The organism is Epilithonimonas sp. JDS (assembly GCF_021261315.1).
Lineage (GTDB): Bacteria > Bacteroidota > Bacteroidia > Flavobacteriales > Weeksellaceae > Epilithonimonas.
This window is the reverse complement of record NZ_JAJSAX010000002.1, coordinates 288,357-346,027: the sequence shown is the minus strand read 5'-3', so window position 1 is coordinate 346,027 and position 57,671 is coordinate 288,357. Positions and strand designations below refer to the sequence as shown.

The following is a 57,671-nucleotide window of genomic DNA, read 5'->3' as shown; positions in this document are numbered from 1 at the left end:
CTCTTGCTGAAGAATTTTTACTTAATTCAGAAGGCTTGTTAGAAATTAAAAAGATTTATCCATTAACTGCGACGGGAGCAATTTCAGAAGAATCTTTTATTATCTGTCAATATCCAGATAATGAAAATCTTTCAGATTTATTGTCAAAGAAGAGAACAACTTTAAAATTGCAATTTGAAGAATTGGTCATAGATCCTGAAGGAGTAAATAGAAATCAGAGTAAGGATTTACGTAAAGCTATAAGAAGACATTTCCAACCTCAAAATGGTTTTGAGCTAATTACTAAATCACTAAAGATTGACGGTAAACTAGATAATGAAGATAATAGAAAGAAGATATGGACGAGTATTAAAAAATTCCTTCCGTTGTACTCTTTATTCTTTGTTGATAAACCTTTAAATGATCAAGATACTGATATACAAGATCCAATGAAAGAAATAATTAAGGAGGTATTAAACAGAGAAAATATTCTACCATTATTGGAAGAATTAAAAAATGCTGTGCAAGAAGCTTCAACAAATCTTGCTGATAGAACTATTGTAAAATTAAATGAATTAGATTCAGATTTAGCGGAAACATTAAAATCGAGTTTTCCTAAGGAGCCATCTTGGAATAGTATTTTTAAGTTAACTTTAGAAGATGAAAGGGGCATACCACTAAATAAAAGAGGTAGTGGTATGAGAAGACTAGTACTCTTAAGTTTTTTCAGAGCTCAAATTGAAAATAGAAGAACAGCGGAATCTCCAAACATAATTTATGCGTTAGAAGAGCCAGAAACATCACAACATCCTAATTTTCAATTGATGATTGTAAATGCTTTAAAAGAACTGTCTGAAACTGATAATGCACAAGTCTTTTTTACGACTCATAATTCAAATCTGGCTAAAGAAATTCCAAATAAATCACTGCGATATATTTTTAGAGATAATGCAGGTATTTGTAGAATTGAAAATGGAAGTCATATTGATGGTTCGGATAATGAATTAATTATTGATAAAATTATTGAAACTTTAGGCGCTTTACCTGACCCTAAAAACAAAGTTAAAGTTTTAATTTTTGTTGAAGGAGAAAATGATATTAATGGACTAATTAACTTTAGTAAATTATTACATAATGAAGATCAAACAATTATCAATTTAGAAAATAATGAAAAAGTCGCTTTTATACCAACAGGAGGATCTCAGTTAAAATTTTATATTGAAAAGAAATATTTAGATGGACTTTTGCAAAAGCAAATTCATATTTATGATTCAGATATACCAGATTATATTCAAAGTGTTGCAAACTTAAACGCTGAAGCTAATCCACATAAAATTGGATTTAACACAGTAAAATTAGAATTAGAAAATTATTTACATCACGAAGCTATTATTGATTGTTACGCTGAAGAAAGAATTCCAATTAATCTTTCAGAGATTTTAGATACTGATGATGTACCTAAAAAAGTTGCTATGGCTGTGCATATGTCACAGGGAACCACGACTTGGGATCTAATGCATAGTGATCCGATAAGAAATGAAGAGAAACAAAAGAAAAAAGTATCTCAAGCGAAAAAAAATCTTAATAAACGAGCGATTGAAAAAATGACAATAGATAGACTTAGAGAAAGAAATGGTTATGATGAAATAAAAAATTGGTTAACAAAAATAAAGGAATATACCCAGTAGATAATATTTATAAAAACCTGCTAAACGCAGGTTTTCTCATTTAAAATCAATCCGTAAATCTACTTCTTCTTTTTCCCTTTTAAAGTAATAATAACCGCCCCATTTTTCCCCTTCGCTCCATATTTTGAAATGGCTTCTTTGCCTTTTAAAACTTTGATATCCTCAATACTATTGGTGTCAATCTGCTGAAATTGTTTATTTGTAATAATCTTTCCCTCTACAACGTATAATGGTTGATTATTTTCGTTAATGGATAAAGGCTTGCCAAGTCTGAGTGGTTGCGTTTTTGGATTCTGTCTGTCAGCATCTGATACAGCAATCTTCCCAAGCCTTATAGGTCTATTTTGATCTGTTTGAACAGGTTGTTTTTTAGGCGGTTTAACCTGTGCTACTTCGCCTCTGACTTGTATCGGGACGTCTGTTTTTACGGGATGATTCACTTTCGGTTGCGTCTGTGCCGAGACGATACCTCCCGATGTGAGGACAAAACCAACGGCAAACTTTGCAAATAAAGAATTGAGGAAAGAATGGCTTAGGTTCCTGTCCAGCTGATCCACACGAAAATTGGCGCAGATGTTTGAGTTCTGGGAAAGGTCATCGATAATATCCTGGTCAGATGCGTTGGTAAAATCTCGTACGCTCTTGGAACAAACCTGGCAGAATCTGCCTTTTTCTTCGGGCGTCATAGAGGCCCAGTTTTCGTGACACGGTTTTGGGATGGTAACTTTCATAATGTCTTTTTTTACTAAGATGCATTATTCTGAAAAAGGTTGGAAATGACCTGAAATTTTACAAATGAAAATACAGCGGATCCTGATATTTGAATTCGAAGTTCAATTCTGAGATTAATTTTTGTGGAGAAATGGTTCTGCCGACAGTGGTTCGTTCGCCGGAGTAGGGCAGATCTTTCTGCGCGTTGATGACTTCCTCTTTGTTCGGGTGGATGGGTGCGACGATGTTGTAAACTTTGGACTGAGATTGTTGCTCCAGCATCTTCTCAACGACGGAACAAATATCAGCGTAATGGATGTGATTAACCAACAGATGCAGGTCGGAAATATTGTAATTCTTCAAAAGCCTTTCGCCACCCATTAATCCTGCTAATCTCAGAATGTTGGTCTGAGGAAATTGTTCCAAAATAAAACTTTCACTTTCCACATTTTCAGCAGGTGTGTCATCTTCTGTAAATTCTTTTTCTGTTTGAGGATAAACGCCCGTGGAGCTCATTAAAAACAATTGACCTTTGTAATCACCAAGAAAGTTCAGAAGGTTTTGACGTTTGTCATTCATCGGAATCTGCGCCCCTCGAAGTCCCGAAAACGGCACGCTGATGATGATGGCATCCAAATCTTTTGCGACTTCCCAAGCTTTCATATTGGCATCCAGTTCGTCGGGAAAACTGACTAGAGTAGTGTGGTAGCCTTTGGCACTGAGGTCTTGTGCTTTGGAAAGTGTGGTAGTGGTTGCAAAGATGTTGTAGCGGTCTGATAATCTTTCTGCGATGTGATTTCCGAGCCAGCCGTAGCCGATGATTCCTAGGTTTTGCATTTCTTAATGTTAACTTTTCAGTGATTTCTGATTGTCGTCTGGGTCTTGGAAGTTTTGAAGGATTCTTTGGATGTATAGAACATCATCTCCATAATAATAAATAATAGAATTGTGCTTTGTGAGAAGAAATTTATGAAAATGTGTGTCTTCGTATTTTTGAAAAATAGTTTTCTTTTCTAATAACAGAGTAATTGCTTTTTGAAACTTTTCAAAGAAATCTTCCAAAATGTCTATATTCCATTCTTCCAAAAGATAAGTTTCTATATTAATGAGGTCTTGTTCAGCTTGTTTAGATATTTCGTAACGCATTTTCTTTGTATTTTTCTATACGTTTTTTCATATTTTCCATCACGACTTCTCCCGGAATTCCTTTTCCATTCTTAAAATCTTCTTCAGCTTTTTTCAATGATTCCAAGATTTCTTCTTTGGTTTCGTTACGCCATTGTTTAGGTTCGATGGTTTTTGAAATAACTAAAAGTTCTTCTGGTGTGAATCTTTTTTCTTTAAGTTTTTTGAAAAAGGTTGGTTTCTTGATACCCGATTTTTCAATGATATAAGACATTTTGAAAGGAGAATTTTTAAGAATCTCATCAATGTTATTTTGAATTTCAATGTATTTTTGGATTTCTGCTATCATTATTTTATGTTTTTAAATATCATTTTGTGATACAAATATAATCAAATTCTGATAAAATTATTTTATTTTAATTTTAATAATTATATGGATGTTGAACTATTATAATTTCGTTTAAATTATTCATTATTGAAATCTTCGCGACTTCTAAAGTCAAGTGGAATTGGTGAATAGGTTGGATAAATATTAAGTATAATATTAAAATCTAGGTTTTGTACTTTATCAAAATACTTAAAGTCTGTAATTTCAGACACTTCTAAGATTTGATTTTCATTCTCAATATTTAAGACAAATCCAAATGGTGGAAAAGTAAATTCACAAACACCTCCGTTTACATTATCAAATGTCCAATTTCCATTTTTTATTTGTCCCTCATTATTTAAGTACATATAGAATCTGTATTTATCTGGAAGTTCTACATAATTTTCATTTACTACAAACTCTAACAATTCTGGGTATGTCTCGGTGAACCAAGAGCCGTTGTTACAAATAAAAATCGAAGTGATCTGCTTTAAGAAATTCTTCAAATTTACTTCTTCTCTCTTTATATTAAATTCAATTGCTTTAAAATTTTCTGATTCATTAATTATTGTATAACCTATTTTCGCAAAATTTACATAATCATTAACGTATTTCAATCCTAAAAAATTATTACAATTCTCACACAAACAGTAATCTCCCAGACCACCTTGTTTTAATTTAGCCTTTGGTTTTTTTCCGTCTATATATTCAAGAAAGTTATCAAAATAATCATTTTGAGGTATCGAAAAAAACCTTGTCTCTTTATTAAAAGCTGAACGTGGTGGAAAATGTTCATAATTTAACATTTTCTCCTGTTTGCAAATTTTACATATTCCTTTTACTTTCATAGTCAATTAAAAAAGGTTTTCATCCACAAAATTCGGCAACGTCACCTTCAAATTCGGTTCAGCTTCCATTGCTCTTTTAATGGCGAAAACAGCACCCTCATTTCTTGCCCAGCTTCGTCTTGAAATTCCGTTGTTCACGTCCCAGAAAAGCATTGATTTTAATCTTCTGTCGGCATCATCGCTTCCATCGAGCAACATCCCGAAACCACCGTTGATCACTTCGCCCCAGCCAACGCCACCACCGTTGTGAATACTCACCCAGGTTGCGCCACGGAAACTGTCGCCAATCACATTGTGAATCGCCATATCTGCCGTAAATCTCGAGCCGTCATAAATATTGGAAGTCTCTCTGTACGGCGAATCCGTCCCCGAAACATCGTGATGGTCTCTTCCCAAAACCACCGCTCCGATTTCTCCGTTGGCAATGGCTTTGTTGAAGGCTTCAGCGATTTTCATTCTTCCTTCTGCATCTGCGTACAGAATTCTCGCCTGCGAACCAACGACCAGATTGTTTTCCTGAGCGCCTTTAATCCACGTGATATTGTCTTTCATCTGCTGTTGGATTTCTTCTGGCGATGTTTTAATCATTTCCTCTAAAACATTACACGCAATATCATCCGTTTTCTGCAGATCTTCCGGTTTTCCGCTGGTACAAACCCAACGGAACGGCCCGAAACCATAATCAAAACACATCGGTCCCATAATATCCTGAACGTAACTCGGGTATTTGAACTCCCTTCCAATCGTAGGATTTTCTGCCATTACATCGGCTCCGGCTCTGGAAGCTTCGAGTAAAAAGGCATTTCCATAATCGAAGAAATAGGTTCCTTTTGCTGTATGTCTGTTGATGGCGGAAGCGTGTCTTCTCAAGGTTTCCTGAACTTTTTCTTTGAATAATTCAGGGTTTTCTGCCATCATCGTATTGGATTCCTCAAAGGTTTGCCCGACCGGATAATAACCGCCCGCCCACGGATTGTGAAGCGAAGTCTGGTCTGAACCGATATCGATTCTTAAATTTTCTTCATCAAATTTCTCCCAGATATCGACGATATTTCCAAGGTAAGCCAGAGAAACCGTTTCCTGATTTTCCTGCGCTTTTCTTACTCTAGTCACCAGTTCGTCCAGATTTTCGTGGATTTCATTCACCCATTTCTGTTCGTGACGGATTTTGGTAATCTTTGGATTGACTTCTGCAATGACCGTAATGCAACCTGCGATATTTCCGGCTTTTGGCTGAGCTCCAGACATTCCGCCCAAACCTGAGGTGACGAATAATCCGCCTTTCGGTTCTTTATTGATTTTTCTGAAAGCATTTAAAACGGTAATCGTAGTTCCGTGCACAATTCCCTGCGGACCGATGTACATATAAGATCCGGCCGTCATTTGTCCATACTGGGAAACACCCAGCGCATTGAATTTTTCCCAATCATCCGGCTTGGAATAGTTTGGAATCATCATCCCGTTGGTCACCACCACTCTCGGAGCATCTCTGTGCGAAGGAAACAATCCCATCGGATGACCGGAATACATCGTCAACGTCTGTTCGTCTGTCATTTCCGACAGATATTTCATCGTCAAAAGATACTGCGCCCAGTTGCTGAACACTGCACCATTTCCACCATAAGTAATCAATTCGTGCGGATGTTGCGCCACTGCATAATCCAGATTATTCTGAATCATTAGCATAATGGCTTTTGCCTGCTCAGATTTCCCGGGATATTCGGCAATGTCTCTTGCTTTCATCTCGTAATCGGGACGGAAGCGGTACATATAAATTCTGCCATATTTTTCCAGTTCTTCCCTGAATTCCGGTAACAATTCTGCGTGGAATTTGGGTTCGAAATAGCGTAAAGCGTTTTTCAGAGCTAGTTTCTTTTCTTCGTCTGAAAGGATTTCTTTACGTTTCGGTGCGTGGTTGATGTGGGTTTCGTATGGTTTTGGCTGAGGTAATTCGGTGGGAATGCCTTGTTGGATTTGTTGCTGGAAAGTCATTATATCGTTGATGGTTGTTTGTTGATAGTTGATGGATTTTTTGTGGTTTTAAAGATATTCAATTTGAAAAATATATTGTAATGAAATAAGAAAAAATTCCCCTCCTCTGGAGGGGAGAAATCTGAAATTGTAAATTTCAGATTTCGGGGGTGGTCACTTATGCTGAACCACCCCGTCTTCTCCCTTTGGTCGAATCCACCCCTCCGGAGGAGGGGAATTTTAGAATCGGTAATTTTCTATGATGTAATTTTCTAATTCCTTCATAACTAAACCTAAATTATTCTTTACATCAAAATCTGTAACTCTGAATATTTTCAAATTCAAAGTTTCCAAATAAGTTTGTCTGATGCCATCATAAACTTCTTTCTCATCATGACTTGAGCCATCAATTTCGATAATTAATCCAAGAGTTTTCACATAAAAATCGACGATGTAGTTTCCAATAATTCTTTGTCTGTCAAAATCTATGTTATGAAATGTTCTTGCTCGAACTTGTTTCCAGAAAAGAACTTCACTTAGAATTCCAGCTTTTCTTTTTCCGCTTAATAATTTTTTCAGATGGGAATTATAAGGTAAGTGTTCAACAAAGTTCCTGCGGATGGGTATTCCGTGGATTTGAGTTAGGATTTCATTCATTGTTTGTGTTTTGAGTGACCACCCCGTCAAAAATTCTTCGAATTTTAGTCGCCCCTCCAGAGGAGGGGAATTTTCAATTCATTAAATTCAATTTTGGAAGAGCGGTTTATTAGAACTAATTTATGAAATTTCTTAGAACAGTTTCTATCACTTATATTTGCAGCTTCAAAAAACGATTCCAGTACACAATTATAAATCTATCAAGAAATGAATTACGAAGATAAAATCCAGCAATCGGAAACGCGTGTTTTCAAAGTGGTTTTCCCGAATACAACCAATCATCATAACACGATGTTTGGTGGGAAAGTAATGGAAATGATGGATGAAGTAGCGTTTATGACGGCAACTAGATTTGCAAGAAAGTCTTTCGTGACCGTAAGTTGTGACAGAATTGATTTCAAAAAACCAATTCCGGCTGATACGATTGTAGAGCTTGTTGGTCGAATTAAATATGTCGGGAACACGAGCGTGAAAGTGAATGTGGAGATTTTCGTGGAAGAAATGTATAATGATACGCGCGAAAAGGCTGTTTCAGGGGATTTCACTCTGGTAGCGATTGACGAAAATAAAAAGCCTTCCAGAATATTTAGAGATTTGAACTAAAAAATAAAAGCTTACCGATTTGGTAAGCTTTGTTGTTTATTCTACGATGTCTTCGTTTTCTTCTTCGTGGTCATCTTCATTGTCGCTCGTGCTGTAATAATTGTTTTCTTCGTCCGGAAGTTGATTGGTTACCTGGTCGAAGTTGTCATCATCTTCAGCGCCTGGAACGTCTAGTCCGAATGGCATTTCGTCGTTCACCTGACTTGGATTTCTGATTGGATTTCCGTCGCCGTCAATCGGAATATGTTCTTCTCTGTTGAAAATGTCCTCACCTGGATTGTAATCCAAATCTTCCAAATTTTTTTCGATGTTATCTTCTGGTGTCATAATATTTATTTTTTGGTTGATTGAAGATAGACAAATATGATTCCAAGCTTTGTTTTTGAGAGATTTATTTTGATGAAATTTAATCTTCGTAAACTTCAGGATTCACGCTAGTCGGCATTTTTTCGCCTTTGGAAAATGCAACTACGTTCTCAGCTGCCAATCTTGCCATTCCGCTTCTGGCTTCCAAAGTTGCAGAACCAATATGAGGCAGAACACAAACGTTTGGAAGTCCTAATAATGGGCTGTCTTTCTGCATCGGTTCCGGATTGGTAACATCTAAACCTGCACCCCAGATTTTGCCGGAAATCAAAGCCTCGAACAAATCTTTTTCATTGTGAAAACCACCTCTTGCGGTGTTGATGAAAATCAGATTTTCTTTCATCTTTTCAAATACCGATGTGTTAAAAAGGTCAGCTTGTTCTGGTGTGAAATTGGCGTGAATGCTGATGATGTCCGAGTTTTCAACCAATTCGTCAAAAGAAACATATTTTGCGTCGAGTTTTTTTTCAGCTTCTTCGTTGTGGCTTCTGTTGTGGTAGATGATGTTCATTCCGAAAGCGGCTTTACATTTTTCAGCCATTTCAAAACCGATTCTTCCAAGTCCTAAAACGCCTAAGGTTTTTCCGTAAAGTTCCTGTCCGAGTTCTTCCAAAGGGTCGAAGTCTTTCCAGTTGCCTGATTTTACTTTTGCCGTGTTGTAGTTTACTTTTCTGGAAACCATTTGCATCAGTAGAAATGCGACGTCGGAAGTGGCGCGGCTCAAAACGTCTGGCGTGTTTCCAACTGCAACTTTTCGTTTAGTCGCTTCTTCGATATCTACTTGGTCGAAACCTACGGAGAATAGGGCGATTGCTTTTACATTGGGGCAAGCGTCGAAGAATTCTTTGTCATATTTGTTCTTTCCGCCGACACTTAGGATGATGTCTGCTTGTTGGCAGCTTTCCAGCCATTCTTCGTGGGTTGGATTTTCTGTTTCCGGGAAAATGATATCTAAATTTCCGTCTTTCAAAATCTGAATCCCATTGTCCGGAATTCTTTTGTTTACAAATACTTTCATTTTATTTAGATTTTTAAATTTTAATAAATACTCTTTTAATCACCCCGTCAATTTGCCTTTGGCAATTTGTCGCCCCTCCAGAGGAGGGGAATTTTTTAACAGCGAATCTGCAGCCCGACTTGAACGGAAATCCTTTTTTGCGTGTACTCTTGTTCTATTTAATGTCAAATCGTCGAGCAAAAAAGATTGGGAGTGGAAGGCGGATAAAGCTGCCCAAAAATAATACAATGGTTCGACGAAGTCAAAATATCAAATGCAAAAAACCGGAAGTTGACTCCGGTTTTATATGTTTTGCTGATATTTCAATGTTGATTAATCAATTTTCGTTGGTCTTTCTTTATCCTTGGTGAAAAAGAACTTGATAATGATAGGCAAAGTTGTGACCAAAACGATGACCAAAACGATGATTTCTAATTTTTTCTTCAAATCGATGCCGAACTGGTCCATAAATAATTTGTCCAGATAATGTCCTGCAAAAATCATCGTGAATGACCACGCAAACGCTCCGATGATATTATAATAGAAGAATTTCTTCTTGTCCATTTTAACAATTCCGGCAACGATTGGCGCAAATGTTCTTACGATTGGTAAGAATCTCGCCAGGATAACAGCAACAGTTCCGTGGTCTTCGAAGAAGTCGTGTGCCTTGAAAAGGTATTTTTTCTTGAATAGGAAAGTGTCCTTTCGCTCGTACAACAATGGTCCGCTTTTGTAACCAAACCAATAGCCAATCTCGTTTCCGATGATGGCTGCAACGGCCACGGCGGTCGCCAAAATTGTCGTATCCAGAAAATCCGAACCTGTAGTTCCGAAAGTGGTGTCGATGATTTTAACAGCGTAAATCCCTGAAATAAAGAGTAAACTGTCGCCTGGCAAAAAGAAACCTACAAAAAGTCCTGTCTCTGCGAAAATGATAAATAAAATAAGCCAAAAACCACCCATTTTGATGTAAAATTCGGGGTTGAGTAGGTCTTTCCAGCTTTCGAAATGTTCCATAGTTTTCTTTCTTGCGCAAAGATATTAAAAGGAATTTGAATTAATCAGCTTAATGTAAAAATTAGGAATATTTAACTCAAAGGTCATATTTGTCTTTCCATTTATCCTTCAGCTGTTCGCGGATTTTTTTCTCCGTTGAATTGTTGGCAGGATTGTAGAAAGTTGTTCCTGTGATTTCGTCGGGAAGAAATTCCAAATCCACAAAATTGCCTTCGTAAGAATGTGCGTATTGATAATCTTTTCCGTAGTCCAGATTTTTCATCAGTTTGGTCGGCGCATTTCTGAGGTGGAGTGGAACTGGGAGATTTCCGGTTTTCTTTACGAAAGCAATCGCTTCATTAATGGCGTTGTAAGTGGAATTACTTTTCGGGGAAACGGCGAGGTAAACGGCGGTTTCGCTCAAAATAATTCTTGCTTCTGGGTTTCCGATGACGTTGATGGCCTGAAAACAATTGTTTGCCATCACCAAAGCGTTTGGATTCGCTAAGCCAATATCTTCTGCCGCGAGAATCATCATTCTGCGGGCAATGAATTTGATATCTTCGCCGCCCACCAACATTCTGGCGAGCCAATAAACAGCGCCATTTGGGTCGGAGCCACGCATCGATTTGATGAATGCTGAGATGATGTCGTAATGTTGCTCTCCATTTTTGTCGTACAAAGCCATATTTTCCTGCAAAACAGAAAGGACATCTTTGTTGGAGATTTTATTTTTCTTCGCAGATTTGAATTGATTCAGAACCAATTCTATTGAGTTAATCAACTTTCTGGCGTCGCCCCCGGAATACTGGATGAAGGCTTCTTTTTCCTCGAGAAAGAATTTGGTTTGATTCAGTTCGTTATATTTTGAAACAGCAATGTCAGCAAGTTCTTCCAGTTTTTCAAACGTCAAAGCTTTGAGAATATAAACCTGAGTTCTGGAAAGCAATGCTGAAACCACTTCGAAACTTGGATTTTCCGTGGTTGCGCCAATCAAAGTTATCCAACCTTTTTCGACCGCGTGAAGCAATGAATCCTGTTGAGATTTGTTGAACCTGTGAATCTCATCAATGAAAAGAATTGGGCTCCTTCCGGAAAAAAGATTCTGCTTTTTGGCTTCGTCAATGATATCCCGAACGTCCTTCACGCCTGCAGAAACTGCGGATAATTTGTAGAATTTTCGTCCTGAACTTTCGGAAATGATTTCAGCTAAGGTTGTTTTCCCCGTTCCCGGCGGTCCCCAAAAAATGAGAGAATTAAGCGTGTCGTTGTCCATCATTCTTTTGATGGTTCCGGATTTTCCAGTGAGATGTTCTTGTCCCAAAACATCATCCAAAGTTTTTGGACGCAAGATTTCGGCAAGTGGAGAATTGTTCATCTACCAAAATTAAGGTATTTGAATTTAAAAATAAAATGAATTTTCGGCGTAAAAATAAAAGGTTAAAGTTTTCTGTTGATCACGTAATCCAGCATCAATTTCAAAGATTCTTTCGCCTCATTATCAGGGAACTCAGCTAAAATTGCCAGCGCTTTTTGCTGATAATCCTTCATCGTTTGAATGGCGTAATCCATTCCGCCGGAAGATTTTACGAATTCCACAAGCTCGCGCACTTTTTTGGAATCGTTGTTATAACGCTTTATGGTTGCGAAATATTTTTTGTAATTCTCAGGACTTGCATTCCTCAAAGTGTAGATCAGCGGCAAAGTCATCTTCTGTTCCTTGATATCAATTCCGACAGGTTTTCCGATAATATTGCTAGTCTGATAATCAAAAAGGTCATCCTTAATCTGAAAAGCCATTCCAGTATAAGTCCCGAATTCCTGCATCTTTTTCGCAGTTACTTCGTCCACATTGTTAGATAATACACCAACTTCACAACACGCTGCAATCAAAGTTGCCGTTTTCTGACGGATGATTTCGTAGTACACATCCTCCGTAATATCAAGTTTTCTAGCCTTCTCCAATTGAAGTAATTCGCCTTCCGACATTTCGCGAATCGTCCTTGCAATTACGGAAAGCAGATCGTAATCCTTGTTGTCCGTAGAAAGCAAAACCGATTTCGAAAGCAGATAATCACCCACCAAAACCGCAATTTTATTCTTCCAAAGCGCATTGATAGAAAAGAAATTCCGACGCTTAAAGCTCTCATCCACAACATCATCGTGCACCAAAGTCGCCGTGTGGATCAGCTCGATCATACTTGCGCCACGGAACGTTTTTTCGTTCACATCACCGACCAATTTTGCGCAGAGAAACACAAACATTGGGCGCATCTGTTTCCCCTTTGTCGTGACGATGAAACGCGTGACTTTGTCCAATAGAGCAACATTACTTTTCATAGATTCGTAAAACTTCTGCTCGAAAAGTTTCATTTCATCAGAGATCGGAGCCTTGATTAATTCTACAGTATTTGCCACTTTTTGCCTTTAGAGATTATGTTTTTTTGGAGCAAGACGTTTTGTGATTCTATTCACAATTCCAACCCGCTGTCCGCTATATCTTTTTTTGTTGCCATCGCTCAGGCTCAGCCAACAAAAAAAGGATGCCGCTACCATCGGGGCTATGTTGAGGATTTGTCTGTCAATTGACCAAAAAAACTATTCTACAAATATAATCCATTTCTTTTTGATTGTAAATATACTTCACGCTTAAACTAATATTTATCAGATTTTTTTTATTTTAGCACATAATAAAAAAACATAATCATGAAAAAAAATTACTTACTGTTTTCAGTATTTGGAATGTTATTTTTAAATGCACAAAATGGACAGGGCTTTTATCAGCCTTCTAATTCAGATTGTCTGTCACCTCAGCAGCGAGAACTTATACAGGAACAAATCAACCTCAATCGAGAGTCACTGAGGGCGCAAAACAAATTGCAAGAAGATAAAACTCTTGCGCATCCACTGTTTATTTGGCCTGTTAAAAAGAATCCAAATACCAAGTACAACAACGTTTGGAGTATTTCCAATCACGTAGATCATAACTCAGCATATCCCAACAAAGTGCAGGATTGGAATTGCGGCGCGAGAACTTATGATACCGCAGATGGTTATAATCATATGGGAATCGATATTTTTACCTGGCCGTTTGGCTGGTACATGATGGACAACGATCAGGCGCACGCTATTGCCGCAGCAGATGGCATCATTATCGGAAAAGACAATGGTAATTATGACAGAAACTGCAGTTTCGGAAACGGTGATTGGAATGCTGTTTACATTCAGCACGGAGATGGAAGCGTGTCATGGTATGGACATCTCAAGAATAATTCACTGACTTCAAAAGGTGTTGGCTCATTCGTTTCTGCAGGAGAATATTTAGGTGTTGTGGGAAGTTCTGGGAATTCTACAGGTCCGCATCTGCATTTTGAAGTCTATAACAATAATAATCAGTTGGTTGATACTTATTCTGGTAGTTGTAACACTTGGAGTTCATCCACAGATTCTTGGTGGGCAAGCCAGAAACCTTATGTTGACCCAAAGATAAATGGAATTTTTACCCATTCTGATACAGCAGTTTTTGATAATGGATGTGGCACTCAGGAAACTACCAACTTCAAAGACAGCTTCAATACTGGCGAAAAAGTGATGGTCTATATGTATTTTGCCGATTTGCCAGTTGGGAAAAGCATTAATCTTAAATTGATAAGACCAGACAATACGATCGCTTATAATAATACCTTCAATAATTCTAATTTTTATTATGCTTCCTATTGGTACTTTACATTCCAAAGCTCCCAATTCAACCAATACGGAAACTGGAAAGCTTCAGTAACAGTTGATTCCGAAACTGTAACACATGATTTTGTTTATGGTGCAAATATGAATGTTGCCGACTCCAAAGTATCAAAAAAGTTTTCTGTAATCAATCCAATCATGAATAATCAATTGCAAATCATAAGCAAAGCTAATTTTGCATTGGATAAAACAAAAATGGAGATATTCAGCCAGGATGGAAAATTAATTGAATCTAAAAAAATTGAGTTAAAACAGGGACAAAATCTGATCGATGTGAAATTACAAAAATCTCAAAATTATATTTTGAAAATATCGGACGGAACAGAGAATGAAATTTTTAAAGTAACCAACTAGAATATGTTATCCCGAATTTTTTAATTCGGGATAATTTTTTCGTAAGGAATAAAGTACAGACTTTGAGGTATTTTTTTGATTTTTATATTGAACCGTTCTCCGGAAATGTAGATTCCTTTTTCAGTCGCGGTGATTCCTTCGATTTGTCCGATGCTGAAAGCTCTTCCCAAAGAAAACTTTTTCAAGGGTTTATTAAAGAAAAGATTTCCATTTTCATCCTTCTCGAAGATCATTAGAAAAACACTTGCTTTTTTGGTGTAACCGACCACATACAATCTGTTATCATAAAAAGAAGTATCCGTCACCACAAATCCGGTATCAAAACTTTCCAGTTTTTGAGCCGGCTGATTTTCAGTCATATTTTTATCAATCAAATAGTGAGAAACAGTATTTGAAACCCATTCTTTCGTGAACAGATGAATGTTTCCATTCAGAAAAATCATCCCTTCCGCATCAAAATTATTGTTGATATTCTTTGGTGTAAAGTCCTTTTGTTCAGGGTAATAAAAGGGAATTGTTTTTATAGAATCAATAATCAGAGAATCATTCTTGAAAGGAACTTGATAAACTTTTAAATCTTTCCTTGTTCCCAAATTATTCCCGAATTCTCCAATATAAAAATTTTCCCCATCATTTGTAATCGCTTCCCAATCAATGTTTTTCAGTCCGGTTTGAAACGTCTTTTCTATGAATGGACTTCCTGGTTTAATTTCAAAAATTTCACTCGTATTTCCGCTATCGTTGAAGGAGAAAATTCGACCGTCGATGCTGGTTAAACCAGAACTTTCTCTCAGAGAATCGCTTAAAACGGCAATTTTGTACTTTCGGAGATTTAAGGACTGCGTCTTCTGAGCAGAAATCTGAAAACTAAAAAGAAAAAGTAATAAGTAGAAAATCTGTTTTTTCATAACACGAACTTACAGAATATTGATAATATCTTCCCAACCGGAAACTCTAACAGAATTTTCGACTGTTGCATTTGCATTATGCGGCTGCGAAAAAAGGATTCTTTGACCATTAAAAAGATTGAGGTTTTTCGGATGGTCGTCAATCATAATATCACCAATGATAAAATCTTTTCGTCCGCAGAAAATCATTTGTTTCCAGCTGATAAAAGGGAAGTGTTCGCGCAGCCATTCCGCTTTTTCGGTAAGACTGTTTGGGAACTCTGTTGCAGACGAAACGATGAAAACATTGTATTTTTCATTTAAATATTTCAAAACTTCAGCTGCATTTTCTGTAACCGGAACAGTTCTGAAAAAGTCTTTGGAATTCACATCTTCTAAGAAATTTGGAAATGCGACTTCTTCCAATAATCCGGAAATATTTTCCCAGCGAATTTGGTTTCCACTTCGGTTATATTCGTAATCGATGAAATGTTGGTTTGTGTTGGCAAGAACGCCGTCCATATCTACTAAAATCGTCTTCATAATGTAAAATTATGAATTGATCTTTGGAAGGAAAAAATTAATGGATTAAAAGATTGTTAAAGAAAATAAGTGAATACTTGTCATTGTAGTGACCAAACACGGAAATAACTTCAACTAAAACTTGATTTTCAAAAACTTCGTAAATTATTCTGTGTTTCTGGTCTATTCTGCGAGACCATTGTCCAATTCTTCCGTATTTTAAAGGTTCTGGATGACCAATTCCTTCGAAGGGTGTTTCACGTAATTCATTTAAAATTCTGTCGATTTTTTTCAAAATAATTATTGATCCGGCTTTTCTGTGCTTTTTCAAATGCTCTTTGGCTTCATCAGAGATAATTAAAGAAAAACTCATAATCCTAAAAGTTCCTTTTGAAGTGCTTTCGTTAGAACTGTCTTTCTGCCAGATTTTAGATCCGAAATTCCCCGATCAATCATTTCCAGATTTTTAGGATTTTCAAACCATTTGTCGCCACTTGGACTTGGGTTTTTATATTCTTCTTCAGAGAATTCAAAATCCCATGCAGCAAGCACTTTCTTTAATGTTGAAAGTTGTTTTTTGTTGGCGTATTTTACTTTGATCGTTCCCATTTTGAATTGAATTTACATTCAAAAATACAAAATTTTTAGAAAGGTTTTTAGAAACTTACTCCGCAGATTTATTCGCCAATTGTCCGCAAGCAGCATCAATATCACCGCCACGACTTTTTCTGACCATAATGGTGATTCCTGCTTTTTCAAGTTCTCGGACATATTTTTCTTCCGCCGCAACACTTCTATGGTCGAATTTTCCTTCACCAATCGGATTGTATTGGATCAAATTGACTTTACTAGGAACCTGTCGGCAATATCGGATCAGAGCTTTGATGTCTTCATCGCCGTCGTTGATGCCTTTCCAAACGCAATATTCGAAGGTAATTGGAGAACCTGTTTTCTGATACCAATATTGTAGCGAATCCATAATATCGGTCAAAGGAAATTTCTCAGAAAATGGCATAATGTCATTTCTCTTATGCTCAATTGCAGAATGTAAAGACAATGCTAATTTCACTTTGATCTCTTCGTCAGCCAGCATTTTTATCATCTTCGGAATTCCGGATGTGGAAACGGTAATTCTTCGTGGTGACATTCCCAGACCTTCCGGTTTTGTAATCTTGTGAATGGCTTCGACAACGTTTTTGTAATTCATCATCGGTTCGCCCATTCCCATAAACACAATGTTGGTCAATGGCCTGTCGAAATATTCTTTACTTTGACGGTCGATCAACGCTACTTGATCTACGATTTCTGCAACTTCCAGATTTCGCATTCTCTTGAGTTTTGCTGTTGCGCAGAATTCACAATTCAAAGAACAGCCAACTTGTGAAGAAACGCAGGCAGTACTTCTGGATTCTGTTGGAATTAATACAGATTCTACCATCAAACCATCGTGAAGCTTTACGCCATTTTTGATGGTTCCGTCGGTAGATTTCTGCAATAGATCAACAGAAATTGGATTGATGAAAAAATCACGGGTCAGATTTTCCCGCAGATCTTTGGAAAGATTCGTCATCTCATCGAAGGAATGCATATTCTTGCTCCAAAGCCAGTCGTAAACCTGTTTCGCACGGAAAGGTTTTTCGCCAATCGTTCCGAAATAGTCTTTGATCTGATCCAGGTTAAGTGTTCTGATGTCCTTCAATGTTCTGAAATTTTTTGCAAAGATACGGCATAATATAGCAATTTAAAAATATCACAATGTAGCAATAGATAAATGTGATAATTCAGAATGATGCAACTATTTCAATCTTTTAGTGTACGTTATTTAATTCATTACTAAATTGTTACACCGCTACATTGATTGATTGTTAAATTGAAATAGAGTATTTTTAATTTTGAATCGACTTTATTAATATATTCATAATTCTTACATTTGCATTGATTTTTACCTCATGGAATTCCAAACCCTTTACGAAAGCCCTTTCAAACTAAATTTTTCTTTTGAAAAACTGATCCAGAAAATGGAATCGGAGGCTTTTCAAAATGCTGATTACGCACTTTCTCATAAAAATATTTTAGAACAAATAAAGCAATTCCCTGAGCTGAAAAACGGCATCAGCAATCTCGATTTTTTTGAGAAAAATGAAGTGCTGATGAAGGAGCTTCTTAAAGATCTGTTTCCTCAGATGCTCACGAAAAATGAAATCAAGGCGATAGGTTTTCCTTTCTACAATTTCTTTTTCAATCCGACAGAACGTTTACAAAACATTATTGATAAAGCGGGTGAGAACTTTGATATGATCATCAAGGATATGGATCCGCACCGTTTTTATGTGATCAGTTGCTGCATCATTTTGCGTAATTATTACAATGTAGAACTTAATTTTGTGCAGCCTTTTATCTTCGATATTCCAAATGAGGAAGGCATTGTGAATCATTATCGCTTCCTGAATAATGTGGATTTTATCGAAATTAATCCAAAAGAAAATTTCACACGATTAACAGAAGATGAAATTGCCGAATTACTGGACAATTTTGAAGATCACGAACTTTGGAAAGAAAAATTTCCGCCAGAAAGCTGGGAACTGAAAGGTTTTGCAGTTATCAGTTTCTTTGATGCAACTACCGAAAGTGCAATTTCGAACCTGAAAAGCAAGCTGATCAACATTGAAGATGATAAAAATCTGAAAGGCGAATTGAATACTATTTTCCGCTCAATTTTTCAGGTTTCGGATTTGGAAGTCGGTTACACTGCCATCAATCACGAGGACAATAAATTCGTGAGAAGTCCTATTAATGGGATTATGGACAGTTTTATCCTGATATCAGGGGCAAGAGATTGTAAGAATGAAATGCTTTGCGAGAAGAACTTCAACGCACTTGTAGATTCCAAAAAATACTTCAGTGTTTCCGATGTCGACAGAAGTTTTCAGGAATATCCCGACAGCCAGATGGCAAAACAATTGTATGAAGCGGGAATTAAAAGCGCGATTTTTGCACCAATTATCAAAGACAAAAGAATCCTCGGGATTGTAGAATTGGTTTCCAAAAAGAAACTTCTGAACAGCATCAATGCCAACAAGATGGAAATCGTGATGCCATATCTGGTAGATACGATGGACAGGCTTTATACGGGAATTGAAACCCGAATTCAAGCGATTATTCAACGGGAATATACATCAATTCATCCAAGTGTTTATTGGAAATTCCGACAGGAAGCGGAACGTCATATTGGTTTCTTCAATGCAGAATTTGATTTGCCTTACAGGAATATCAGTTTTCAGGAATTGACGCCGCTCTTCGGGCAGACTGATGTTCGCAATTCCTCTATTTCCAGAAATTTGGTCATCAAGCAGGATTTGGAAATTCAGTTGGGTTTGATTTCGGATTTATTTTTAAAATTAAGTTCAGAAAATAATTTTGATATTGTAAAAAATAAACTGAATTATTATCAGGAATTACTCAAAACCGATATCAAAGCTGATACAGAAAATATTGTTCAAACCTTTATTTTATCAGAAATTCATCCGTTATTTGAATCGATAAAACTTCAAAATATCGATTATAATCAGTTAATTACAGACTACTTCAAAAAACTGGATCCGAGAACCAATATGGTTTATGATTTCCGTAAAAAGTTTGATGATAGTTTGTCTTTAATTAATAGAAATCTGGCTGATATTCTCGACAAAAGACAAGAGGAACAGCAAGTTCGTTTTCCTTTCTATTATGAGCGTTTCAAAACAGATGGCGTAGAGCATAATATGTACATCGGTTCGTCGATTGCGCCAGATCTGACCTATGATCCGGTATTTTTGAAAAATCTGAGATTATGGCAATTGCGTGTCCTTTGCGAAAGTGAGTTGCAGTACAACCAGTTCCGCAATAATCTTGAATTTTCTCTTGATGTTTCTTCTTTAATTTTGGTTTACAGCACGCCCATCAGCATCAGATTCAGAATGGATGAAAAGCGTTTTGATGTCGATGGAAGCTACAATGCGCGCTACGAAATGATCAAAAAACGCATTGACAAATCAACGATTAAGAACTCGACTGAACGTATAACTCAGCCCGGAAAAATCAGTATTATTTTTTCTCAGGAAAAGGAAAGACAGGATTATCTGAAATTGATTAAAATCCTTCAGGATCAAAATGTTTTGGAATCAACTGTTGAAGAACTGGAAGTTGAAGATTTACAGGGAATTAATGGTTTGAAAGCTCTGCGAGTTGCTGTGAATTATGAGGCGACGGAAGTGGATTATAATTTTGTCGAGGTAGTTTAATAAAAATTGATAATTTAGGAATAGCCTTACTATGATTGTAAATATTTAATTCTGATCACGAAAATTAGTCTCTCAATTTACACCGTCACATTCCTAAAAGCCACCACAAAAGCAATCACAGAGGCAATAATTCCAATCGTAAAGACCGTGTAAGTCAGTCTCAATAATTTGTATTTTCTGTTCAGCACAATTCCCAGATAATAGAGATCTTTGATCATCGTGTCGTAAAGATATTGTCTGTCGACCATCATTTCCTTCATCGCCCAGAGATATTCTTCCATCGGCATTTTATAGAAATTCCCGAAGAAGAGAAGATTTACTTTTTTCTCTTCAATTTCTTTTCGGGTAAACGTTCCGCTCGACACTTTCGGTCTTGTGGACATTATCGCTAAAATAATACACGCGACACTCGACATAATCATAATGAAAGTCGGAATGATCAGATGCGAATTATTCGGCGCATCCAGTTTCGGAATGAGTGTTGACAACGCAACCGAAATAATAATTGCGTTGACGGAAAGTAAGATATTCGCTTTACTGTCAGCAATTTGGCTTAGTTTTGTGTGATTATTCAGCGTCACGCGGAACATCGTTTCAATGCCTCGTTCCGGACTTTCCAGCTTTTCGAGTTTCTTCTTGTTCAGAAGTGCTTTGTCCTTGTCCTGAGATGATTTTTCTTTTTTGTCCTCTTTCAGATTTTTGATTTTATCAAAGATTTTTTCGGTGTTTTTTTCTTTTATGGGCTGCCAGTTTTCTTTAGCAAATTTGGTGTAAAACTGATGTTTTGCAAAGAAAGCCGTATTCAGTTCCGCCCATTGCAGCTTACTGAATTTCTGATGATGAACCTCCTTGATTTCCTGTCTCAGATTTTCACAGACATTGAAATAATCATCGGAAGCCAAATGATACAGATCTGCATCCTTGATAATATTTTCCAGATGATTCGTTGGTCTGTAGAACTTTTCGGTAGCCAGGATCAATTTTCCGATTTTTGCAATTCGGTCTTCAGCAAACTGATGTTCTTTCAGGAATTTTTCAGCCAGTTTCCGGCTTTCTTCTTCGTGATTTTCGCTGTCGTCTATGTAGCCTAAGTCGTGAAACCAGCCAGCCAGAAGCAAATCTTCCGTATCTTCCGGATTTACATTTTCCTCTTTTGCCAGGATTTTTATTTTATCAACCACCTGGATTGTATGATCCAGATTATGATAAGTATAAACAGAAGATAATCTATCTTTGAATAAATTTTTAACGTAATCTTCCGAGATTTTCAAAATATCCATAAAAGCAATTTGAAACAAATTTAAGAAAGTATTGACAGCTTATTAATTTTAATTTTGTTAAATAATGTTAGAGTTTCAGTAATTTTAGATTTTTAATCAATAATCATTTAATTTTCTGAATCTTTCAATCATTTAATGTTAATTATGGCGGCTATTTCCGCCTTCCGTTCCCTCCCGGAAGTTCAGGATCCAATCAGGCCGGGCTGCGCTTCGCAAAGCAGAAAGATTGTAATACGATCAATATTTTGAGTAAGTTGCGAAGCAATGACATATCGGTAGAAAAATAAATACAGAAGACCAAAAGGTGCGAAGCACCGACATATTAATAATCGAAGTATGAAAAAACTATATCAGCTATATCTTTTAATCATCATATCATTCGCTGTCATTTCCTGCGCAGTCCAGAAAGCAGACTATGGAAAGAATGTAAGAAATTTTGAAAAAAAATCCGCGATCAAAGATAGCATTGTCCACACATTTTATTTGGTTGGCGACGCCGGAAATCTTGACCAGGATGAAGCTTTCAAAAATATGAATGTCTTGAAAGATTCACTTTCCAAAGCTTCAGGAAACAGTACTTTGCTTTTCCTCGGCGACAATATTTACCCGGCAGGAATGCCGAAAAAAGACGATCAGAATAGAAATTTAGCAGAAAAAAAATTGGACAATCAGATTTCGTTGGCCAACAATTTTTCAGGCAAGACCATCTTCATTCCAGGCAACCACGATTGGTACAACAACGGCATCAAAGGTTTGAACCGCGAAGAAGATTACATCACAGAAAAATTCGGAGACAAAAGTACGTTCGCACCCAGAAATGGCTGTCCAATCGAAACCCGAAAAATCAATAAAAAACTTACTTTAATTTTAATTGATACAGAATGGGTTTTGGCTGATTGGAGCAAAAATCCGGGAATCAACGAAAAATGTGACCTCAAAACAAGGGAAGATTTCTACACAGAATTTGAAGATCAGCTCAACAAAAATCAAAATAAAACAATTGTTGTGGCTACGCATCATCCTTTGATAACGCACGGATCTCACGGTGGAAATTACTCTTGGGAGAAACAAATCTTTCCTTTAGAAAATAAAATCCCGTTGCCGGTTTTAGGTTCAATCATCAATTTGACGAGAGCTACAGGCGGAATCACGCATCAGGATATTTCCAATCAGAATTATAAAAATCTGTCAGACAGGGTCAAAACCTTAATCAGCGGCCGAAAAAATGTGGTTGTTGTTTCCGGTCACGATCACAATTTGCAATACATCGAGCAAGGCGACATCAGACAGATCATCAGCGGTGCTGGCTCAAAAACTGAAGCCGCAAAAGCCACAGGAAACAATGATTTTTCATTCGGAAAAAATGGTTATGCCGAACTGAAAATTTCAAAATCGGGAAATGCGGAAGTGAGTTTTTATTCCTTGAATCAAACCAAATCTGATCTGCTTTTCAGAAAAACAGTTTTAGGAAAAGAAGAAATTTCAATCACAGATTATCCTAAAAATTTCCCTCAATATTCGGAATCTTCAATCTATGATTCTGCAATGACGAAGAAAAATAAGTTCTACGAATTTCTTTGGGGAAAACATTACCGCGAATATTATTCAAAGAAAATAAGCGTCAAAAATCTTTCATTGGACACCCTTTTAGGCGGTGTGAAAACCGATAGAGCAGGAGGCGGACATCAAACCAAATCTTTGCGACTGGAAACTAAAAATGGAAACGAATATGTGATCCGTGCCTTGAAAAAAAGTGGTGTTCGATTTTTACAGTCCGTAGCTTTTAAAAATCAATATGTGATTGATGATTTTTCTGGAAGTTATGCAGACAAATTTCTTTTGGATTTCTACACAACATCGCATCCTTACACACCTTTGGTTATTGGAGAAATGTCTGACAAGCTGGGAATCCGTCATACAACGCCTCAACTTTTTTACATTCCGAAACAGAAAACGCTGAAAAACTTCAATGATACTTTCGGAGACGAACTGTACTATCTCGAAGACCGACCAATGGAAACTGAGGAAAATCCGAATAAAGTGTATGGAACTGATGAAGTAATTCTGAATCTTGCTAAAGATGAAAAATATAAAATCGATGAAAAAGCGTGGATCAAAGCACGTTTGTTTGATATGCTGATCGGCGATTGGGACAGGCATCACGACCAATGGAAATTTGAGGAGAAAAAAGAAAACGGAAGTGTCATCTATAGTCCAATCCCGAAAGACAGAGATCAGGCTTTTGCTAAATATGACGGCTTCATCACGGGAATTCTGATGGAATTTCCTGAGTTGAAGCATATGCAGACTTTTGATAATCAGATAGAAAGTATTAAATGGTTCAACCGCGAACCTTATCCTTTGGATTTGGTTTTTGCTAAAAATTCGGTTCAAAAAGATTGGCTGGACGTAGCAGAGTTTATTCAGAAGAATTTGTCGGAAATTGATATTCGGGAAGCTTTTAAAAACTTGCCGAAAGAAGTTCAGGACAATGTTTCAGAAGATTTGATTCAGAAATTACTGGTCAGAAAAGGTGATCTTCAAAAATATGCTTCACAATATTATAAGGTCTTGCAGGAAAAAGTAATTCTTACCGGAACCAACAAAAAAGACAAATTTGTAATCACCAGATTGCCGAATAATGAAACGGAAGTCAAGATCTTGCGTCTTAAAAAATCTGGAGAAGAACTGGCGTCTTCAAAAATCTATTCGGGGGAAATGACTAAGGAAATTTTGCTTTACGGCTTGGATGACGATGATGAATTTCTGGTTCAGGGAACACAAAAATCCAGCATCAGAATTGATCTTTTAGGTGGTCTGGATAATGATAAATATTCTATTTCCAATTCCAGAAAAGTAAAAATCTACGATTACAAAAGCAAGAAAAATGATTTGGAAAACAAAGGTAATGCAACTGTTAGACTGACAGACGATTACGACATCAACCAATACAATTACCAAAATCCAAAATACAATGTTTTCACAACGTATATGAATTTCAATTTCAATCCGGATGATGCGTTGGCAGTAGGTTTCAATGCGGATTATACTGTGAATGATTTTATTAAAAAACCATATTCTCAAAAACATCATTTTTTGGCTAATTATTTCACCGGAACGGAGGGTTACGAGTTGGCTTATCAAGGCTTGTTTCCTATGTTGACAGGCGGTTGGTTCTACGGTTTGGATACAAGAGTTACAAGTTCGCACTACATACGGAATTTCTATGGCGTCGGAAACAAAAGCATCAATCCGAAAGATGAATTTGGGAAACGTTTTAACAATGTGAGAGCTAGAGAGTTTGCATTTTCTCCATCTATCAACTGGAACAAAAATGCCGCAACATTCTCTGCAAAACTTAATTATGAGATCCTGAAAATCGACAGAACAGCCAATCGCTATATTTCTTTGCCGGGCATTGTGAATGATGATGTTTTCGACTCAAAACAGTTTGGCGGCGCAGATGTTTCTTTCATTTATGAAAATTATGATAATAAAGCGAATCCAAAAGCGGGAATGAAATTCGATGTCAGAACGGTTTACAATGTCAATCTGAAAAATACAGACCGCCAGTATGCTTCATTAGAAACCGGACTTGGCTTTTTACATTCTTTGACGAAAAATAAAAAATTAGTGTGGTCAACTTATGCCAAAGCAAAATGGCTTTTGGGCAACGATTATGAGTTCTATCAAATGGCAACTCTGGGCGGAAATACGGATTTGAGAGGCTATTCTTTCAACCGTTTTTATGGTAAGAATTCGTTTTATCAAAGTTCGGATCTTCGTTTTGAAATCGGGAAAATCAAGAACTCAATTTTACCTTTGAGCTACGGTGTTTTTGGCGGATTTGATTTGGGTAGAGTCTGGATTCCAAACGAATATTTCAAGAAATGGCATAACTCTTACGGTGGCGGATTTTGGCTAAATGCGGTGGATGCAATCTCCGCTAATTTTTCCTATTTCACATCATCCGATGGAGGCAGATTGGTCGTTGGGATTGGTGGGACTTTTTAAGTTAAAGTGATGATTGAAACCGAGCGTCTTGTTTTAAAGCCTTATTCATTAGATTTTGCAGAGGAATTTTTTGTGAAATTTCAAAATGATAAGGCTAATCTTGAAGATTATTTTTCAAGAACTTTGAGTGTAACAAAAACTCTGAAAGAAACAGAATTTTATTTTCAAAATAAAATTATAAGTTTTGAGAAAAATGAATGTTTTTATTATGGAATTTATCTCAAAGCATCTAATGAATTGATTGGTCATATTTCTGTCAGAGATATTGACTGGACAGTTCCAAAAGGCGAATTGGCATATTTTATTTTTAGTGATTTTTCGGGTCATAAATATTCTTACGAAGCTTTGAAAACTTTTAGAGATTTCTGTATCATTGAAAAAGAAATGCTTCGAATCTTTATGAAAATTGCTCCTGATAATGTTGCCAGCAAAAAAGTAGCAGAATTCTGTGGTTTTGAATTGGAAGGTTTGCTGAAAAACGATTACAGAAAAAGACAGGAAGTTCTTACGGATATGTTGCTTTATTCTTTTACGAAACAATTTACTTCAGCTTCAATTGATAAAGATTACCAGTAATTTTTTTATCGCCTTCATCAGTCATTAGAATCGTGTTTTCATCTTTAAAGCAAAGTCCTTCTTTCTGTGTGTGGTGATTTAGTTCTATTTTTTCTACATCTCCGGAGAGGAAATTGTCGCCTTTCCAATTGGTGAAGATCCAGACTTTATCAGAACTTAAAATCGCAACTTTATCTTTGTCAGGACTGATGTCTGCACTCGTGACTGCACAATGATTAAATTGCTCACAAGTCACAAAACTTCCGAGTTTTTTTGCAGGTAATTTCTGAAGCGGATTATTTTCAACTTCGTACAGAACAGTTGTTCCATCAAATTTTGAACTTCTGTTTTTTGTAAACAGATAAAATTTATTTTTAAAGATAAAGAAAGATTCCACATCAAAAATTCGGTCTTTTTTCTTTGGCGGAAATTCCGTCTGCTCAGGATAGTAGAATTCGACTATAAACTGTGCTTTTGCTTCGTCCTTATCAAGGTCTGCAGCGTTTATCTTATAGATCGCAAGATTTTCACGGTCGTTGTCATTATTTCCAAAATCGCCAATATAAATGTTTCCTTCGTCATCAGAAGTCAGATCTTCCCAGTCATTATTTTCAACATTTGTGATGGTGATCTGCTTTACCAATTCGCCTTTTTCATCAAAACCAAAGAGAACATTGTGATTGTGATTGTCCTCAATAGTCCAGATCAATGGGGATGCTTTTGAGATTTCAGCAGCTGATGCTTCTTTTATTTTTTTTGGTAATGAAGCGATGGTGGAAAAATTTTCCTGAGTCTGAGAACAGGAAAATGTAATCGATAATAAGGCAAAAAAGGAAAATGCTTTCATTGGATGAAATTAAATAAAATTAAAGACATAAAAAAATGCGCAGCCAAAAAGCAGCGCATTAATATTTTAAAAATTAAATTCTTAAAGGATCAACATCGCATCTCCGTAAGAATAGAATTTGTATTTTTCTTTGATGGCTTCCTCATAAGCTCTCATCACAAAATCTTTGTTTGCGAAAGCGGCAATCATCATAATCAATGTAGATTTTGGTGTGTGGAAGTTTGTAATCATTGCGTTCGCAACACCAAAATCGTGTGGCGGATAGATGAATTTGTTTGTCCAGCCTCTGTAAGCCGAAATCTTTTTGTTAGAAGAAACAGACGTTTCCAAAGCTCTCATTGTAGTTGTACCAACTGCACAAACTCTGCGTCCTTCCTCAACAGCTCTGTTGATTTTCTCTGCATTTTTTTCATCAATGATAGCTTCTTCGGATTCCATTTTGTGCTTGGAAAGATCTTCAACTTCAATTGGGTTGAAGGTTCCAAGACCCACGTGAAGTGTAATTTCAGCAAAATCTATTCCTTTGATTTCCAGTCTTTTCATCAAATGTTTTGAGAAATGCAGACCGGCAGTTGGCGCAGCAACAGCACCTTCCACTTTTGCGTAGATCGTCTGATATCTTTCAGCATCTTCCGGCTCAACATCTCTCTTGATGTATTTTGGAAGTGGCGTTTCTCCAAGTTCTGTCAGTTTTGAACGGAATTCTTCGTAAGAACCGTCGAATAAAAATCTCAAAGTTCTTCCTCTTGAAGTCGTGTTGTCGATAACTTCAGCAACCAAAGATTCGTCTTCTGTGAAGAATAATTTGTTACCAATTCTGATTTTTCTTGCAGGATCAACCAAAACGTCCCAAACGCGGGTTTCACGATCTAATTCTCTTAGCAGGAAAACCTCGATTTTAGCACCGGTTTTTTCTTTGTTTCCGAATAGTCTTGCAGGGAAAACTTTAGTATTATTGAAAATAAACAGATCTTTTTCGTCGAAATATTCGATGACATCTTTGAAAAGACGGTGTGTGATAGTTTCAGTTTTTCTGTCAAGCACCATCAGTCTCGCTTCGTCGCGGTTTTCTGATGGATGTTCTGCTAATAATTCTTCTGGCAGATCAAAATTAAAATCGGATGTCTTCATAAAATTTACGGATTTTATTGTTTTAAATTTATAGGAATGGCAAAGATACAACATTAGAAGGCCTTTGTCAAGTAAAACTGATTTTTTGAAAACCGGATTGATGACATTGTGAACTATTTAATATTTTTTTAGAAAATTAGTAATGTTATTTGGTGTTTTCTACAAAAAACATTTAATTTAGTGCATTTAAAAGTTGTTATCGCCAATTAATTCGCTTTGTTATGAGTATTGAAAACGAAAATCCTGAAATTGAAAAACCAAATTCTGAAGTCGATCCTATTGAAAATCAATCAGTAGAGGAAGTGACTCCGGAAGAAGTTTCGGAAAACGAAAAACCAGAATCTGAATTAGAATCTGCTGAGGCAGAATCAGTAGAAGAAGTTGCTGCAGAAGAAAAATCAGAAATTGAAACGGAATCCGAACATCAGGAAGTCGAAATCGCAGAAGAAAACTATTCCAATCTCTCTTTGAAAGAGACTTTGGACGAAATGGAAACTATCGTCAACAAAGATGATTCTCATTCATTATCGAAAAAATTCAATGCACTCAGAGATCATGCGAATCATAAAGTTGCTGACGAAGTAGAAGATAAAAAGCACGAGTTTGTAGAACAAGGAAATGCAGAGGAACATTTTGAATTTCATCATCCGCAAGCTTCAAAACTGACTGCATTGGTGAATATCTTCCGGGAAAAACAGGACAAATTCCATAAATCCCAGGAAGCCGATCATCAGAAAAATCTGGACGAAAGGCTGGGAATTATCGAAAGACTGAAAAATCTTTATTCCAATTCCGAACCTGGCGTTAATCTTTTCAAATCGATTAGAGAGATCAAAGAAGCCTGGGGAAATGCGGGACAAGTTGCAAAATCCGAATTTAAAAATCTAAATAATAATTATTTCCATCATCTGAAAATGTTCAATGAGATGCTGGATTTGAATAAAGAATTTCTTCATCAGGAATTTGCCCACAATCTTGAAAAAAGACAACACATCATCTCAAGAGCCAAAGAATTGCTTGACGAAAAAGTGGTTCAGAAAGCATTGAATGAATTACAATATCTTCACAAACTTTGGAAAGAAGAAGCTGAGCCGGTTGCGGAAGAATTTCGTGAAAAAACTTGGGAAGAATTCAAAGAAATTTCAAATAAAATTCACGAGAGAAAATCCGAATTGATTGCAGTAATAGAATCTGAGCAATTGGAAAATCTTGAGAAGAAAACCAAAATCATTGAAGAGCTGAAAACGCTCGCAAAGCCGGAATCTATCAATCACAGCTATTGGCAGCAGGCGATCAAAAGAGTAGAGGATCTGCGTACTGAGTTTTTGAAACTCGGTCCGGTTCCAAAGAAAATTTCGAATCAAAACTGGACAGATTTCAAAGTAGTTTTGAGAGAATTCAATACCGGTAAAAATGATTTCTATAAAAATCTGAAAGGTTCTCAAATTCATAACCTTGAAGCAAAACAAGCATTAATAAAAACGGCTCAGGACAATATGAATTCCGAAGATTGGGATGTAGTAGTTCCACTTTTCAAAAAACTTCAGGAAGATTGGAAAACTATTGGTCACGTTCCTAGAAGCCAGGCGAACAAAGTTTGGGATGAGTTCCGTGATGCTTGCAATACATTCTTCAAAAATTACAGAGAGAAAAATAACGCGACAGGCGACAACTGGAAAGAGAATTATAAAGCTAAAAAAGCTTTGCTTGAGGATTTAAAAGCATTGACAGACGAGGAAGGTTCTGTTGAAAAGATTGAAAACATCAAGAATGCCTGGAACGCGATTGGGAAAGTTCCGAAAGATAAATTGTCCATCAATACGGAATTCAACAAAACGCTGAGAGAAAAACTAAAACTTAACAAGATCAATGAGTTTGATCTGAAAGAAGAAAACCTTTCTGAAAGCCAGTTGACGGACAAAGCTAGAAAGATAAAGAATCAGGTGGCTGATCTGGAATCGGAGATTGTGCAGCTTGAAAACAACTTATCATTCTTTGGGACTGCGACACGCGACAATCCATTGTTGAAAGATACTTACGAGAAATTGGACAGTAAAAAAGAACAATTGGATAGCCTGAAGCTGACTCTTCATAATATTATTGCCGGAGAATAAAGTTATTTGTTGATAAAGATGTAAATCCCCTTTTTTTAGGGGATTTTTTGTTTACTTGATGAATGTAAATCATTATTAATATTCAAATTCAAAAAAATAAATAAAGTCTTATAAAAAAATGATATTTTTATAATCCGATTTAAAAACATTTTTATGTTGAAAAAATACTTATTTATTTTATCTGTTTTTCCCGTTCTAGCAGTAGCTCAAGCTCCAGCCGGATATTACTCAGGAACAGAAAGTCTGACTGGTTATGCTCTGAAAACGAAGCTCCACGATATTATTTCGACAAAAGTTTACACTTATCATTATGATGATTTGAAAACGACTGTCAATCAAACAGATTTGGATAAATATTATGAAAATGACGGAACTATTTTAGATATTTATTCCGAAATTCCAAGTGGTCCGGATGCTTACAACTACACAAGCGCCAATCTGATTGGAAGCGCCAACGCCGAAGGTCTGGGCTGGAACCGTGAACATATGATGCCGCAAAGTTCTTTCAACAGTGCGTATCCTATGTATTCCGATTTATTTTTCGTAGTTCCGACGGATGCGAGAGTTAATCAATTAAGGAGCAATTATCCTTACGGAAAAGCAGGTTCGACGGTATATTATAATTTTACCAATGGATCAAAACAAGCTCTGAATGGAACGCCCAATGCGACTTACACAGGAAGAGTTTTCGAACCGATTGATGAGTTCAAAGGTGACGTTGCAAGAACGCTTTTGTATTTTGCTGTACGATATGAAGGGAAATTGGGAGCTTTCAATTTCAGCACCAATGCAGATCCAACGAAAGATCAAAATCCACTTGACGGAAGTGAGGAAAAAGCATATGAAAACTGGTACATTGCAATGCTTCTGAATTGGCATCAGCAAGATCCTGTTTCGCAGAGAGAAATTGATCGTAATAATGCTGTTTACAACCTTCAGAAAAACAGAAATCCTTTCATTGATCATCCGGAATGGATTGCTTCAATTTGGAATCAAACTCCAGATAGTGTTGCTCCGGCAGCGCCTTCTTCATTGTTATTAGCAAGAAATTCTGCGTACTTTGTAAATCTGACTTGGCAGCCAAATCTTGAATCTGATGTAGTTGGTTACAGGATTTATCAGGATAATGTTTTGGTCGCGACTTCAAAAACAAATTCGATTTCCATTGATCATTTGACTCCCGATACGAATTATAATTTCACGGTTAAAGCTTACGATAATGCTTATCTGGAAAGTCCGCAAAGCAATACTTTGAACGTCACAACTTTGACTACAGATGTTTTTGCAAAAGATTTACAGATAATCAAATATCTTGAAGGATCCGGAAATAACAAAGCTTTGGAAATCGCCAACAGAACTGGTCACAAAGTCAATCTAAATGGTTATAAATTATATATTCAGTACAAAGGAACTACTTATTATTTTGGAGAACCTTTTGAGCTTGAAGGCGAAATAGAAAACAACCAAAGCTTTGTAGCAATCAATCCAAATGCAAATTTTAGCTGTTTCAATGTTCCGAATGCTAAGTTTGTGAGTGCTGCGCCAGCTCTTACTTTCACAGGCAATAATTATGTTGATCTTTCTTACAAAACCGGAACTGTAGATGCAATTGGAACGAAAGGTATTGATAATACAAATGCCAATAAATCACTTTATAGAAACGCAAACGTAACCAATCCAACTTCAACTTTTGACATCGCAGAATGGACAACTTATTCGTCAGATTATTGTTTGAATTTAGGAAACTTGGCTGTTACTGATATTGCAAATCAATCAACGGATTTTAATATCTATCCAAATCCTGTTACAGATGTTATTAATATTAACGGCGAAGTCAGTAAAGTTAAATCTGCCAAAATTTATGATCTTTCCGGTAAATTAATTAAGGATATTCCTAATCCATTCGTTAATCAAAAATCGATCAACGTCAGCTCATTGCTACCAAATACCTATATCTTGAACATCGACGGAAAATCTGTAAAATTTATCAAAAGATAAAATTAAGTTTTTTCCAAATATGATTTAAAAAGCCTTTGAAAATTGGCTTTTTTTTATTTGATGACCTTCTTATCCTGTGGTATTAATTTTATGTAAAAAATTCGTAAATTTGTGCGTAAATCTAATCAGTAAAAAGTTTGAACGGAAATAGTCGTGAAAGCGAATTCTGTTTGAAAAAATGAAAGTCATTATGAGTCAAAAGAAAGAAATGCTTTACGAAGGTAAGGCTAAACAGGTTTTTGCTACAGACAAGCCTGACGAAGTTGTGGTACGTTACAAAGATGATGCTACAGCCTTCAATGCACAAAAACGTGGACAGTTCGATAGAAAAGGCGAACTGAACAATGCAATTTCTACACTTATTTTCGGATATCTTGCAGAAAGGGGAATTCCAACGCACTTCATCGCAAAATTGGATGACAGAGAGCAGCTGGTAAAAAAAGTGGACATCATTCCTTTGGAAATGGTCGTTCGTAACTACGTTGCCGGAAGTATGGCTCAGAGATTGGGCGTGGAGGAAGGTCTGAAATCACCAGTCACTATTTTTGATCTTTGTTATAAAAGAGACGACCTTGGAGATCCGTTGATCAACGATCATCACGCAGTTTTCCTTGGTGCAGCGACTTATGATGAACTAAACGAAATGTACGCTTTGACAGATAAGATCAACCAACTTTTGATCGACCTGTTTGATAAAGCTAATGTGATTCTTGTAGATTTCAAGATCGAGTTGGGAAAAACCTCTGATGGCAAAATTGTTTTGGCAGATGAGATTTCTCCAGATACTTGCAGACTTTGGGACAAGGACACGATGAAAAAGCTGGATAAGGATAGATTCAGAAGAGATCTGGGTGAGATCACAGAAGCTTACGTTGAGATCTACGACAGACTACAAACCGCTTTAGCTAAATAATCCAAAAACCAAATCAATGGATTTAGAATTTCAAGAATATAGCACATTACCGAAATATGCTTTCCAAAACCGCTATCAGGAATTCGAAGAAACCAAGCATCTTTCCAAAGAAGAAAAGGAAGCTCATTATCCTTTTGATAAAATGGAAGAGGAATGTGGCGTTTTTGGATTGCATTCTACAGAGAATCAAGACACCTTTTCGTTGTCACAGTTCGGACTTTTTGCTTTGCAGCACCGTGGCCAGGAAGCTTGCGGGATAGCTGTAGGGAACAACGGAAAGATCCATTCTGTCAAAGATGAAGGTCTGGTTTTGGACGTTTTCAAATCAATAGAAGATCCTCAGCAATATATGGGAAGCACCGTTATCGGTCACACCAGATATACGACTGCGGGAGACAAAAAGAAATATAACTTTCAGCCGTTCTTTGCAAAGAATGAATATGATCAGATCATTCTTTCCATTGCTCACAACGGGAATCTGACCAATGCGAAGCAACTAAGAAAAGAACTCGAAGATGAAGGCGTGGTTTTCCGCGCAACGTCTGACACCGAGGTTATTTTAAGATTAATTCAAAAAAATCTTGACTTGGGACTTCGTGGCGCAATCAAAGCGACGATGGAAAAGATCGAAGGTGCATATTCTGTAGTGGGAATTACCAGAAATAAATTCTTTGCTTTCAGGGATTTCAACGGCATCAGACCTTTGGTTTTGGGCGCGATAGATGAGAATACGTTTGTTGTCGCTTCAGAAAGTTGTGCTTTGGATGGAGTAGGAGCGCAATATGTGCGTGATGTTTTGCCTGGCGAGATCATTTATACAAGTGATAACGAAGAAGGTTTGCAATCTTACATTGTGAAAGACGACTGTGTCAACAAGATCTGTGCTTTCGAATATATTTATTTTGCAAGACCAGATTCCACTTTAGAAGGCATCAATGTTCACGAGGTGCGTGAGAAATCCGGGATGAAAATTTGGGAGCAGGCGCCTGTGGATGCAGATATTGTGATTGGTGTTCCAGATTCTGGTGTTCCGGCTGCAATTGGATTTTCTAAAGCTTCCGGTATTCCTTTTCGTCCGGTTTTGATTAAAAATAGATATATTGGAAGATCATTCATTATTCCTTCTCAGGAGATGAGAGAACATTTGGTCAACCTAAAACTGAATCCGATCGTTTCTGAAATCAAAGGAAAAAGAGTTGTGATCATCGATGATTCTATCGTTCGTGGGACAACTTCCAAACGTTTGGTGAAGATCCTGAAAAATGCAGGTGTGAAGGAAATTCACTTCAGAAGTGTGTCTCCACCAATTATAGCGCCTTGTTTCCTCGGAATTGATACGCCAACTAAGGACGATTTGATTTCTGCCAATATGAATAAAGAAGAACTCAGAAAATATCTGGATGTTGACAGTTTGGAGTTTCTAAGTGTTGATAATTTGATAGGAATTTTAGGTTCGCCTGATCATTGTTTCGGATGCTTTACGGAGAAATATCCAGTGAAAAACCCAGACGAATTAGCATTTGTAGATCAGGGTGATTAAAATTTGGGCAGCTTTGTCCGCCTTCCGTTCCCAATCTTTTTTGCTCGACGGTTACAATTTAGTTGAACTATTGGTTAATGCAAAAAAGGATTTCCACTCAAGTCGGGCTGCGGGTTTGTTATTTAAATCAGATTACAACATATATTTGACGCAAGTCATATTATTAATCCGCCAAAAGAAATCAATGTGTTTTGGCGGATTTTTTATTTTCAAATTTTTAGGAACAAAAACAAAAAACCCTGCCGAAGCAGGGTAAAAACTAATAACCATGAAAACTCAAATTAAACATGAGAATCGAATATTAAGTAGCAAACTGTGTGCCAAAAAATATCTTTTCCCAGAAAAGAATTTCCGTTGACAAATGTAGAAAAAAATATTGTAAATTTGCACTTCTTTAAAACAAAAATTAAAAAATAATGTCAGGAAAAATCACATTTACCATGATCAAGCCAGATGCGGTTGCAGACGGACACATTGGTGCGATCCTTGGAAAAATCAGTGAAGCTGGTTTTAAAATCAAAGCTTTGAAATTGACGCAACTTACTGTTGCTGACGCTAAAAAATTCTACGAAGTACATTCTGAAAGACCCTTTTACGGAGAGTTGGTTGACTTCATGTCTTCTGGTCCAATCGTAGCGGCAGTTTTGGAAAAAGACAATGCAGTGGAAGATTTCAGAACTACAATTGGTGCGACAAATCCTGCAGAAGCGGCTGAAGGAACTATCAGAAAACTTTTTGCAAGAAGTATTGGAGAAAATGCAGTTCACGGTTCTGACTCAGACGAGAATGCATTGATCGAAGCGCAATTCCATTTTTCAGGAAGAGAGATTTTTTAATCCGTTCTGAAAATTAAATATAAAAAACAGGCTATCACTTATGGTAGCCTGTTTTTTGTAGTATCGTTTTATAGCCCCGATGGGAACGGCATCCTTTTTATTTTTTCTTGTCATTAATTTGTTTGGATGACAAATCTTCTGAAAAAATAAAAAGATATAGTGGACAGCGGGATTAAGCTCCAAATAACTTTATAACTTCAATAGCTCAATCGTTCTTTCCGGATCTTGCGAAGAGAAAACTGTATTTCCTGCGACCAATACGTCTGCGCCTGCATCAAACAGTTTTCCGGCATTGTCGAGATTTACGCCACCATCAACTTCTATCAATGCGGTGGAGTTGTTGCTCAAAATCAAATCTTTGGTTTCACTGATCTTTTTGTAAGTGTTCTCAATGAATTTCTGTCCACCAAATCCTGGATTGACACTCATCAACAAAACCAAATCAACGTCGGCAATGATATCTTCTAGCATCAAAACCGGAGTGGCGGGATTCAGTACAACACCGGCTTTTGCACCTTTGCTTTGAATCAAATTAATAGTTCTGTGGAGGTGAACGCAGGCTTCATAATGCACGGAAACCAAATCGGCTCCTAACTCGATGAATTCTTCGACATATTTTTCTGGCTCGACAATCATCAAGTGAACGTCGATAAATTTTTTGGCGTGTTGCTGAATGGTTTTCATAACGGGAAATCCGAAAGAAATGTTTGGGACAAATCGGCCGTCCATCACATCCACGTGAAACCAGTCAGCTTGGGAATTGTTGAGCATCTCGATCTCTCTCTGTAGATTTCCAAAATCTGCGGAAAGAAGGGAAGGTGCAATAAGTTTTGTTTTCATTTTTACTTTATTAGATATTAGGATTAAGGTTTTAGGATTAAGGTATAACTGAGACCTAAATCCTAAAACCTTAATGGTATTTCAATTTCATTGTCGGTTCGATTTTCAGAAGACTTTCGTAGATCAGTTTGATCACATTGCTGACATCTTCTTTGGAGACCATTTCTACAGTTGTATGCATATATCGCAAAGGTAATGAGATCAATGCACTTGGAACACCACCATTGGAATGGGCGAAAGCATCTGTGTCGGTTCCTGTTGCTCTGCTGGCTGCTGCTCTTTGGAAAGGGATTTCTTTATTTTTAGCTGTATCAATGATTAATTCACGGATGGTGTGATGAACGCTTGGTGCGAAGAACACAACCGGTCCATCGCCACATTTTTGGTCGCCTTCTTTTTTCTTTTCGATCATTGGTGTTGTGGTGTCGTGGGTCACGTCTGTCACAATGGCAATGTTCGGTTTGATGGTGTCAGCAATCATATCTGCACCATAAAGTCCAACTTCTTCCTGCACGGAATTCGTGATGTAAAGTCCGAACGGTAATTTCTTTTTGTTTTCTTTCAAAAGTCTTGCAACCTCTGCGATCATAAATCCGCCAATTCTGTTGTCCAGTGCTCGGCAAACAAAATATCTATCATTCAGTTCAAAAAACTCGTCGGGATAAGTGATCATGCATCCAACGAAAACTCCCAATTCTTCAACTTCTTTTTTGGATGTTGCACCGCAGTCAATAAATATATTTTCAATTTTTGGCGTTGGTTCATTTTGATTAGCGCTCCTTGTGTGAATTGCAGGCCATCCGAAAACACCCTTAACAATTCCTTTTTCGCCGTGGATATTTACAACTTTGGAAGGCGCAATGGTCTGATCGGATCCGCCATTTCGGATGACATAGATCAAGCCGTCATCGGTAATGTAATTCACGTACCAAGAGATTTCATCGGCGTGCGCTTCTATTACCACTTTGAAAACGGCTTCCGGATTGATGATTCCGTACGCTGTTCCATAATGATCGACTTCAATTTTGTCAACATAGGGTTTGATGTAGTCCATCCAGACTTTTTGTCCATTATGTTCGTAACCAGTTGGCGAAGCGGTATTTAAATATTCTTCTAAGAATTTAATTGATTTCTTTTCGAATTTCATCTTTAATAGGAATGATTTTTGATATTAATCTTTGTTAATTTAGATGATGTAAAAGTAATGATTTTTCATAAACTGATCCCGATCCTTTTCTTGTTTACTGGTGTATTTTGTTTTTCTCAACAGGATACTGTGCAGGTAAAATCTTTTGATGATATTCCTAAAAGTAAATTGCAAAAAGATGAATATGGAAATGAGTATTTCTATGATGAGGTTCAAAAAGCGAAGATTTATAAGATCAATGGGGAGCAAGTAATTGTAATGGATGAATTGACATTACGCGCAAACCCTCATTTCAACAATCAGTTAGACAGAAATTTTTATTTTTTCCTTAATAAAAAGCTGAATCGTGTTTATCCTTTATTTCTAAATGCGTTACAGCAATATCGTGATATCAAAATAGAAAGTTCCAAGCTTACAGGTTCCGATCGAACCAAATATATCAAGCAGAGGCAAAATGCATTGGCTTCTGATTATGAAAAGCAACTGAGAGAGCTTACAACAACCGAAGGTCAGATTTTTGCTAAGTTAATGAACAGAGCAACCGGTAAAACGGTATATGAAATAATCAAAGAATTAAGAGGTGGCTGGAGTGCTTTTTGGTGGAATGTGAAAGGAAATGTGGCAGATGTAAGTCTGAAAACGCCTTATGATCCTCATAAATTCCGAGACGATCTTTTTGTCGAATCATTATTACAGTCGAATTGGAATCTTGGTTATTTACAGCCATATCCTGGCGCCAATGAGTTTAAGGTTCAAAAGTAGTTGAAAGTTTTTAGTTAGTTATATAGTTAGTTCAAATGAAAAATGCATTACGATTTCGTAATGCATTTTTTATGTTATATAATAAATTTTATAATTCTGTAATCAGATAGTTTTGATATTTCGACTTGTCAAAGGTGAAGACAGAAGGTGACAATATTTGGTTTTCTTTGTAATTACTGATTGTAATCACTGCCAAATCGTTGTTATTGGAAACCTGCTCAAGTTTTATCAGTTTTTTCTGAGGAGTATTAACATACAGAGTTACACTTTTCAGACCGTTAGCTTTTACCGGTGTCAATTTGATTACATCTAAAGGAATTCCGCTGATTGTCTTCTTACCTGAGTAATTGACATTGTAATCTTTTTTGTATGAATCCAAATAACTTAAAGGCGAAAAAGCAACTTGATTTTCGGTTGGTTTTGCAATAGTAATTTCCTTGTCTTCATCACTGATACTGTAAATTTTGTTACCATCAAAGATTTGTTCAGTACCCATAATTTTCAATTTGTACCGGGTGTTGTCTGAGTAAAAAATACCAGTTTGAGTGGACGATCCGGAAGCATATGAAAATTTAAAATACGAATTCTTTTTGCTTTTATAACTTTTGGTTACATCATCAAGAATCGTTTTTGATTTCGTATCAATGGTCTGACCAAAAAACATAATATTAATTCCTAATAAAGCTAAAGTAGAAAAAGACTTGGTGAAATTTTTCATTTAATTTTTTACGATTTATTGTTTTACAAAGTTAAGTTTTCAATATTAATGCCAATTATTAAGGAATAATAAAGTTTGTTAAATGTTATAAATAAAAAAATCCTCTCCAGCAAGGCTGAAAAGGATTTTTATAAAGTAATTGCAATTGCTTATTCTACGATCAATTTCTCTGCATTGGATTTACCATTTTCGGTGATTACTACCAAATATGTTCCTTTTACAAGACCTTTTGTAGAAATAGACTCTGAGCTATTCTTCTTTCTCTCGAGCGTTTTAACCAATTTTCCGTTCATATCAAGAACTTCCACTTTGATCGTTGCATTTCCTACAGTAGGAGCAGCTTTGATAAAGAATTCTCCTTTTGCAGGATTTGGATAGATTCCGAAAGCTTTATTTTTAGCAATGTCATCTGTTCCAAGAACACACGCAGCTGGTACATCGAATTTTTCAACCTGATCTGTAATACTTGCTGCAGTTCCCGCAGAAGCAGTAAGACCTAAACCTCTTTTTGCAAATACATTCCAAATCAGACAGTTGTCAATGCCGCCAGCTAATTGATCTGCCTGTAAAATAGCATCCCTACCAGACACGAAATTTGGATTACAAGGTTGAAGTTTGAGTCCATCCATCACCAGTTGAAGTGCTTTTGCACTTCCGGAGTTTGGATCAGCAGTAATATCGTAGTTGTATCCATACTTTGCAGCCATTGCCCAATGAAGATCCCAAAGCATCGTTGCCCAGATTTCTCCTACAGCGTGTGGCTGTCCGCCTGTTGCATTCGTGTCTGCATACGTATGAGGATTTACATTCATGTTGGTTGTATATCTGTACTGTCTGATGCCACCTGCAGTTGTCGCAGAGTTCACAGAATAAGTAGCGATACCTCTCGCAGTAGTTGATGTATAGCTAGGCGTATTTGTAAGCATTAGAGCAAAAAAATCGGACCAGCCTTCTCCCATCTGCTCAAGATTTGTTAAACAGTTGTAACCTTGGCCTGTTAATCTATTGGAAATTCCGTGTCCGTATTCGTGGATCATTACACCATTGTCAAAACTTGAATTTTTATAACCAACAGCAAGATTTTTAAGATTAACATTTACTGTTCTGCCTGCTTCTATTTCTGAAAGGATGAAATCTCCTTCGTCTTTAGGAATCATAATAGACGGAATACTGACATTGGTTACGTTGTTGACCGAGATGTTAGTGATTGTATTTGAGGTGGTTCTGTGAACAATTAATCCAATCGCACCGGCATCCTGCATTGTTTTTGCTTTAATATTGTACCCACATCCTCCAGCTGTTGTTGCATTTACAATTGCAATTTTCCCAGATAGACTACCCGCTGCCATTGCAGTACATCCACTAGCCACGGTAGGGATTACAACATCACCAGTGATTCCTGTTTCCATTAATTGTCTACCGAAATTTGCAGAACCTGTATTGACAAGCGGTCTAGTAGCTAAAACAGGATCTGTGTAGAACAGCCTGTTGTTTGCAGAAACGGCGTAATTCCAGAGGTACATTTGCATTCTTGGCGCTTGTGTGGAGTAAGATCCATTGCTATTAAGAATTTCATAACCTGAAGCAAAATTAGCATTGTTGTAACCACTTCCGTCAAATGCTTCCGCTCTTACAGCATCGTTTCCAGCGCCACCTTTTCCAAAATTATTGGTTTGGAAGTTTCTTGTAGATTCTGTAAATCCAAATTTGTACATAATATCATGGATCATGTTATTAGCATAAAATAAATTGGTTACTGCAGATGCTCTGTTATCATATGCGCTTAAATTTGTTGCTTCGGCAAAAGGAAAATCAAAAGTTAAACTTCCTGTGGTTGTGCTTACCGGCGAAAATCCAGCCGTATTTGTAGCACCATTGTCTACGTAAGCAAGAACATTATTACCATATGTATTTGTGTAGTTTACAGTTCCGTTAGAATGCCATCCTTCTGGCGAAGCAGTAAGATCCCAAGGATTTGTAACGGTACTTTTGGCACCGAAAGTAGGAGCTTCAATTGGGAAAGGAAATACGCTATAGGTTGCATCGGTAGCAGCTTTTGTTTGATTTTTTGAAGCTGTGTGATTGTTGAAATGAGCTACCAAATGATTTGAAACATCTGAAGAAGATTCGCCCGAAAAATGATCAGCCTCGAAAGAACATTCGTCAATCATTTTATTGTTTTCAAGGATTTCTCCAGTCGTAAGACTTACCAGAGTTCCAAAAAATTTGTTGTCTTTACTTTGATTAATAAAGAACAGCTGAGCAGGAATCAAAGTATTATTTTTTTCATAATAAAACCTTACGCTCGCCACTTTACTGTCAGGTAGATTAATTAGATCGCCGTCTTTATCGTCCATAAGCTGGAAACCATTATCCGGGATCTCCAAAAATCTCAAAGCTGTAGAAAAAGCTTCTGATTTATCTATCTTGTCGGCAGCGATAGTACTGTTGACTTTTTTAAAATTATTATTAAAAGAAACAACCTGTCCATCTCTGATAACAGCTTTTGCTAAAGACTTATAGATAGGAGTTGTACCGTGATATTGCTGAACATTAACAATATTGGATTTTAAACTTGCAGAGTTATCTTCATTGATAATTTTGAATTCTGCATTTTCATTGTTGCGGAAACTTACATCAGACTTGATGAAGTTTTTGATTACTTTTTCGCTAGACTGCGCATTAAGATTGGCAAACAAAAAGAAAACGCCAATACCTGCACACTTAGATAGTTGATTTATTTTCATACTAAAATTAAATTTATTTAAAAAAAAGGATTAACAAAAATATTGAAAATTTTCTTTTTTGCTGAATTAAATATAAACAATTTTCAAATATTTAAATTTTTGATATAACTTTAACTATAATTTTATAAATAATGTAATTAGAAGAGTTTGTTCCCAGTATATACAGTATTAGGTTTTTCCAGTAGAGACGAGATTCCTTCACGAAACTTCATCATATGGTCAGAGACTTGATGGCTATGCAGATCTTCGCTTGTTGCCCAGGTTTCGTGGATGAAAAATACACCTTTGTTCCTATGATCTTCGAAGAGGTCATATTGGATACAGCCATTTTCTCTGCGTGTTTCTATAACCAGCTTTTTTAATAATTCAATACCATCCATCATATAGTTTTCTTTGATATGAATGACTGCGCTTAAGTAAATATTCATTGTTGAAATTGTAAATTTTGAATACCAAATTTATAAAAAAATCAAACGATTAAATTATTGAAAATAGAATTATATAATTAATAAAAAAAAATGTATTTTTGAAGAAATTCAAAAAAGAAACAATGGCAGAATACAAACTATTACTCCCAAGTATGGGCGAAGGAGTTATGGAAGCAACAATTATCAGCTGGATGTTCAATGAAGGTGATTTTATTAAAGAGGACGATTCTGTTGTAGAAATTGCAACAGACAAAGTAGATTCCGATGTACCAACACCAGTTTCGGGGAAAATTATCAAGATTCTGAAACAGAAAGATGATGTTGCAAAGATCGGTGAGGCCATTGCGATTTTGGAAACGGAAAGCGGTTCTTCGGAATCCGAAACGCCTGAGCCAAAGTCATATGAAGAAGTAAAGGATCAGATCCACCAGCCTGAGCCGGAAGTGATCAGCACTTTGGAGCAGCCATTGACGAACGTTTTCGAAAATTCATCAAATCAGAATTCAGATTTATATTTATCACCTTTAGTTAAGAATATTGTTCAGCAGGAAAACATTACGGACTCTGAACTTAAAAATATCATAGGAAGCGGACTGGAGGGCAGAATCACAAAAGAAGACATTCTCGATTTTGTTAAAAATAGAGGAACTAATGCTGAGGCTAAATCAGTGCCTGCACAGCAAGTTGTTTCTCAGCCTGCTCAGACTTCAGCACCGGCTCCGAAGGTTTCCAGTGCTCCAATTCAGGTTGGTGAAGGCGACGAGATCATCCAAATGGATCGTGTGCGCAAGATCATTGCAGAGGCAATGGTGAACAGCAAACACACTTCGCCACACGTGACTTCTTTCATAGAATCCGACGTGACGAATGTCGTGACCTGGAGAGCAAAGAACAAAGATTCTTATCAGAAAAGAGAAGGTGAGAAACTTACTTTTATGCCGATTTTCATTAGAGCGGTCGTGAAAGCGATTCAGGATTTTCCGATGATCAACGTTTCTGTGGATGGTGATAAAATCATCAAGAAAAAGAATATCAATATCGGAATGGCGACAGCGCTTCCAGACGGAAATCTGATTGTTCCAGTAATCAAAAATGCTGACCAATTAAGTTTGTCGGGGTTGGCAAAAGCAATTAACGATTTGGCTTACAGAGCACGTAACAAAAAACTGACTCCGGCCGACACACAAGGTGCGACTTACACCATTTCAAATGTTGGAACTTTCGGAAATCTGATGGGAACACCGATTATTCCTCAGCCTCAGGTTGCGATTTTGGCAGTTGGAGCGATTGTGAAAAAACCGGCCGTTATCGAAACTGAGTTTGGAGATGTGATTGCCATCCGTCAGAAGATGTTTATGTCGCATTCTTATGACCATAGAGTAGTGGACGGAAGTTTAGGCGGAATGTTCCTGAAACACGTCAACGATTATCTCGAAAATTGGGACCTCAATACAGAAATATAAAATCAAAGCCTCAGAATTTTCTGAGGCTTTTTTTTATGGTTTTAATTTCATTAAATTAAAATTCAATTTAAAGTGTTTGATTATTTTAGGTGAAATCTAAAGTTTTTAAATTTTGAATTTCTCTTAGAATAAGTATATAAACATTTTGAACTTCAAAACTTGATAACTTTAAAATTGATGAATTTCCAATAAAAGAGAATTTTTCAAGAGTATCAAGTTTAGTAATTGGATTAAAACTGTTGTGAACAATGCTTTGTCTAATAATATTTAGCTCTTTGAAAAATTTACTTCTAATCTCATTTTTATTGAGATTTAAAATTTTTGCAATTTCAACTCTGTATTTATCTTCCCAAATATTATAAAACATTGCAATTGTATTTCCAGCAATAATTCTTTGGTAGATTCCATTTTCATTATTCTTATTAATTTCCTCTTCATTAAAAGCTACTTCAGTTTCAAAGTCAATATCTTTTAAAACCAAATTTTCTAATTGTGAGTTGCATTCTTTGTACTGATAAAATGTACTTTTCATATTGTAAAGTGAAAAGTGAGCCATTCGATAAGCTTTGAATAGTTCTATTATTTCATCTTCAAAATTTTGTAGAATTTGTACTAACATTTGGAATTACAAGAGTTTTATTTGATTTCTACAACTCATCCATCTCCCCACTTCCAGCTTGTCCTTCATTCATAAGATAAGCTTTCAGGAAAGGCGTTATATTCCCGTTCATCACGCTGTCTACGTCGGAGGTTTCGTGTCCAGAACGTACATCTTTTACCAGTTTATACGGTTGCATTACATAATTTCGGATTTGAGAACCCCATTCGATTTTCATTTTTCCGGCTTCGATTTCATTTCTGGCCTTCAGACGTTCATCAAGTTCGATTTGGTAAAGTCGGGATTTTAGGAGTTGCATTGCCTTTTCCTTATTTTGAAGCTGAGAACGCGATTCTGAGTTTTCAATGATAATTCCAGTCGGTGCGTGACGGAGGCGAACTGCGGTTTCAACTTTATTTACATTTTGTCCACCAGCGCCTGAACTTCGCATTGTTTCAAAACTGATGTCGGCTGGATTGATATTAATCTCAATCGTATCGTCCACCAAAGGATAAACATAAACGGAAACAAAACTCGTGTGACGCTTGGCATTACTATCAAAAGGCGAAATTCTCACCAATCTGTGAACACCATTTTCACCTTTCAAATATCCGAAAGCAAACTCGCCGTCGATTTCTATCGTTACAGTTTTGATTCCGGCAACATCGCCTTCCTGAAAGTTGAGTTCACGGAGTTTGTAGCCTTGCTTGTCTGCCCACATCGTGTACATCCGCATCAGCATACTTGCCCAGTCGCAAGATTCTGTTCCACCGGCTCCGGCTGTAATTTGAAGAACGGCTGACAATTCATCGCCTTCATTGGAAAGCATATTTTTAAATTCCAGATTTTCGACTTTTTCAACTAATTTTGGGAAAGCTTCGTCCAGTTCTTTCTCGGAATCCGGGTCTTCTTTTGCAAATTCCATCAAAACCTGAAGGTCTTCAAATTCTGTCTTGATATTGTCATAACCTTCCACCCATTTTTTCTTGGAACGGAGTTGTTTCAGGAAAACTTCGGCTTCTTTGGAGTTGTTCCAGAATTCGGGTGCTGCGGTTTTCTCGTCGTCGTTGGAAATTTCGATTTTTTTCTTTTCGATTTGAAGGAACTTGTGCAGGTCTTCTATTCTGGATTGGATATCTTTTATTTGGTCTGTGTTTACCACGTTTGTTTTAATTTTTGCAAAAATAAGAAGAAATTGATGAATGTTGGGAATTAATGATTGAAGGAGAAATTTTAACGCAAAGGGCGCAAAGATTTTTTATCTAATTGAAAATATTTTTAAGGTTCACAAGGGCGCTTCGCTCAGCCAAGTTTAAATCATTGGGAAAAATTTCAATTGAATACGAATCCCGCAATAGGGATAGTAGTGGAAATCCTTTTTTGTGGTTGGGAAATCTTCTAATTAAATTGAAAACGTCTTCAACAAAAAAGATTGCAACGGATAGCCCGACCCGAGCTGGGGCATTTAGAAAGGCGAGGGGATTGCCATAATTGTAAAATGTAGGATTTAAAATGTAAAAAGTCTTTGAATTTATTTATTTGATAGTCAGTTGTTTGTAAATTAATTTCAAATTGTTTTGAAAATTGAGGCAACCATTTCGGATTTTTGCCGTCTTATAGTCAGAAAGAGAAAATGAATCGAGATTTACAACATATCTTTTCCAAAGCAAAGAAAAATGAACGACTGGCTCAGAAGAGTTTGTTCGAGATGTTTTCGGGAAAAATGTTGTCGGTGGCAAATTCTTACATCAATAATCGCGATGATTCGGAAGATGTGTTGATGAATGCTTTCTACAAAGCGTTTACGAAGCTTGAGGATTGTAAAAATTACGAATCGTTTCCGTTTTGGCTGAGGAAAATTGTGGTGAATGACGCGATTAGTTTTATTCGGACAAACAAACATATTCTTTATGCAGAAACCGAGTTTACGGATTCGATTGCGGAACAGACGGAAGATGTGGATGCGATTTCTCAGGACATTGATTTGGAAGTGATTTTCAGGGAAATGCCGATTGGTTATAAGTTGGTTTTCAATCTTTCGGTCTTTGAGGAAAAGAAACATCAGGAGATTGCGGAAATCCTGAATATCTCGGAAGGAACCAGCAAAAGTCAGCTGAGTAAAGCAAAAAAATGGCTAACTGATTATTTTAATCAACAAAACACGAAACAAAATGCAGAATCTGAAATCTAAATACGAACAAAAGGAAATGAAAGTTTCCGACGGTCTTTGGGATAGATTGGAAGAAAAACTTGACCAAGTGCCTGCGAAAGAAGAGAAGCCAAAAATCGTTTGGTTGAGATATGCTGCGGTTATTTTATTAATGATTGGTTTGGGTGGAAGTTTTTTGATGATTAATAGTAAATCTGATATTAAGGATAATCAGGAATTTGTAAATCAGACTGAAAATAAAAACCCTAATTCAAACCTAGTAAAATCATCAGAAAAAAATGAAGTTGGAAAGAAAAATCCAATCAATAATAGCTCTGAAACTGATAATAAAAGATTGGCGGTTGAAAATAAAGATTCTTCGACTCCGCTCAGAATGACAGAGGAAATTAAAAATGTAAATCAAGTTTCTGAAAAAGAAGTTATAGTGAAAAATAATGAGCCACAAATCATTCCTAAATCTGAAGAAAAATTGGCTCAGAACGATATTTTGACTTCGCTCAGCACACAGAAACCGGAAGTGAAATACGTGTCATCATCGGACTTACTTTTCGGAGTGGAAATAGACAAAGCGAAAACTGAAACGCCAAAATCGGCAATGGGAATCAATATTTCGAAATCTAAAATTGATTCTGATTTTCCCAATCCAAAACGCATCAAACTCTTCGGAATCACACTCTACGACAAAGATTCTATAACAACTAAATAAACTATAATGAAATTCAAAATTCTACTTTTGGCAATGCTTTCCAGCTTTGCTACAGCCCAAACTACGCTTGAGAGCCAAATGAAATCCTACACGGAAAAAGTCAATTCTATCGTATCGACAGAAAAAGCAAATATGAAATTTGAAACCGACAAAATCGATGAAGCTTTCTCTTCCGGAAAAATCACAAAAGCGGAACAGATTGCTCAGAAAGAAGCGGTTTCTAAAAAGTACGAAACGCTCATCAATGAAAAAATTGAAAACGAAAGAAATCATTTGGATGAAATTACGAAAGAAACTGTCAAAGAATCCATCTACGAAAAACCTTTCAACGGGAAAACTGCTTCACAAGCCGAATTGTCTCTTGGAGGAAATGGATTATCTCTTTCGATAAAAAAGAAAGATAAATCGCCAAAGGAATATATAAATCAAAGCTCATTAAGTGTTAGTTACGCTTTCGCTAATTTGACCAAAGGCAAAGGCAGTTTCAATCCTTTTGAGAATGATTCCGAAATGAGAATCGGGAATTCTCACAGCGTTGAGGTTCAGTTCAGAAAAGACCGTCAGTTGGGAAGTTTCACAAGTCCGTGGGTTTTGAGATACGGTTTGGCTTACAGAACTGATACTTATATGCCAAAACGTCCGCAGGTTTTTGTTCAGGAAAATTCGCAATTGTTTCTTGAGAATTTTGAAGAAGGAAGATTGAAACGTTCAAAATTGAGAAATGTTTACCTAACCTTACCAATTGAATTTCAGCTTTATCTGAATCCAAAATACACAGAATACGACGGCAAACAATATCTGGACGTGCGAAAAAAAATGTGGAAGGTTGGGGTCGGAGCTTACGCTGGTGTCAATACGAGAAGTATCGTAAAAGTGAAATATTACAACGAAAATGACAACTTCAAAAAATACGATTACACTTTGGATGACGGCGTAAATGCTTTTCTTTTCGGAGGAAAATTCAGTTTGGGTTATGGCGGTGTCACTTTATTTATTAAGAAAGATTTTACACCAATCTTCAATGACAAAGCGAATATCCCAAATAGAAACGGAATCCAGGTTGGAATCGAGATTGCGAACATTGATTTTTAAAACATAACATTTTCATAGAACACTATTATTATTTTCTGAAAGCATACTTTGAAAAGAGTGTGCTTTTTTTAGTCTTTAAAATAGCTATTCTTCAATCTGAATGCTATTTCCCAAAATAACATTGAGATTAATATATTAGAAAAAATAGCTGTAAAGATTCCATAATCATCCCAATCTGGAGCAATTTTAAAATGCCAGCCTAAATAAACAATTGCAATGCCTACCGAGGAAGTAATGAATGCGAACAGAATGTTCAAATAGGTATTTAATTTAAGGAAATAGTGAGCAAGGATAAAATTTAAAATTCCAAATTCTAGAATAAAATTGATGCTAGGATAATTGAAGAAATCTAAAGAATAAGCAATGCTTATAAACGGAAAAGTTAAAATAAAATAAATTAGAAAGAAAATGATTTGTCTGTATTTATTAATTGTCTTTATCATTATAATAAGCTTGTTATAGAAAACCAAATTACAAAATAATAAACTTAAAAAAAATCATCTCAGCATCACTTTTGCAAGTCTAAATTTTTATTTACATTGGCAAACAGGATTTAGAAATGAAAAATTTACAGTTAATCGGATTATTTTTGGTTGTGGCAGGCAGTTTTCTGCCCTTGGTTCATATTCCAATTGTTGGAAACTGGAACTATTGGAAAGTGGATAACACACTCGCCATCGTACTTTGGGGATTTTCTTTATTGACGCTGGTTTTCATCCTTATTGGCAAAACTAAATTGGTGAGAATAATGTCATTTTTAATGATATTGCTTTTTGTTTTCACAATTGTCGCCATTAAGTTAAAATCTTTGGATTATTTCAGCTTTTTACCCTTCAAGTCTTGGCAATCTACATTTGCAGGAATCGTGAAATTATCCTGGGGATGGTTCATCGAATTTCTGGGCGCAGTTGTTATTTTAATTTCATCTAGAAAAATTAAAATTAAACCACAAAGTCACAAAGATTTGCACAATGAGCACAACTAGTTTGCATTAATTGAAACCTTGTGAGCTTTGTGAAAAGAACGTTGTGAACCTTGTGTTTAAATAAATATAAAATCAAAAAAAATTAAAAATATTATGAAGGAAGTATTCATTGTATCAGCGGTCAGAACACCAATGGGAAGTTTTATGGGAAGTCTTTCGACGGTTCCTGCAACACAATTGGGAACTGTGGCTGTAAAAGGAGCTTTAGACAAAATCAAACTGGACCCGAGTTTGGTTGAGGAAATCTATATGGGAAATGTTTTGCAGGCTGGCGAAGGTCAGGCTCCGGCAAGACAAGTAGCTTTGGGCGCAGGTTTGTCCAATCATACACCTTCCACAACCATCAACAAAGTTTGTGCTTCGGGAATGAAAGCCGTGACAATGGCAACTCAGGCGATAAAAGCTGGCGACGTCGATATAATCGTAGCTGGCGGAATGGAAAATATGTCGATGGTTCCTCATTATATTGATGGAAGAAATGGCGTGAAATTAGGCGAAATCAAAATGCAGGACGGCCTTCTGAAAGATGGTTTGACCGATGTTTACAACAAACAGCATATGGGCTTTTGCGCAGAATTGTGCGCTAAAGAAAACGACATCTCGAGAGAAGAACAAGATGCTTTTGCAATCCAATCTTACAAAAGAGCTGCATCAGCTTGGGAAGCTGGAAAATTTGCAGAAGAAGTTGTTCCTGTTTCGATTCCTCAAAGAAAAGGCGACCCGATTGTTTTCTCGGAAGATGAAGAATATAAAGCGGTTAATTTTGATAAAATCCCAACATTAGGCACAGTTTTTCAAAAAGAAAACGGAACAGTAACCGCAGCCAACGCTTCAACTTTGAATGACGGCGCATCTGCTTTGATTCTAATGTCCAAAGAAAAAATGGAAGAATTGGGATTGAAACCTTTGGCGAAAATTATTTCTTACGCTGATGCAGCTGTAGAACCTGAAAGATTCACAATGGCACCTTCGAAGGCTTTGCCAATTGCACTAAAGAAAGCAAACTTGACAAAAGATGACATCGATTTCTTTGAATTGAATGAAGCATTTTCAGTTGTTGGTTTGGCGAATACCAAAGTTTTAGGATTGGACGCTTCAAAAGTGAATGTGAATGGTGGCGCAGTTTCTATCGGCCATCCGCTTGGAAGTTCTGGTTCCAGAATCATTGTCACTTTGATTAATGTTTTGAAACAAAATAACGGAAAATATGGTGCGGCCGCAATTTGCAATGGTGGCGGTGGCGCAACGGCTATTGTGATTGAGAATTTGCAATAGATTTTAAAAACCACAAAAGGCACAAAAGAAAATCTAAGATATAATTTTCTGAGAATCGATTCTTTTTTGAACTTTTACTAAGTAAAAATAGACTTCGGCTTTTGTGACTTTTGTGGTTGAAATAACAAAATAAAATTCAAAACCCTTTCAGATTTCAAAGTTTGAAAGGGTTTTTGTTATTAAATTTTTGATACAAACGCATTTTTTTGTCAACTTGTAATTCCTTTTTTTACTTTTGTCTAAATAATTATTTCCAATGTCCGAAATAGAAAAAACAATTCCAGAAAACTCAATCAAAAATAATCCGAAAATTATGCGCGCTTGGGCGTTGTATGATTGGGCAAACTCAGTTTATTCCTTGGTCATCACGTCCACAATTTTTCCGATTTATTACGCAATTCTTACGACGGCGTATGAAAAGAAAGAATATGTTGCAGAAACCAAACAGTGGATTGATGTCGCAGTTCCGCATATGATTAAGATATTTGGCAAAGAATATCATCCAGACACGGTTTATGGCTATTCTCTCACGCTTTCCTTCTTGATTGTCGTTTTGCTTTCCCCGATTTTATCGTCGTTGGCAGACACGATTGGGAACAAGAAATCTTTTCTCCAGTTTTTCTGTTATCTGGGCGCAACATCTTGTATGGGATTGGCGATGTTTACAGGAATGGGAACTGTTTGGCTGGGCTTGTTGTTCAGCGTTACGGCGAGTGTTGGTTTCTGGGGAAGTTTGGTTTTCTATAATTCCTTTTTGCCGGATATTGCAACGCCCGACAAGCAGGATGCGCTTTCTGCAAAAGGTTACGTTTACGGTTACATCGGTTCAGTTATTTTGGTAATTATTTGTTTGATTTTGATTCAGGTTTGTGCGGAAACACCTAAGCAGGCGCAGATTTACACTCGTGTAAGTTTCCTTTTGACTGGTGCTTGGTGGTTTGGCTTTTCTCAATATACCTTCAAACATTTGCCGCAATTTGGTCAGGTTAAGGAACAATTGCCGAAAGATTTGGTTTTGCTTAATTATAAAAATATCTTCAAAAGTCACAGAGAACAAGGTGGTTTCTTCGAAGTTTTGAAAGATAATTTCGGATTTTATTTTGATGTATTCAAACAAAGTTTCCGCGAATTGTTCAAAGTCGGCGGTCATCTTTTTGCCGATAAAAATTTGAAATTCTTCCTCTCCAGTTTCTTTTTCTATAGTGTCGGGATGCAGACGATTTTCCTAATGGCAACATTATTTGGAAAGCGTGAAATCAATATGGCGCAGGATAAATTGATAATGACACTTTTACTAATTCAGATAGAAGCTATTATCGGAGCCTTGTTTTTCTCTTGGTTATCGAAGAAAATCGGGAACAAAAATGTCATTAGTATCACCGTTGCCTTGTGGATCGGCGCTTGTCTTTCAGCCTATTATTTGAACAAGGAAAATCCGAATGTAGAATATCAATTCTACGGAATCGCTGCTGTGATTGGTTTGGTGATGGGCGGTTTGCAGGCGATGTCGCGGTCAACCTATTCCAAGTTGTTGCCACAGGATTCGATGGACAACACGACGTTCTTCAGTTTTTATGATGTCTTGGAAAAAATCGCCATTATCTTAGGAACTTTCATCTTCGCAACGTTGATAGAATATTACAACAATATGCGTTACGCCGCTTTATCGATGACGATTTTCTTCGCCATTGGATTGATATTGATTCGTTTTATGAAAGTGAAAAATAATACCAAATAATTGTCATTTTGAGAATATTAGGATTCCTGTTTTTATTACTGTTTACAGCTTTCAAGGCTCAAACTTCGATTTCAGAAGATTTGATTATTGGAAAGAAAATCACTTTGGATTCTAAGATTCTTAATGAAAAAAGAACACTCAATATCTATCTTCCACAGACTTATGACAAGACGAAAAGTTATCCTGTCATTTACATTCTAGACGGAAGTATGAATGAAGATTTCCTTCATCTGGTGGGACTTCAGCAGTTTTTTAATCTGCAGTTCAAAATGCCGGATTTCATCATTGTTGGTATTGCGAATGTTGATAGAAAAAGGGATTTCACGTTCCATACAGATTTGAAAGATTTGCAGAATGATTATCCTACGACAGGACATTCCGACAAGTTTATTGAATTTGTTGAAAAAGAATTGCAACCTTTCATCAATAAAAATTATAAGATAGATAAGACAAAATATATCATTGGTCAATCGTTGGGCGGACTTTTGGCAACTGAGATTTTATTGAAAAAGCCAGAACTTTTCACCCATTATTTCATCATCAGTCCAAGTCTATGGTGGGATGATGAAAGTCTTTTGAATGAAGCTAATTCATTACTTTCCTCACAAAAAGATGAAGAAAGATTTGTCTATGTTTCTGTGGGGAAAAATGAACATAAAACAATGGTGAAAGATGCGGATACACTTTTTCAAATTCTCAAGAATTTAGGAAAAAAGAAACTGAAATTAGAGTATAATCTAATGCAGGACGACAACCACGCAACCATTTTGCACAAAAGTGTTTACGAAGGGTTTTTGAAATTGTATCCATCATCAGATTAATTTTGGATTATTAATAAAAATTTAAAATCGCGGTTCATTTTTTGATAATAGTCGAATAGTTTATTTTTTGTAAATTTGCAACATCAAAACACACTATGACAAACCCTTTATTTTACGCTAAAATTCTTCTCTTCGGTGAGTATGGCATTATTGAGGATTCTCAAGGGCTCACTTTACCATACAGTTTTTATAAAGGAACACTCAAATTTTCCGATTTGGACAACGATTTTGAAAAGAAATCCAACCAATCTCTTGAAAAATATTCCAATTATCTTTTGGATTTGGAATTGCCTGAGGAATTTAAACTCAACGTACAATCTTTCAAAGCAGACATTGCAAAAGGTTTGTTCTTCGATTCCAATATTCCGCAAGGTTATGGAGTAGGGAGTTCAGGCGCTTTGGTGGCCGCGATTTTCGAAAAATATTCTTTTACAAAAAGAGAACCTGATACAATTTCCAAAAACGAACTGAAGGATTTGAAAATGATTTTCGGTCAGTTGGAAAGTTATTTTCACGGGAAAAGTTCAGGAATCGACCCGTTGATTTGCTTTATGAATCTTCCAATTCTGATTGAAAGCAAAGACAGCGTTGACAAAGTTTCCATTCCGGCAGAAGAATTGGGCAAAGGCGCAATTTTCCTGATTGATTCGGGAACAATTGGCGAAACCGGACCAATGATTCAAATCTTCTTTGAAAAGTTGAAAAATGAAGGTTTCCGCAAGACTTTGAAAGAAGAATTCATCCGTTACAACAACGCTTGTATCGATGCATTCCTTAGAAAAGATATGAATCCATTTTTCAAAAACTTGAAGAAATTATCCGTTTGGGCTTACGAACATTTCCGCCCGATGATTCCGGAAAATCTTTTCAACATCTGGAAAAAGGGAATCGATTCTAATGCTTATTACCTCAAACTTTGTGGTAGTGGAGGCGGAGGTTACATTCTTGGCTTCTCCAAAGATTACGAAAAGGCGGAGAAAATGCTGGAAGGTTTTCACAAAGAAGTGATTTACAGATTCTAGTTTCACCACAAAAGTATCAAAAGGATAGCTTGAAGATTTTACTTAAAAGTCTACAAAGTTCACTTTTTTGCTCTTTTGAATTTACTTTTTTTAATTTTAATTCTCAATTGTATCAAAATCTTTGTGACTTTTGTGGTTAAAAGATTTATTTAAAATAAAAATGACCAACGAAACGAAACCAACTTCCCGAAATGCCCTGTACCGTGTTTCTCAGTTGATGGGTTTTCTTTTGGGCGCTCGTTTTTTTGTTGCGATTCTACTCACGTTTGCACTTTATGTTTCCACGTTTTTCCTGTTCAATCGCGAAGAAAGTTTTAGAAATTTTGTCTTCGATTACAAGGTTCACTTTATCATCATTTGTTCCGTGCTCAGCATCTTAGCCGGCGGAATTATCAATCGGTTTTATGATAAGGAAAAAGACCAATTGGTCAAGCCTTTCCGTTCCAGATTGCAGAATTTCCTCAAGGAAAAATATTTTCTGACCGCTTATGTCATTCTCAACGCATTGTCGCTTGGATTGTCGTTTTTTGTGTCGCATCGGGTTTTTATTTTCTTCTTGATTTATCAATTTTTAATGTGGTTTTACAGTCACAAACTCAGCAAAATCATTGTCCTTAATAATTTTACGTTCGTAGCATTGACACTTTATCCATTCTTCGGAATGCTGATTTATTATCAGACGTTTTCTTTGAAGATTTTATTCCTTGCAATTTTCCTTTTCCTTATGCTTTTCATCATCGATGTTACAAAAGATACCTTGACGAGAAATGCAGATAAAATGTTTGGCTACGAGACGATTGCGAACCGATTGGGATTTCAAAACACGAGGTCGATTTTATTAATTTTATTAATTATCACCTTGATTGTTTCATTGATTCTCAGTGTTGGAATTGGCTTCAAAAATATTATTGCCTGGTATTTTCTACTGACAATTGTTGTGATTTTGGGAACAGTTTATATGTTGTTCAGAAATCAGAAAAATGATAAATTCAAATCTTTAAACCTTCTCAGACTTTGGATTTTCTTCGGAATTCTGGCAATGCTTTTGGACGGTATTTATCACAAATATCCTTGGTTGATTTAAATAATTTTCAAAGAAATGTCAGTAATCATTAGAGAAAATAAAGTCGAAGACAACGCCATTCTCGCTAAAATAATAAGAACAGCCTTTCACGATTTTGAAGTAAGTTGCACTGATGGAACGGCTTATTCTGACCCTACGACCGACGACTTATATTCATTGTTTCAAACTGAAAAATCAGCTTTTTTTGTAGCAGAAGATGATGGTTTGATTTTAGGTTGTTGCGGAATTTTTCCCACTGACAATTTGCCTGATGACACAACAGAACTCGCCAAATTTTACCTTTCAAAAGAAGCGAGAGGAAAAGGAATTGGAAAATTATTACTCGAAAAGTGTCTGGAAAAGGCTAAACATTTAGGTTACAAGAAAGTTTATCTTGAAAGTATTCCAGAATTTAGCAAAGCAGTTTCAATATATGAAAAACAAGGCTTTCAATATTTGGAAAAACCTTTGGGCAACTCAGGGCATTCTGGCTGTAATCTTTGGATGCTTAAAAATCTTAATTAGAATTTAGAAACGTATTATTATAATAAAAAAAAATCCAAAACCTTTTGGAAATGGACTTTTAATTATAGTATATTTTGGCAATTCATCAGTTCTTTTTTGGAACTTATTATCCCAAAATTTTATTTCTTATAATATTTGATTATTTGGAATATTTCATCAATTAAAGATTTTGTTTCTGTGTTTTGGAAATAATCTCTTGTTTGTGGCATATTTAAGTAATATAAAGTACTTGATAAAACCTCTTCATTATTATATTGATTTTCCGTAATTTTTACTAAATCCGCATTACTATTGTCGTCAAAAAATACTGTGATTTTTCTAATTTCTGAATTTCGATATTCTTTTAGATTTTTATCTTTATAGATGTGAGTTGTACTTCCATATTCCATTTTTAGATTTTTTTTAGTTTTTGTGTCAATGAAATTATAAACACTAAAACCGCCATCACCAAATATTTTTTTTTCTAAATTTTCAATCTTAATAGTTCCTTCGCTTATAGTCACTTCAAAGTCCAAAATTCTCTGTTTGTGATTAATAACATTTAGTGGGTAATTTTTGTCCAGCGAATCAATTGATTTATATTTTTCAATTTTTTTATTTAATATAATTTCTCCATTTTTCCTAACTTCAGTTTCTTGGGAATTCCCTCTCAAGAAAAATGTTAAAAATATGACTGAGAATAAAATTTGAAAATTTTGTTTCATCTTGCTCGCATTAAATTATAGTGATTTTATTAATTTACCCGAAAACATCATTCAGCACCTTCGCCAAACGTAATCCGCCGTACAACAATTGTCTTTCGACAGTAGATTCAAAACGGTAATTGTAATCGTAACTCAATTTGGAATCTTTCGGTGTGTGAAAATAGATGGAATTTGCAATTTTCTGACTGTCATACAACCAATCTTCCAAAGTTCCACCTTGGATATTTTTCACGTCATCTTTAGATTTGATGTCCAAGAGATTGGCGAATTCCGTGTAAGAATATTTTCTGTCTTCTACCATTTTCGAATCCCAAAGTGAATGCAAATTCGTGTTTTGTCCAAAGTAAGTCACATTGATTTTATTGCCTCCCAAATCTTCAAAACGGCCTACGTGAAGCGGTTGATGTAGGTCACCCACCAAATGAACCAGGAAGATCAAAGAATTTTTCTTATCAGATTCGGAAGTATTTTTGTCTTTAATCTTCTTCGCTAAATTTTCAATTTGAGTATAAAGATTCGGGCTTTTTTGCGCTTCCAAAGAATCTTTGAATTGCTGGAAATTCTTTTGTGCATTGATGTTCACATAATGCCAAGACGACGTTTCTTTCCAGACGCCAGTCGTGTCAGATTTGATGAAATCCGGCCAGTTGGCGTAGTAAGCCAATTTCTGATTTTGAAGAAGTTTCTTGATATTTCTTTCGGCTTTTGAACTCAAATGATGTTGAGCGATTTCTGCAATCACGCGGTGGCCCGTCAATCCCCAAGCAAAGCAATAGAAAGATGAGAACATTAAAACGGCAAACGTGAATTTTGATAAAATACTTTTCATCTGTAAATATTTATTTTTTGTTAATGGTCAGATGTTACACCCAGACATATTTCCTTTTTGAAGAAATTTTAGTTATAGGTGTTTCATCTTTTAATTTATTTCAGGTCGCAAAGATAGGTCTATCCAAAATTTATTTAAGTCCAAAACTCTGTTAAATATTATTAAACTTGGATTCTGACGCTGATTAGATTACTTCACAAAGGCACAAATTATATATCAAAATGCTTTAAAATGAAAATCTTTAATTTTCTTGTGCCTTAAACTATTTTCAACGGATTTTTTCCTGTGTCTTTGTGTTGAATATTAAGCTCAAAGTTTTTCACCTGAGATTTTTCAAACCTTACTAATTTAACAAAACTTGGTACTCTGCAATGATTCAAAAACAAGTTAAATTCCGTAAATTTGCGTTTTCCCAGAATTGGACTTTTCAATGAAATCGCTGTCATTAAAAGTGAAAAAAATATTTAAAATTAGCGATTCCATTTGACCTTTAAAAAAGAAATGAATATCTATAAATGAAAGATAATCAGGAATTTATCGAAATATACGGTGCTAGAGAACACAACCTCAAGAACATCACCGTCAAAATCCCACGCAACGAATTGGTGGTCATCACAGGACTTTCCGGGAGCGGAAAATCTTCCCTCGCATTTGATACGATTTTTGCAGAAGGGCAAAGGCGTTACATCGAGACATTTTCTGCGTATGCAAGGCAGTT

53 protein-coding genes (2 of these 53 cut by a window edge) are annotated in these 57,671 nt (G+C 36.3%); 24 read left to right on the top strand and 29 right to left on the bottom strand.

Translation table 11 applies throughout. The features are described from left to right. Positions 1–1,667: the 3' portion of an ATP-binding protein gene (locus LUD75_RS08320; protein WP_232705216.1), read on the top strand. Its footprint begins 259 nt before the window's first position; 1,667 of the gene's 1,926 nt are visible here — the last part of the coding sequence; its start codon lies beyond the left edge, outside the window; its stop codon occupies positions 1,665–1,667. Positions 1,668–1,726: 59 nt separating this feature from the next. Here LUD75_RS08320 and LUD75_RS08315 read toward each other — a convergent pair whose 3' ends face one another. The 7 genes from LUD75_RS08315 to LUD75_RS08285 form a co-directional block, all read right to left on the bottom strand. Further along, on the bottom strand, positions 1,727–2,398 hold the full coding sequence (locus tag LUD75_RS08315) for a hypothetical protein (protein ID WP_232705215.1): 672 nt from the start codon (positions 2,396–2,398) through the stop codon (positions 1,727–1,729). 58 nt (positions 2,399–2,456) lie between these two features. Further along, complete coding sequence (locus LUD75_RS08310; RefSeq protein WP_232705214.1) at positions 2,457–3,215, bottom strand: hypothetical protein; 759 nt, start codon at positions 3,213–3,215, stop codon at positions 2,457–2,459. 9 nt (positions 3,216–3,224) lie between these two features. Continuing rightward, positions 3,225–3,524, bottom strand: a complete 300-nt coding sequence (locus LUD75_RS08305; RefSeq protein WP_232705213.1) for a type II toxin-antitoxin system RelE/ParE family toxin — start codon at positions 3,522–3,524, stop codon at positions 3,225–3,227. After that, positions 3,505–3,852, bottom strand: a complete 348-nt coding sequence (locus LUD75_RS08300; RefSeq protein ID WP_232705212.1) for a hypothetical protein — start codon at positions 3,850–3,852, stop codon at positions 3,505–3,507. The genes LUD75_RS08305 and LUD75_RS08300 overlap by 20 nt, the downstream gene beginning before the upstream one ends. Before the next feature lie 116 nt (positions 3,853–3,968). Then, entirely contained in the window at positions 3,969–4,718 is a 750-nt protein-coding gene (locus LUD75_RS08295) for a hypothetical protein (RefSeq protein WP_232705211.1), read from the bottom strand. A gap of 6 nt (positions 4,719–4,724) precedes the next feature. Then, entirely contained in the window at positions 4,725–6,710 is a 1,986-nt protein-coding gene (locus tag LUD75_RS08290; protein ID WP_232705210.1) for a urocanate hydratase, read from the bottom strand. A gap of 219 nt (positions 6,711–6,929) precedes the next feature. Further along, positions 6,930–7,346: an endonuclease domain-containing protein gene (locus LUD75_RS08285; protein ID WP_232705209.1), complete on the bottom strand. Its 417-nt coding sequence runs from the start codon at positions 7,344–7,346 to the stop codon at positions 6,930–6,932. A gap of 207 nt (positions 7,347–7,553) precedes the next feature. On the opposite strand from LUD75_RS08285, the gene LUD75_RS08280 reads away from it, so the two are divergent. Beyond that, complete coding sequence (locus LUD75_RS08280) at positions 7,554–7,949, top strand: acyl-CoA thioesterase (RefSeq protein WP_034974535.1); 396 nt, start codon at positions 7,554–7,556, stop codon at positions 7,947–7,949. 36 nt (positions 7,950–7,985) lie between these two features. Here the strand turns inward: LUD75_RS08280 and LUD75_RS08275 are convergent, their stop codons facing one another. The 5 genes from LUD75_RS08275 to LUD75_RS08255 all read right to left on the bottom strand — a co-directional run bounded on the left by LUD75_RS08275 (position 7,986) and on the right by LUD75_RS08255 (position 12,726). After that, entirely contained in the window at positions 7,986–8,276 is a 291-nt protein-coding gene (locus LUD75_RS08275; RefSeq protein WP_232705208.1) for a hypothetical protein, read from the bottom strand. 79 nt (positions 8,277–8,355) lie between these two features. Continuing rightward, the gene (locus LUD75_RS08270) at positions 8,356–9,333 is read right to left on the bottom strand and encodes a D-glycerate dehydrogenase (RefSeq protein ID WP_232705207.1); all 978 of its coding nucleotides are present in this window, start codon (positions 9,331–9,333) and stop codon (positions 8,356–8,358) included. A gap of 312 nt (positions 9,334–9,645) precedes the next feature. After that, positions 9,646–10,329 (bottom strand): VTT domain-containing protein, encoded by a 684-nt coding sequence (locus LUD75_RS08265; protein WP_034974539.1) that lies wholly within the window; start codon positions 10,327–10,329, stop codon positions 9,646–9,648. 76 nt (positions 10,330–10,405) lie between these two features. Further along, positions 10,406–11,686, bottom strand: a complete 1,281-nt coding sequence (locus LUD75_RS08260; protein WP_232705206.1) for a replication-associated recombination protein A — start codon at positions 11,684–11,686, stop codon at positions 10,406–10,408. Between the two features lie 62 nt (positions 11,687–11,748). Beyond that, the gene (locus tag LUD75_RS08255) at positions 11,749–12,726 is read right to left on the bottom strand and encodes a polyprenyl synthetase family protein (RefSeq protein WP_232705205.1); all 978 of its coding nucleotides are present in this window, start codon (positions 12,724–12,726) and stop codon (positions 11,749–11,751) included. Between the two features lie 288 nt (positions 12,727–13,014). Between LUD75_RS08255 and LUD75_RS19175 the strand changes: the two genes are divergently transcribed. After that, on the top strand, positions 13,015–14,403 hold the full coding sequence (locus LUD75_RS19175; RefSeq protein ID WP_317207311.1) for a peptidoglycan DD-metalloendopeptidase family protein: 1,389 nt from the start codon (positions 13,015–13,017) through the stop codon (positions 14,401–14,403). Positions 14,404–14,423: 20 nt separating this feature from the next. Here the strand turns inward: LUD75_RS19175 and LUD75_RS08245 are convergent, their stop codons facing one another. The 5 genes from LUD75_RS08245 to rlmN are packed head-to-tail and all read right to left on the bottom strand — an operon-like array spanning position 14,424 to position 17,511. Continuing rightward, entirely contained in the window at positions 14,424–15,311 is an 888-nt protein-coding gene (locus tag LUD75_RS08245) for a hypothetical protein (protein ID WP_232705204.1), read from the bottom strand. Between the two features lie 9 nt (positions 15,312–15,320). Further along, positions 15,321–15,833, bottom strand: a complete 513-nt coding sequence (locus LUD75_RS08240; protein WP_232705203.1) for a 5'(3')-deoxyribonucleotidase — start codon at positions 15,831–15,833, stop codon at positions 15,321–15,323. 37 nt (positions 15,834–15,870) lie between these two features. Further along, entirely contained in the window at positions 15,871–16,185 is a 315-nt protein-coding gene (locus LUD75_RS08235) for a Txe/YoeB family addiction module toxin (protein ID WP_232705202.1), read from the bottom strand. After that, the gene (locus LUD75_RS08230) at positions 16,182–16,421 is read right to left on the bottom strand and encodes a hypothetical protein (protein ID WP_232705201.1); all 240 of its coding nucleotides are present in this window, start codon (positions 16,419–16,421) and stop codon (positions 16,182–16,184) included. The genes LUD75_RS08235 and LUD75_RS08230 overlap by 4 nt, the downstream gene beginning before the upstream one ends. A gap of 55 nt (positions 16,422–16,476) precedes the next feature. Continuing rightward, positions 16,477–17,511 (bottom strand): 23S rRNA (adenine(2503)-C(2))-methyltransferase RlmN, encoded by a 1,035-nt coding sequence (rlmN, locus tag LUD75_RS08225; protein ID WP_232705200.1) that lies wholly within the window; start codon positions 17,509–17,511, stop codon positions 16,477–16,479. Positions 17,512–17,761: 250 nt separating this feature from the next. On the opposite strand from rlmN, the gene LUD75_RS08220 reads away from it, so the two are divergent. Next, complete coding sequence (locus tag LUD75_RS08220; protein WP_232705199.1) at positions 17,762–20,092, top strand: GAF domain-containing protein; 2,331 nt, start codon at positions 17,762–17,764, stop codon at positions 20,090–20,092. 77 nt (positions 20,093–20,169) lie between these two features. Here the strand turns inward: LUD75_RS08220 and LUD75_RS08215 are convergent, their stop codons facing one another. Then, the gene (locus LUD75_RS08215) at positions 20,170–21,372 is read right to left on the bottom strand and encodes a Pycsar system effector family protein (protein WP_232705198.1); all 1,203 of its coding nucleotides are present in this window, start codon (positions 21,370–21,372) and stop codon (positions 20,170–20,172) included. A gap of 336 nt (positions 21,373–21,708) precedes the next feature. On the opposite strand from LUD75_RS08215, the gene LUD75_RS08210 reads away from it, so the two are divergent. After that, entirely contained in the window at positions 21,709–25,386 is a 3,678-nt protein-coding gene (locus LUD75_RS08210; protein ID WP_232705197.1) for a metallophosphoesterase, read from the top strand. A gap of 9 nt (positions 25,387–25,395) precedes the next feature. Continuing rightward, a complete protein-coding gene (locus tag LUD75_RS08205; RefSeq protein ID WP_232705636.1) occupies positions 25,396–25,962 on the top strand; it encodes a GNAT family N-acetyltransferase in 567 nt (188 codons plus the stop codon). Here LUD75_RS08205 and LUD75_RS08200 read toward each other — a convergent pair. Together LUD75_RS08200 and queA are read right to left on the bottom strand one after the other, a co-directional pair. Continuing rightward, positions 25,928–26,788, bottom strand: a complete 861-nt coding sequence (locus tag LUD75_RS08200; RefSeq protein WP_232705196.1) for a hypothetical protein — start codon at positions 26,786–26,788, stop codon at positions 25,928–25,930. The two genes, LUD75_RS08205 and LUD75_RS08200, sit on opposite strands and share 35 nt — an antisense overlap. An 81-nt stretch (positions 26,789–26,869) precedes the next feature. Then, positions 26,870–27,919, bottom strand: coding sequence for a tRNA preQ1(34) S-adenosylmethionine ribosyltransferase-isomerase QueA (queA, locus tag LUD75_RS08195; RefSeq protein WP_232705195.1), 1,050 nt, complete (start codon positions 27,917–27,919; stop codon positions 26,870–26,872). 221 nt (positions 27,920–28,140) lie between these two features. Between queA and LUD75_RS08190 the strand changes: the two genes are divergently transcribed. The 5 genes from LUD75_RS08190 to LUD75_RS08170 all read left to right on the top strand — a co-directional run bounded on the left by LUD75_RS08190 (position 28,141) and on the right by LUD75_RS08170 (position 35,320). Then, entirely contained in the window at positions 28,141–30,033 is a 1,893-nt protein-coding gene (locus tag LUD75_RS08190; RefSeq protein WP_232705194.1) for a DUF349 domain-containing protein, read from the top strand. A gap of 153 nt (positions 30,034–30,186) precedes the next feature. Continuing rightward, complete coding sequence (locus tag LUD75_RS08185) at positions 30,187–32,031, top strand: endonuclease (RefSeq protein ID WP_232705193.1); 1,845 nt, start codon at positions 30,187–30,189, stop codon at positions 32,029–32,031. A gap of 190 nt (positions 32,032–32,221) precedes the next feature. Beyond that, entirely contained in the window at positions 32,222–32,944 is a 723-nt protein-coding gene (gene purC / locus LUD75_RS08180) for a phosphoribosylaminoimidazolesuccinocarboxamide synthase (RefSeq protein ID WP_232705635.1), read from the top strand. A gap of 16 nt (positions 32,945–32,960) precedes the next feature. After that, positions 32,961–34,484 (top strand): amidophosphoribosyltransferase, encoded by a 1,524-nt coding sequence (purF, locus tag LUD75_RS08175; RefSeq protein ID WP_232705192.1) that lies wholly within the window; start codon positions 32,961–32,963, stop codon positions 34,482–34,484. Between the two features lie 416 nt (positions 34,485–34,900). Continuing rightward, on the top strand, positions 34,901–35,320 hold the full coding sequence (locus LUD75_RS08170; protein WP_034965572.1) for a nucleoside-diphosphate kinase: 420 nt from the start codon (positions 34,901–34,903) through the stop codon (positions 35,318–35,320). Between the two features lie 189 nt (positions 35,321–35,509). Here the strand turns inward: LUD75_RS08170 and rpe are convergent, their stop codons facing one another. Together rpe and LUD75_RS08160 are read right to left on the bottom strand one after the other, a co-directional pair. Next, positions 35,510–36,160 carry a ribulose-phosphate 3-epimerase gene (gene rpe, locus LUD75_RS08165; RefSeq protein WP_232705191.1) on the bottom strand — a complete coding sequence of 217 codons (651 nt, stop codon included), beginning with the start codon at positions 36,158–36,160 and terminating at the stop codon, positions 35,510–35,512. A gap of 70 nt (positions 36,161–36,230) precedes the next feature. Further along, a complete protein-coding gene (locus tag LUD75_RS08160) occupies positions 36,231–37,307 on the bottom strand; it encodes a M42 family metallopeptidase (RefSeq protein ID WP_232705190.1) in 1,077 nt (358 codons plus the stop codon). Between the two features lie 57 nt (positions 37,308–37,364). Between LUD75_RS08160 and LUD75_RS08155 the strand changes: the two genes are divergently transcribed. Next, positions 37,365–38,069: a DUF4294 domain-containing protein gene (locus LUD75_RS08155; RefSeq protein WP_232705189.1), complete on the top strand. Its 705-nt coding sequence runs from the start codon at positions 37,365–37,367 to the stop codon at positions 38,067–38,069. 88 nt (positions 38,070–38,157) lie between these two features. Here LUD75_RS08155 and LUD75_RS08150 read toward each other — a convergent pair whose 3' ends face one another. From LUD75_RS08150 to LUD75_RS08140, 3 genes are all read right to left on the bottom strand, one after another. Further along, complete coding sequence (locus LUD75_RS08150; protein ID WP_232705188.1) at positions 38,158–38,787, bottom strand: outer membrane lipoprotein carrier protein LolA; 630 nt, start codon at positions 38,785–38,787, stop codon at positions 38,158–38,160. Positions 38,788–38,936: 149 nt separating this feature from the next. Beyond that, positions 38,937–41,534, bottom strand: a complete 2,598-nt coding sequence (locus LUD75_RS08145; RefSeq protein WP_232705187.1) for a M36 family metallopeptidase — start codon at positions 41,532–41,534, stop codon at positions 38,937–38,939. A gap of 137 nt (positions 41,535–41,671) precedes the next feature. Beyond that, positions 41,672–41,962: a putative quinol monooxygenase gene (locus tag LUD75_RS08140; protein WP_232705186.1), complete on the bottom strand. Its 291-nt coding sequence runs from the start codon at positions 41,960–41,962 to the stop codon at positions 41,672–41,674. Between the two features lie 122 nt (positions 41,963–42,084). On the opposite strand from LUD75_RS08140, the gene LUD75_RS08135 reads away from it, so the two are divergent. Further along, positions 42,085–43,425 carry a dihydrolipoamide acetyltransferase family protein gene (locus LUD75_RS08135; RefSeq protein ID WP_232705185.1) on the top strand — a complete coding sequence of 447 codons (1,341 nt, stop codon included), beginning with the start codon at positions 42,085–42,087 and terminating at the stop codon, positions 43,423–43,425. A gap of 85 nt (positions 43,426–43,510) precedes the next feature. On the opposite strand, the gene LUD75_RS08130 is transcribed toward LUD75_RS08135, so the two are convergent. Both LUD75_RS08130 and prfB read right to left on the bottom strand, forming a co-directional pair. Next, on the bottom strand, positions 43,511–44,044 hold the full coding sequence (locus tag LUD75_RS08130) for a hypothetical protein (protein ID WP_232705184.1): 534 nt from the start codon (positions 44,042–44,044) through the stop codon (positions 43,511–43,513). Between the two features lie 28 nt (positions 44,045–44,072). After that, positions 44,073–45,185: a peptide chain release factor 2 gene (gene prfB / locus LUD75_RS08125; protein WP_232705183.1), complete on the bottom strand. Its 1,113-nt coding sequence runs from the start codon at positions 45,183–45,185 to the stop codon at positions 44,073–44,075. A gap of 471 nt (positions 45,186–45,656) precedes the next feature. Between prfB and LUD75_RS08120 the strand changes: the two genes are divergently transcribed. The 10 genes from LUD75_RS08120 to LUD75_RS08075 all read left to right on the top strand — a co-directional run bounded on the left by LUD75_RS08120 (position 45,657) and on the right by LUD75_RS08075 (position 55,420). Continuing rightward, positions 45,657–46,214, top strand: a complete 558-nt coding sequence (locus LUD75_RS08120) for a sigma-70 family RNA polymerase sigma factor (protein ID WP_232705182.1) — start codon at positions 45,657–45,659, stop codon at positions 46,212–46,214. Beyond that, a complete protein-coding gene (locus LUD75_RS08115) occupies positions 46,195–46,899 on the top strand; it encodes a hypothetical protein (protein ID WP_232705181.1) in 705 nt (234 codons plus the stop codon). Before LUD75_RS08120 ends, LUD75_RS08115 begins: the two co-directional genes overlap by 20 nt. Before the next feature lie 6 nt (positions 46,900–46,905). Further along, positions 46,906–47,991 carry a PorT family protein gene (locus LUD75_RS08110; protein WP_232705180.1) on the top strand — a complete coding sequence of 362 codons (1,086 nt, stop codon included), beginning with the start codon at positions 46,906–46,908 and terminating at the stop codon, positions 47,989–47,991. A gap of 559 nt (positions 47,992–48,550) precedes the next feature. Then, positions 48,551–48,976 carry a hypothetical protein gene (locus LUD75_RS08105; protein WP_232705179.1) on the top strand — a complete coding sequence of 142 codons (426 nt, stop codon included), beginning with the start codon at positions 48,551–48,553 and terminating at the stop codon, positions 48,974–48,976. A 93-nt stretch (positions 48,977–49,069) separates the two neighbouring features. After that, positions 49,070–50,251, top strand: a complete 1,182-nt coding sequence (locus LUD75_RS08100; RefSeq protein WP_232705178.1) for an acetyl-CoA C-acyltransferase — start codon at positions 49,070–49,072, stop codon at positions 50,249–50,251. Positions 50,252–50,507: 256 nt separating this feature from the next. After that, the gene (locus tag LUD75_RS08095) at positions 50,508–51,989 is read left to right on the top strand and encodes an MFS transporter (RefSeq protein WP_034965587.1); all 1,482 of its coding nucleotides are present in this window, start codon (positions 50,508–50,510) and stop codon (positions 51,987–51,989) included. A gap of 8 nt (positions 51,990–51,997) precedes the next feature. Continuing rightward, positions 51,998–52,810: an alpha/beta hydrolase-fold protein gene (locus LUD75_RS08090; RefSeq protein ID WP_232705177.1), complete on the top strand. Its 813-nt coding sequence runs from the start codon at positions 51,998–52,000 to the stop codon at positions 52,808–52,810. 95 nt (positions 52,811–52,905) lie between these two features. Further along, positions 52,906–53,832 carry a mevalonate kinase gene (locus LUD75_RS08085; protein WP_034965590.1) on the top strand — a complete coding sequence of 309 codons (927 nt, stop codon included), beginning with the start codon at positions 52,906–52,908 and terminating at the stop codon, positions 53,830–53,832. A gap of 160 nt (positions 53,833–53,992) precedes the next feature. Continuing rightward, positions 53,993–54,916 carry a UbiA family prenyltransferase gene (locus tag LUD75_RS08080; RefSeq protein WP_232705176.1) on the top strand — a complete coding sequence of 308 codons (924 nt, stop codon included), beginning with the start codon at positions 53,993–53,995 and terminating at the stop codon, positions 54,914–54,916. A gap of 15 nt (positions 54,917–54,931) precedes the next feature. Beyond that, the gene (locus LUD75_RS08075; RefSeq protein WP_232705175.1) at positions 54,932–55,420 is read left to right on the top strand and encodes a GNAT family N-acetyltransferase; all 489 of its coding nucleotides are present in this window, start codon (positions 54,932–54,934) and stop codon (positions 55,418–55,420) included. Positions 55,421–55,539: 119 nt separating this feature from the next. Here LUD75_RS08075 and LUD75_RS08070 read toward each other — a convergent pair whose 3' ends face one another. Together LUD75_RS08070 and LUD75_RS08065 are read right to left on the bottom strand one after the other, a co-directional pair. Next, complete coding sequence (locus tag LUD75_RS08070; RefSeq protein ID WP_232705174.1) at positions 55,540–56,124, bottom strand: hypothetical protein; 585 nt, start codon at positions 56,122–56,124, stop codon at positions 55,540–55,542. Positions 56,125–56,158: 34 nt separating this feature from the next. Next, positions 56,159–56,953, bottom strand: coding sequence for a S1/P1 nuclease (locus LUD75_RS08065; protein WP_232705173.1), 795 nt, complete (start codon positions 56,951–56,953; stop codon positions 56,159–56,161). 515 nt (positions 56,954–57,468) lie between these two features. On the opposite strand from LUD75_RS08065, the gene uvrA reads away from it, so the two are divergent. After that, on the top strand, positions 57,469–57,671 hold the beginning of the coding sequence (gene uvrA / locus LUD75_RS08060) for an excinuclease ABC subunit UvrA (protein ID WP_232705172.1). 2,626 nt of this gene lie beyond the right edge of the window; only the first 203 of its 2,829 coding nucleotides appear in the window; the start codon lies at positions 57,469–57,471; its stop codon lies off the right edge, out of view.

What these genes read in the sequence shown, in the direction of transcription:
- LUD75_RS08315 (WP_232705215.1), bottom strand. Translation starts at nt 2,398, where the DNA reads ATGAAAGTTACCATCCCAAAACCGTGTCACGAAAACTGGGCCTCTATG.
- LUD75_RS08310 (WP_232705214.1), bottom strand. Translation starts at nt 3,215, where the DNA reads ATGCAAAACCTAGGAATCATCGGCTACGGCTGGCTCGGAAATCACATC.
- LUD75_RS08305 (WP_232705213.1), bottom strand. Translation starts at nt 3,524, where the DNA reads ATGCGTTACGAAATATCTAAACAAGCTGAACAAGACCTCATTAATATA.
- LUD75_RS08300 (WP_232705212.1), bottom strand. Translation starts at nt 3,852, where the DNA reads ATGATAGCAGAAATCCAAAAATACATTGAAATTCAAAATAACATTGAT.
- LUD75_RS08295 (WP_232705211.1), bottom strand. Translation starts at nt 4,718, where the DNA reads ATGAAAGTAAAAGGAATATGTAAAATTTGCAAACAGGAGAAAATGTTA.
- LUD75_RS08290 (WP_232705210.1), bottom strand. Translation starts at nt 6,710, where the DNA reads ATGACTTTCCAGCAACAAATCCAACAAGGCATTCCCACCGAATTACCT.
- LUD75_RS08285 (WP_232705209.1), bottom strand. Translation starts at nt 7,346, where the DNA reads ATGAATGAAATCCTAACTCAAATCCACGGAATACCCATCCGCAGGAAC.
- LUD75_RS08280 (WP_034974535.1), top strand. Translation starts at nt 7,554, where the DNA reads ATGAATTACGAAGATAAAATCCAGCAATCGGAAACGCGTGTTTTCAAA.
- LUD75_RS08275 (WP_232705208.1), bottom strand. Translation starts at nt 8,276, where the DNA reads ATGACACCAGAAGATAACATCGAAAAAAATTTGGAAGATTTGGATTAC.
- LUD75_RS08270 (WP_232705207.1), bottom strand. Translation starts at nt 9,333, where the DNA reads ATGAAAGTATTTGTAAACAAAAGAATTCCGGACAATGGGATTCAGATT.
- LUD75_RS08265 (WP_034974539.1), bottom strand. Translation starts at nt 10,329, where the DNA reads ATGGAACATTTCGAAAGCTGGAAAGACCTACTCAACCCCGAATTTTAC.
- LUD75_RS08260 (WP_232705206.1), bottom strand. Translation starts at nt 11,686, where the DNA reads ATGAACAATTCTCCACTTGCCGAAATCTTGCGTCCAAAAACTTTGGAT.
- LUD75_RS19175 (WP_317207311.1), top strand. Translation starts at nt 13,015, where the DNA reads ATGAAAAAAAATTACTTACTGTTTTCAGTATTTGGAATGTTATTTTTA.
- LUD75_RS08245 (WP_232705204.1), bottom strand. Translation starts at nt 15,311, where the DNA reads ATGAAAAAACAGATTTTCTACTTATTACTTTTTCTTTTTAGTTTTCAG.
- LUD75_RS08240 (WP_232705203.1), bottom strand. Translation starts at nt 15,833, where the DNA reads ATGAAGACGATTTTAGTAGATATGGACGGCGTTCTTGCCAACACAAAC.
- LUD75_RS08235 (WP_232705202.1), bottom strand. Translation starts at nt 16,185, where the DNA reads ATGAGTTTTTCTTTAATTATCTCTGATGAAGCCAAAGAGCATTTGAAA.
- LUD75_RS08230 (WP_232705201.1), bottom strand. Translation starts at nt 16,421, where the DNA reads ATGGGAACGATCAAAGTAAAATACGCCAACAAAAAACAACTTTCAACA.
- LUD75_RS08220 (WP_232705199.1), top strand. Translation starts at nt 17,762, where the DNA reads ATGGAATTCCAAACCCTTTACGAAAGCCCTTTCAAACTAAATTTTTCT.
- LUD75_RS08215 (WP_232705198.1), bottom strand. Translation starts at nt 21,372, where the DNA reads ATGGATATTTTGAAAATCTCGGAAGATTACGTTAAAAATTTATTCAAA.
- LUD75_RS08210 (WP_232705197.1), top strand. Translation starts at nt 21,709, where the DNA reads ATGAAAAAACTATATCAGCTATATCTTTTAATCATCATATCATTCGCT.
- LUD75_RS08205 (WP_232705636.1), top strand. Translation starts at nt 25,396, where the DNA reads ATGATTGAAACCGAGCGTCTTGTTTTAAAGCCTTATTCATTAGATTTT.
- LUD75_RS08200 (WP_232705196.1), bottom strand. Translation starts at nt 26,788, where the DNA reads ATGAAAGCATTTTCCTTTTTTGCCTTATTATCGATTACATTTTCCTGT.
- queA (WP_232705195.1), bottom strand. Translation starts at nt 27,919, where the DNA reads ATGAAGACATCCGATTTTAATTTTGATCTGCCAGAAGAATTATTAGCA.
- LUD75_RS08190 (WP_232705194.1), top strand. Translation starts at nt 28,141, where the DNA reads ATGAGTATTGAAAACGAAAATCCTGAAATTGAAAAACCAAATTCTGAA.
- LUD75_RS08185 (WP_232705193.1), top strand. Translation starts at nt 30,187, where the DNA reads ATGTTGAAAAAATACTTATTTATTTTATCTGTTTTTCCCGTTCTAGCA.
- purC (WP_232705635.1), top strand. Translation starts at nt 32,222, where the DNA reads ATGAGTCAAAAGAAAGAAATGCTTTACGAAGGTAAGGCTAAACAGGTT.
- purF (WP_232705192.1), top strand. Translation starts at nt 32,961, where the DNA reads ATGGATTTAGAATTTCAAGAATATAGCACATTACCGAAATATGCTTTC.
- LUD75_RS08170 (WP_034965572.1), top strand. Translation starts at nt 34,901, where the DNA reads ATGTCAGGAAAAATCACATTTACCATGATCAAGCCAGATGCGGTTGCA.
- rpe (WP_232705191.1), bottom strand. Translation starts at nt 36,160, where the DNA reads ATGAAAACAAAACTTATTGCACCTTCCCTTCTTTCCGCAGATTTTGGA.
- LUD75_RS08160 (WP_232705190.1), bottom strand. Translation starts at nt 37,307, where the DNA reads ATGAAATTCGAAAAGAAATCAATTAAATTCTTAGAAGAATATTTAAAT.
- LUD75_RS08155 (WP_232705189.1), top strand. Translation starts at nt 37,365, where the DNA reads ATGATTTTTCATAAACTGATCCCGATCCTTTTCTTGTTTACTGGTGTA.
- LUD75_RS08150 (WP_232705188.1), bottom strand. Translation starts at nt 38,787, where the DNA reads ATGAAAAATTTCACCAAGTCTTTTTCTACTTTAGCTTTATTAGGAATT.
- LUD75_RS08145 (WP_232705187.1), bottom strand. Translation starts at nt 41,534, where the DNA reads ATGAAAATAAATCAACTATCTAAGTGTGCAGGTATTGGCGTTTTCTTT.
- LUD75_RS08140 (WP_232705186.1), bottom strand. Translation starts at nt 41,962, where the DNA reads ATGAATATTTACTTAAGCGCAGTCATTCATATCAAAGAAAACTATATG.
- LUD75_RS08135 (WP_232705185.1), top strand. Translation starts at nt 42,085, where the DNA reads ATGGCAGAATACAAACTATTACTCCCAAGTATGGGCGAAGGAGTTATG.
- LUD75_RS08130 (WP_232705184.1), bottom strand. Translation starts at nt 44,044, where the DNA reads ATGTTAGTACAAATTCTACAAAATTTTGAAGATGAAATAATAGAACTA.
- LUD75_RS08120 (WP_232705182.1), top strand. Translation starts at nt 45,657, where the DNA reads ATGAATCGAGATTTACAACATATCTTTTCCAAAGCAAAGAAAAATGAA.
- LUD75_RS08115 (WP_232705181.1), top strand. Translation starts at nt 46,195, where the DNA reads ATGCAGAATCTGAAATCTAAATACGAACAAAAGGAAATGAAAGTTTCC.
- LUD75_RS08110 (WP_232705180.1), top strand. Translation starts at nt 46,906, where the DNA reads ATGAAATTCAAAATTCTACTTTTGGCAATGCTTTCCAGCTTTGCTACA.
- LUD75_RS08105 (WP_232705179.1), top strand. Translation starts at nt 48,551, where the DNA reads ATGAAAAATTTACAGTTAATCGGATTATTTTTGGTTGTGGCAGGCAGT.
- LUD75_RS08100 (WP_232705178.1), top strand. Translation starts at nt 49,070, where the DNA reads ATGAAGGAAGTATTCATTGTATCAGCGGTCAGAACACCAATGGGAAGT.
- LUD75_RS08095 (WP_034965587.1), top strand. Translation starts at nt 50,508, where the DNA reads ATGTCCGAAATAGAAAAAACAATTCCAGAAAACTCAATCAAAAATAAT.
- LUD75_RS08085 (WP_034965590.1), top strand. Translation starts at nt 52,906, where the DNA reads ATGACAAACCCTTTATTTTACGCTAAAATTCTTCTCTTCGGTGAGTAT.
- LUD75_RS08080 (WP_232705176.1), top strand. Translation starts at nt 53,993, where the DNA reads ATGACCAACGAAACGAAACCAACTTCCCGAAATGCCCTGTACCGTGTT.
- LUD75_RS08075 (WP_232705175.1), top strand. Translation starts at nt 54,932, where the DNA reads ATGTCAGTAATCATTAGAGAAAATAAAGTCGAAGACAACGCCATTCTC.
- LUD75_RS08070 (WP_232705174.1), bottom strand. Translation starts at nt 56,124, where the DNA reads ATGAAACAAAATTTTCAAATTTTATTCTCAGTCATATTTTTAACATTT.
- LUD75_RS08065 (WP_232705173.1), bottom strand. Translation starts at nt 56,953, where the DNA reads ATGAAAAGTATTTTATCAAAATTCACGTTTGCCGTTTTAATGTTCTCA.